Origin of the sequence: Meiothermus sp. Pnk-1 (genome assembly GCF_003226535.1) — a bacterium.
GTDB lineage: Bacteria > Deinococcota > Deinococci > Deinococcales > Thermaceae > Allomeiothermus.
The window spans coordinates 111,281-168,951 of record NZ_QKOB01000002.1; the positions used below are offsets into that span (position 1 = coordinate 111,281).

Here is a 57,671-nt window from a genome sequence, read left to right on the forward strand (position 1 = left end):
GGACAACCCGCTCGAGTACCCCTTCCGTTACTACTTCGCCCAGCTCCAGCCGGCCAACTGGGCGGCGGCCTGGCGATTGGGGCAGCAGGGGGCGGGTAACCCGTGGACTGGGGGGTTTGCGCCAGGGGCCAGGGTCCCCTTTGAGGTGGCCTATTTCGTGCCCCGTGACCAGCAGCCTGTGCCCCCCACCGTGGTGGTCCCCACCCGCCGCGCCGGGGCCGGCCTGAGTGCGGTGCTGGTTGAGGTTCAGGCCTCGCAGTACGCCAAAGTTTCGCCGGTGGAGGAGGTGAGCCGGACCCCCGCTGTGGTGGACGGCGAGCCTGGCCAGATCGTGCGCTACAGGTTCACGGTGACCTATCCCGGCTCTGGGCCCAAGGCCCCCCGCCTCCCGCTCGACGTGGAGGCCCCCCGCACCCAGCGCTTCTACGACGCCACCCTAGACCCCAACCGCCTGGAGCGCCGGGGCCGGGTGGCCAGCTGGGACAGCATCACCCCGGGCTTTTTCGGCTACACCTTCCGCAACTACCTGCGGGTCTTTAACGAAGCCCGCAACCCCGATACGCTCGAGAGCCTCTTCCTGCGCTGGACGGCCAATACCTTCTTCGTGGCCATCGCGGCGGTGGTCATCAACCTGATCTTCGCCTCGATGGCGGGTTACGCCTTAGCGCGGATGTACTTGCCCGGCAAGAACCTGATCTTCGGGGCTATCATCCTCTTGCTGGCGGTTCCCGCCCAGGTCACCTTTATCTCCAACTACCTGGTCCTGCGCGATCTGGGGTTGATAGGGGCGCTATGGGGGCTGATCATATGGATTGGCATTGACATGGCCCGGGTGTTTCTGATGAAGCAGTTCTTCGAGAGCATCCCCCGCGAGATCGAGGAGGCGGCGCTGATCGACGGGGCCACCCCCCTGGTCACCTTCTTCCGCATCATCCTGCCGATGGCCACCCCGGCGTTGGGGGCCCTCACCATCCTGACCTTCCAGGGGGTGTGGAACGAGTTCTTCAAGGCCACGGTGATCCTCTCGGCGCAGCAAAACAACTACACCCTGCCCCTGGGGCTCAACTTCTTCCGCAGCTCCTACGGGGTGCAGGGGGACTGGGGAGCGATGCTGGCCAGCGCTTTCCTCTCCATGATCCCGGTGGTGATCCTGTTCGTGGTGTTCCAGCGCTACTTTGTCGAGGGGGTTTCGACCAGCGCGGTGAAGGGCTAGGGGTCTGGTAACAAGAGCCAGGAGAGGATACCCACCCCGTTCCGCGCACGGCGTGTGGCTCCGAACATCACGTTACCCGTGCCCTGGGCGTCTCCCTCGAGCTCGGCCCCACTAGCGGTGAATAAGAGGTTTTTCTATGCTGCCACTCAAAGAAGACGATACATACGCGGTGCTTTCCGAACAAGGCATGGTGGTGGAGCGCGAGGAGGGCTTCTATCGCCACGATACCCGTTATCTGTCGCGCTATCGCTGGAACCTGCCGGGCTTTGCGCTCTTGCTTTCCGAGACTCCCCGCCCGGACCGGTTGCTACAACACTGGGCCCTCATCGTGGGTCCGGATCAGAAGGTGGGCTTGCGCCGCGAATTGGTGATGCTGCGGGGGGGGTTTCGCGAGCAGCTCCAGCTGGAAAACACCTCGCTCGAGCCCCATACCCTCGAGCTCTCCCTCGAGGCCGCGGCGGACTTCGCGGACTTGTTCGAGGCCCGTGGATGGCACCGGGTGACCCGCAAGGTCACGGGGTTCTCCTACACTTCTGAGGACGGCCTCGAGGTCGCCACCCGCCTGGAAACCCAACCCGCGGCCCCCGATGGCCGCTGGAAGCTCGAGCTAAAGCCCCATGAAAAGGCCAGGATCGCCGTGGAAGCCCGCTTCGAGGGCCCTTTCGATACCCACGGCCGCGCGCTGCCCAGCTACGAGGAGTGGATCCAGCGCTTTCCCCTGCACCTCTTTAGCGGGTGCAGCCAGCAGGTCTTGGAGCAGGCCCTCACCGATTTACGGGCGCTGCTATTCTCTCTCCCCGAGGGGCTGTACCCGGCGGCGGGCATCCCCTGGTACGTCTGCCCCTTTGGCCGCGACGGCCTGCTCACCGCCTACATGGTGCTGCCTTGGGGGGCGGAGGTCGCCAAGGGGGTGCTCACCTACCTCGCCAAGCACCAGGGCAAGGAGGTAGACCCGTTTCGCGACGAGGCTCCCGGCAAAATCCTCCACGAGGTGAGGCTGGGCGAACTCTCCCGGACTGGAAAGCTCCCTTTTGGCCGCTACTACGGCACGGTGGACGCCACGCCGCTGTTCGTGATCCTTTTGGAGCGCTACTGGCACGATACCGGGGATCTGGCGTTTGTCCGGCAGCTACAGCCCAACTGGGAGGCGGCCCTTTCCTGGATGACCACCTACGCTGACCCCGACGGGGATGGACTGTTGGAGTTTTTGCCCAACGAGAAGGGCCTCACCGTGCAATCCTGGAAGGATTCGGGCGATTCGCAAAGCCATCAGGACGGTTCGCTGGCCAAGGGGGCGATTACCGTAAGCGAGGTGCAGGGCTATGCCTACGCCGCCTACCGGGCCGCCGCCGGGTTCTACCGGGCCCTGGGGCAGCCGGAGCTGGCCCGGGGCTGGGAGGCCAGGGCGGAGCAGATCAAAGAACTCTTCCACCAGAGATTCTGGCTGCCCGAACTAGCGACCTACGCCCTGGCGCTGGATGGGGAGAAAAAGCCGCTCCGGGTCCTCTCCTCTAACCCTGGCCACCTGTTGTGGAGCGGCATCGTTCCCTCGGAGGTTGCTCCGGCGTTGGTCCGAACCATGTTTTCGCCGGCGCTTTGGAGCGGTTGGGGCTTGCGTACCTTGGGTGCGGGCGAGGTACGTTACAATCCGCTCTCTTACCACAACGGCTCGGTCTGGCCACACGATACCGCGATCTTTGCCGGGGGGTTGGCCCGCTACGGCTTCCACCGGGAGGCGCAAGAAGTAGCCGAGGCCTTGTTCCGCCTGGCGATGAGCCAGCGCGACCGGCGCCTACCGGAGCTGGTGGGCGGCTACGAGCGGCATCAGGGGGAACCGCCCGTGCCCTATCCGGCGGCCTGCCGCCCGCAAGCGTGGGACGCGGCAGCGGTGGTGTACCTGCTGCGGGTGGTGTGGGGGATGGAACCTGGGGTGAGGGCCGAGCCACCCCGGGAGGGGTTGTTGCGCCCGGCTTAAACCGGCCTTCCGGCCATCATGAAGCTGGCGGTCATCCCCCCGTCCACGGGGAGGATGGCCCCGGTGATGAAGCTGGCCCGCTCCGAGGCCAGAAACACTACCGCCTGGGCCACCTCGCTGGGCTGCCCCAACCGCCGCAGGGCGTGCAGGTCTTCCCAGTCGCGCAAGGTTCGTTGCGGGTCCTGGGAAGCCGCGATGGCTTCCAATACCCCTTCGGTTGCGATGGCCCCTGGGGCTACCGCGTTCACCCGGATGCCCAGGGGGGCTAAGTCGAGCGCTAAGGAGCGGGTGAGGTTGATCAGTCCGCCCTTCGAGGCGTTGTAGGAGGCGTTCTCCTGTTCGGCGAACAACCCCTGCACGCTCGCTACGTTCACGATGGCCCCCCCGCCGGCCTTAGCCATCTCCCGCGCCGCCAATGCCGAGAGGTGCATGGGAGCGGTCAGGTTGACCTCGAGCACCCGCCGCCAGGCCTCGAGCCCCACCCGCAAGGCCGAGCCCGCCGCGGCGATGGCAGCGTTGTTGACCAGCACGTCGAGCCGGCCCCAGACCCCCACCGCCCCCTGTACGAAGCGCTCTCGGTCGCCCTCGTCAGCGATATCGGCCTGTAAGGCAAAAGCCCCCCAGCTTTGGGCCAACTCCTGAATCTCGGGCCGCAGGTCGCACACCGCCAACCGTGCCCCTTCCTGGGCGAACAGCTCGGCGATGGCCCGCCCGATACCCCGGGCGGCCCCGGTTACCAAGACGACTTTACCTTGAAACATAGGACCCAGTGTATACCTGGCGCAACCGCCGGTTAACCGGCTTCCACCTCGTCGGCGGTAAGGGCCTCGGCCCAGCGCTCGAGGTGGGCGGCGTCCCCTACCGTGATGGCATAGCCCTCCTCGAGCCCCTCGGGAAAGGCCAGCCGGGTGATCGAGGTGTTTTGGATGCGAAAGCGCCGCCAGGTATCGCCCTCTAGGTTCAGCGCCAGCTTGAGCGCCGCCCGGATCACCCCGCCGTGGGTCACGATCAAGAGCCGGCTCGAGGGCAGCTCGCGCAAAAAGGCTTCGACCCGGCGGCTCACCTCGGCCATGCTCTCGCCCTGGGGCCGGGGGGTGTTCCAAGGGTCGGCCCGCACCGCCCGCACATAGTCGGGAAAGCGGGCTTCGATTTCGCTTTGCAACAGCCCTTGCAAGACTCCAGAGTTGATCTCCCGGATGCGGGGGTCCAGGTAGATGGGCATCTCCAGAGCCTGGGCGATGGGCCGGGCAGTCTCCTGGGCCCGTTCCAAGTCGGAGCTGTAGAGTTTGTCAAAGGTTACCCCGCTGGCCCGCAGCCGCTCGGCCAAGCGAAAGGTCTGGCCTACCCCCCGGGGCGAGAGCGGGACGTTGAGCTGCCCCTGGTGCCGTCCCTCGGCGTTCCAGGTGGTTTCCCCGTGCCGGACCAACCAGAGTTCCTTCATAACGCGCTAGGCGCGGCTGCGGTCGGGGTTCACAAGACCCTTACCCCAGCCTCCGCGGTGACTCGCCCTACACGATACCCCATGCCCAGCCTTTGCAGAGCTTGCGCCGCGTCGCTCTCCCTCACGACGATCAGGTAGCCCAGCCCCATGTTGAAAACCCGGAACATCTCGGGCAGCTCGACCTGCCCGGCCTGCTGGATCAGACGGAAGATAGGAGGAATCGGCCAGCTCCCCGTGTAGATCTCCGCTCCCAGCCCCTGGGGGAGCACCCGGGGCAGGTTTTCGTATACCCCGCCCCCGGTGATGTGGGCCATGGCCCTTACCTCCAAACCCGAGTCGAGCAGCCTGGAGACGGGCTCGAGGTAGCTCCGGTGGGGCTCGAGCAGGGCCGTGGCCAGGCTCATCCCTCCCAGCTCGGGGCGGGCTTCTTCCAGCTTCCACCCCGCGAAGACCTTGCGGGCCAGCGAGTAGCCGTTGGTGTGCAGCCCCGAGGAGGGAAGGGCCAGGAGGGCGTCGCCGGGCTCTACCCTCGAGCCGTCTACGATCCCGGACCGCTCCACCACCCCCACGATGGTACCTACCAGGTCTAAGCCGCCCGAGCGGTAAACGCCCGGCATCTCGGCGGTCTCGCCACCCAGCAAGGGAATCCCGGCGGCTTGGCAGGCCTGGGCCAACGATCCCAGAACCACTTCCAAAACTCCGGGCTCGAGCCGGGCGCTGGCTATGTAATCGAGAAAGAACAAGGGCCTGGCCCCCTGCACCAACAGGTCGTTGATGCAGTGGTGGACGATGTCGAAGCCCAGACCTTCCCAGCGCCCGGTCTGGGCGGCGAGCAAGGTCTTGGTGCCCACCCCGTCGGTGCTGGCCACCAGCACAGGCTGCTCCAGGCTTTTGAGCCTGGAGACCTCTAGCATCCCCCCAAAGGCCCCCAGCCCCCACAGCACCTCTGGCGTATAGGTGGCTTTGATCTTGGCCGAAGCCGCTTTGATGGCCCCGGCTTTGCGCTCGATGTCGACGCCGGCGTCTTCGTACCTCACGCGAGCGTCACCCCAATCGCCTCGGCCAGCAGTCGCCGCACCAGATCCGGTTTGGCGGTGCCTTTGGACTCCCGCATCACCTGGCCCAGGAGGGCGTTGATGGCCTGGAGCTTGCCCCCCCGGATCTCCTCCACCACCTGCGGGTTGGCCGCCACTACCTTTTGCACCAAGGCCTGAATGGCCCCGGCGTCGGCCAGCACCCGCAGACCGCGCTCCTCTACCAACCTCTCCGGGTCGGCCCCCTCCATCACCTCGCCCAGCAGGTTCTTGGCTACCCGGCTGGTGATCTCCCCCCGTTCCTGCAGGCCGGCGAGCTTGGCCAGGTTCTCCGGGGTGAGCCGGGTGTCCTCCACCTCGAGCCCTCGCTCGTTGAGGTAGCCTGCGACATCGGCGTTGAGCCAGTTGGCCAGGGATTGCGGATTGCCCTCATAGCGCTGGAGGGCCCGATCGAAAAAGCGAGAAAGCGAAGGGCTGTAAGCCAGAATCTCCGCGTCGTACGGGCGGATGCCCGAGGCCAAATAGCGCGCATACTTTTGCGCGGGAAGCTCGGGCATGGCGGCTTTGATACGCTCGAGCCAGGCTTGGTCGATGTGCAAAGGCGGCAAGTCCGGCTCGGGGAAGTAGCGGTAGTCCGACTCCCGCTCCTTCGTCCGCATCAGATAGGTTTTCCCCGCCGCCTCGTCCCAGCCCAAGGTGGCCGGCTCCACCCGGCGGCCCTGGCGCAGGAGTTCGGTCTGGCGCCTGATTTCAAACTCGAGGGCTCGAGCCACGCTCCGGAAGGAGTTCAGGTTCTTGATCTCGACCTTGGTGCCCAGCCCCTCCCCGACCCGCCGCACCGAGACGTTCACGTCGGCCCGCATCTTGCCCTCCTCGGGGTTGGCGTCAGAGATGCCCAAAGTCTGGGCGATGCTGCGGATGTGCGAGAGAAAGAGCCGCGCTTGCTCAGGGCTGCGGATGTCGGGCTCGGTCACCATCTCGATGAGGGGGGCCCCGGCCCGGTTGAGGTCGATCAGGCTATACGCGGCCCCTTCGGGGTGCAGGCTTTTCCCTGCGTCTTCCTCCAGGTGTACCCGCTTGATCCCGATGCGCTCTCCCGCGACCTCCAGATAACCGTTTTTCCCGATGGGGCGGTCGTACTGGCTGATCTGGTAGTTTTTGGGCATATCGGGGTAAAAGTAGCTTTTGCGGTGGAACTGAGTCCACCGAGCTATCTCGCACCCCAGCGCCAGCGCGAACATGATCCCGTAGTCCACCGCCTTGGCGTTCACCCGGGGCAGGACTCCCGGCAGCCCCAGATCGATGGGGTGGACGTGGGTGTTGGGGCCCTCCCCGAAATACTCAGCCGGGGTGGGGGAAAACATCTTGGTCTGAGTCTTGAGGTGAAGGTGCACCTCTAAACCCACGACGGCTTCGAAACCCGACATACGGGTTTATTCTAAGGCCAAATGCCTGCGCAAGGCTCGAGTAAAAGGGGAACGCGCGCCGGTACGGCGGTCCAACGGTCCGGTGCTGGACGAGTTCCCGGAGTTCTCCCGCGGCGCGCTGGAGGTGCTCAGGCAGCCTCTAGAGGATGGGGTGGTGACGGTCTCGAGGGCCAAGGCCAGCCTGACTTTTCCCGCAAAATTTTTGCTGGTGGCGGCGATGAATCCTTGCCCCTGCGGCTGGTTCGGCGACCCGGAAAGGCCCTGTAGCTGCACCCCCACCCAGCGCCTGCGCTACGTGAACCGCATCTCGGGCCCCCTGCTCGACCGCTTCGACCTGGTGGTGGAAGTCCCAAGGCTCACCCCCGCCGAACTCGCCCGCGCCCCCGAGGGGGAGTCCACCGCAGCGGTGCGAGAACGGGTGCTTGCGGCTCGAGAGAGGATGAAGGCCCGCCAAGGCCAACTGAACAGCGAACTCTTCGGTAGAGCGCTGCGCCAACACACCGCGCTGTCCCCCGCCTCCGAGGCTCTCTTGCAAGCGGCCACCAAACGCTTAGTCCTCACCGCCCGCTCCTACGACCGCATCCTGCGGGTGGCCCGCACCATCGCCGACCTCTCGAGCTCAGAACACATTCAGGAGGCCCACCTGGCCGAGGCCATCACCTACCGCAGGAGCCTGGGGTGAGGGCACAATGGGGCCGATCTGTTCTTCTGATTTACTGTCATACTGAATGTATGAAAGTCATCACTCAAGTCTCTCCTAGGGGGCAGATCACCCTGCCCGCTTCGGTACGCAAGGCCCTGGGCCTCAAAGCCGGGGATGCCCTGCTGCTGCGGGTGGAGGAGGGCCGGATAGTGCTGGAGCCAGCCCGGGTGCTTCCCATGGAGGCCTACACCGAGGAGCGCATCCAGGAGTTCACCCAGGCCGCTGAGGCGAGCGAGGAGGAACTGACCGCCTTCCGCAAAGCCTGGGGGTTGTAGTGCGGGTGTTCCTGGACGCCAACGTGCTCTTCTCGGCAGCGCTGGGGGGCGAGGTGTTCCGGTTGATCTGGCTCTTGGCCGAGCGGGGGCGGCTCGAGCTATGTACCAGCTTGCGCTGCTGGCTGGAGGCGGAGTTCAACCTCGAGCGCAAACGCCCCCGGGCTGCACCCCGGCTCCCCTTGCTGATGCAGCGGGTACAGCTTGTGGCAGAGCCGGAGGGAAGCGGCCCGCCCTGCGATGAGCCCCTGAAAACCCTGTTCAAGTCGCTGCCCGATAAAGACCGCCCGGTACTGCAAGCTGCCCTCCAGGCACAAGCCCAAATCCTGCTCACCGGCGACCTCAAGCACTTTGGCCCCCTGATGCAGCGGGAAGACCTCCCCCTGCGGGTGCTGAGCCCTGGGGATTTCATTCGTCGGGTAAGGCCCGGCTCATAATACCGATTCTGACAATCCAGTCAGGCTATACTCCCTCCATGGACGCCCTGGCCCTCTACCGGCAGGGCCGCTACGCCGAGGCCCTCCTGCTGGCCCACCCCGAGGGCCTACCGGGGGAGACCCTGGCCCGAGAACTCTAAGCCGCCCGGCCATCCTCGCGTGGGTGCGCCGGCTCAGCGCCCAGTACGGCTTCTTTGGTGCATTTGCCTTCCAGCACTGCGTATTGCAGGTGGTTGTCGGGAGTTGATTGGCCCTGCGCCTCCAAAGTATCGGGGAACCTCGCGTTGGTGCGACGGCCCCTTGAGTGTCCAGCTATAGCCTATCGGTAAAGACAAACCAAACCCACTCTCGTCCAGATACTTCAGGATGACCCGACCCGCGAGCGCCCCCTTTTGAGCGTTTCGAGCGCCGCTTCGGCCTGTTGCCGTAGCTGGGGGTCGGGCGGACCGGCCACGATGTAGCGATCCCGCTTCCAGGCGTAACCCAGTTGCCTGAGGTTGCGTCGTACGCTCTGTAGGCCCAACTCCAGGACAATGGCTTCGGTCAACTGCCGCGCATTCCAGCAGCGGTCTTCCGCTAGCTTGTCCTGCATAAACTGCAGCGCCTCTGCGTGAAGTTTGCGCCGATTGCCTTTCTGGGGGCGATCCGGCAGTCCCTCGAACTTTCGGCTGGTCCAGGCCTTCAGGGCTGCACCCACCGTCCGCACGTGGCCTCCGACATATGCAGCAATACGGCTCATCTCCCAACGCTGGTGCGACAGGCGAACCATCTGACTGCGCAGCCTGACCTTCTTGTTCATGTGCGGGCTCTGCTCGATGGCCCTCAGCCGCTCATCCTCTTCGCTGCTCAACTCAATGTACCGAAAGTTTCCCACAGTAAAAGTCTATCGTGAGTGTACTTAAAACTGGCCCGGTCCACCCATTCATACAGAACGGGATACGCCCGTGCAACCTGAGTGGTACGTCCTACGTCGTACGTCATACGTCATACGTCATACGAAGGGGATCGGTTCCCTAGGTGTACGGGCGTGGCCCGTCCCGACAGGGAATCTACCTCTAGGTGTACGGCGGTACGCCGTCCCGACAGGGGATCGTCCCCTGGGTGTACCGGCTCTGCCGGTCCCGATAGGGGATCGTCTCCCGCGTTTAGCGTAAGACGTACAGCGTACGACGTAAGTCGCGTTTTGCGTACGACGTATACCATCCCTGCTCGGGAAGGGGGGTATTTAGCTTCCCTGGCCCTCGGCCTGGAGGGCATTACCCGTCTTCAAAGCCGCCCAGCCTCGATGATGCTGGAGAGGAATTCCTTGGTACGCTCCTTTTGTGGGTTGCCAAAGATTTGCTCAGGCGGCCCTTCTTCGTGCACCACCCCCTGGTGCAAAAAGCACACCTTGCGGGCAACCTCCTTGGCAAAGCCCATCTCGTGGGTCGCCAGGATCATGGTCATGCCCTCGGCGGCCAACTGGCGCAGCAGGTTCAACACCTCCGAGACCAGCTCGGGGTCCAAGGCTGAGGTGATCTCGTCCAGGAGCAGTAGCTTGGGTTCCATCGCCAAAGCCCGCACGATGGCCACCCGCTGTTGTTGCCCACCGGAGAGGCGGTCGGGGTATTCGCCGGCCTTGTGCTCGAGCCCGATCCGCCGTAAAAGCCCCATCGCCCTCTCCTCGGCTTCGGCCCTAGGGATTTTGAGCACCTGCACCGGGGCCAGGGTCACGTTTTGCAGCACGGTCATGTGGGGAAAGAGGTTGAAGCTCTGGAAGACAATCCCCACCTCGCGCCGCAGCCGATCCAGGTCCACGCCGGGACCGGTGATACGATCCCCCTCCAGGCGGATCTCCCCCGCGCTGATGGCCTCGAGGCCGTTCACACAGCGCAGCAGGGTAGACTTGCCGCATCCCGACGGCCCGATCAGGCAGACCACCTGGTGCTCTTCTACGTCCAGGTTGATCCCCCGGAGCACCTCCACGTTGCCGTAGTGCTTGTGTACGTTGCGTATCTCGAGGAAGCTCATGGTGTCTAAGCCCGGGTGCGCCGCTTCTCCTGCTCGAGGAGCCGGTCTACAAAGCGTGTTTGGGGAATGGTGATCAGCATGAACAAAATCGCCACGGTGGTCACCGCCGAGAGGTTGAAGCGGTTGGAGGCAATGATCTTGGCCTGGTTGAACCCATCGATCACCCCCACCACATTCACCAGCGCGGTGTCTTTTTGCAGGGCGATAAAGTCGTTCAGCAGGGGCGGTATGATGCGCCGCACCGCCTGAGGGATGATTACAAAGCGCAGGGTCTGGCTGAAGGAAAGGCCCAACGAGCGGGCCGCGGCCCACTGGCTGGGGTGGATGCTGTCGGGCCCGGCGCGGTACACCTCGGCCACATAGGCCCCGTAGCTCACCGTAAGGGCCAGAATAGCCAGCCATTCCGGCGGCCAATCCCGCACTAGGGGCACATTGGCCAGCGGCAGGCCCAAGGCGATGAGGTAGATGCTGATGATGGTGGGCAGTCCCCGGAAGGCGTCGGTGTAGAGGGTAGCCAAAAAGCGGATCGGGGATCCGGCCCGCCCTGGGACCATGCGGGCTACCGCGATCACCAGCCCCCAGATCAAGATGAACACCTCGGCCACGCAAAACATCCAGACGTTTTTCCAGAAAGCTTGCAGCACCAGGCTGAAGGAGTCCTGGATCAGCGAGAGTTTGAAAAAGGTAGCCCCTACCGCTCCGTCGTTGGCCAGCAAAAACTGGATCGCCACGAACACCAGCGCGGCCGCTACGGCATAACCGATGGCATACCAGGCCCATTCGCGGGCCGCGGCGGCCTTGACCCGGGCTTCGATGAGTTCATGACGCCCGAGGGCGGCTCGAGCCTGGCTTGCGTCGCGCAACCCCCAGCCTACCGGGAAAAGCAGCAGCAGGGGTAGCAAAGCAGCCAGGGCCAGCAAGGCCATCACCCAGGGGTGCTCGAGCTTGTTTTGCACGAGCACCTTGTGTAACTTCTCCAAAGTAGCCCAGGCTCCAGCGATGACCAAAACGCTCACCACCAGGGACGCCAAGGCCAGGGGAGTGGCGTCTTTAGGAATCGAAGGGGCGCGGTTGCGCCCCTGCTTGTTGATTGTGTTCACGGTAGGGGCCTAGGGCTTGAGGTAGGGAATCGCGGTGGGGTCGCCACCGAACTCCTTGGCCAGATAGGTCTGGGTGAGTTTCTTGATGGTTCCGTCCGCATTGAGGGCCTGGATGATGCGGTCGAAGGTGGCCCGATTAGGCGAGCCCTTGGGGTAGATGGCCCCGTAGCTCTCGCCGGTCTTGTACTGCCCCACCACCTCCAAAGCCCCGTTGGATTTCGCCGCCTGCACCAGCACGATGGCGGTATCGAGCATCACCACATCCACCTGGCGGGCCTGCAGCGCGGTGAACATGTTAGGGGTATCGGGGAAGACCCGAACGTTGGCGGAGGGAACTTTGAGCACGTTCTTGACAAAATCCACCGCGGTGGTCCCCTGCTGCACCCCGATCTTCAGGTTTTTGATGTTGCTCGAGTTCACCTTGGTGCCCTTGCGCACCAGCAACCCCTGGTCGGAGGAGAAGTAGGGGGGCGAGAAGTCCACCACCTTTTTGCGCTCCTCGGTGATGGTGACCTGCGAGAGGGCAATGTCGAAGGCTTTGGTCTGCCCCGCGACCAAAGCGTCAAAGGAGACGTTTTGCACTACTACCTTATCGAGCCCTGCGCGATAGGCGATGTTGGCCGCCAGGCAGTATTCGAAGCCAGACTTGATGGTCTGGGGAGTGTCGCCGTTCCACCAGCCGGGGGCGGGCAGGTTGGTCTGCACGGTGAGCTGGCCCGGTACCGCGGGTTTGATGGAAAACTCGCCCTTTTTGCCGGTAAGCTCGCAATCGCCGATCTTCTGGGCCAAAGAGAGGGAAGCTACGGCCAGCGCCAGCAGGACGACCCACTTCTTGCTCATCAAAACCTCCAGTAAACCTGAATTACGTGGCTAACCATACTGAAAGGGTAGCCAGGTGTCAATCCAGGCCGGGGCCAGGGTACGGGAGGCGGATGAGTGCGAGATTAACTGCTCGGCCAGAGGAGTGCCCCACGGAGAAATGCCCGATTTGGGCGGATCTAAGGGGCGAGGGCCTGGGCTAGCAGGCGGTGGAAGTGGTGGACCCCCTGTTCCCGGGCCACGCTAAAGCGCCCGCGGTCGTAAAAGCGCGACTTAACTCCCTTTTGCACGGCTTCTACCACCACCTCATCCTCGCGCTCTACCCGGTCTAGCGCCGCCCCCGCCCCGGAGTCCAGCAGGTCGGGCCTCCACACGTAGGGCAAGAACGAGACTTTGGTGAGTTCCGGCCCCAAAGGCCGCACCACGTTCACCGAAAGGCCCCAGGGGTAGAAGTTCAGCATCAGGTTGGGAAAGACCCAGTAGTAGTAGGCCCCGATGCGCTGGCCATAGTCGGGGGAGTCTTTGGGAAGCTCGAAGGCCGTCTCGCCCGAGGCCGCTACGCCTAGCTGTAGGTTGCACCAGCCGTAGACCTCGGTGGTGTAGCTGCCGTAGTCGATCGCCGCGTTCAGCGAGGCGTGGATGAAGGGGATGTGGAAGCCCTCGAGGTAGTTGTCGCAGTACAGGGCCCAGTTAGCCCGCACCAAATAGTCACGGGCCCGCGCGGGTTCGAAGTAAAACTGCTGCAGCGGCAGCCAGCCCAGGCGCTCCTCTATGGGCTTCAAGACCTCCTCCAGCGGCACCGCCGGGTCTAGGCTGGCAAAGAGAAACTTACCCCGCCACAGCCCGAAGGGAACTTTGGGCAGATGGTCTTTCTCGCTGGGGAAATCCTTCACCCCCTCGAACTCCGGCATGGCCTGGAAACAGCCGTCCAGGCCGAAGCGCCGCCCGTGGTAGCGGCAGCGCAGGTAGCGGGCGTTGTCCCCGGTCTCAGCCACCAGCATCCCCCGGTGGGTGCAGACGTTGGAGAGGAGGTGGAGCCGGTCGTCGTGGTCGCGGGTGATCACCAGCGGCTCGTCGAGGAAGCCCTCCAGCAGGGTAAAGGGCTTGACCGTGCCAGGCGCTTTGAGGTCGTCGGTGTCGCCCACCCACTGCCAGGTGCGGGCGAACACCCGCTCCTTGGCCCGTTCGAAGATCTCAGGGTCTTTGTAAAACGCCGCGGGCAGGGTAGAGGCTTGGGAGATATCCGGGTGGACATACAGCTCGGGCATGGGCATCCTTTCTTGTGCGGATGGATTGGCTTTGGGTCTGGATCGGCCATCAACCGCGGGTCCGCGCTACTTCCCCGCCGCGACGATGGCTCGAGCAAAGCACAGCCGTTTCGCCTCGAGGTCAATCCAGGAGCTGCCCATAGGGTAGAGGAATCATAGCAAAATTCCCCTTGAGGTGTCTTCCAGAGGAGATTGAGCGCCCTCGGCGCTGCTGGGCCGAGGTCTCGCTAATCGCCCCTGAGCCGGTAGCCCTGGCCCCACACCGTCTCAAGCCGATCCGACTCGGTGAGGAGCTTTTTGCGCAGCCGGCCAATGTAGATGTCCACCACCCGCTCGGTACCCTCGTACTCGGCGCCCCAGTGCCGCACCAGCAGTTCCTCGCGGCTGAAGATGCGCCCGGGGGCCTGGGCCAGGGTCATCAGCAGGTCGAACTCCAAAGGCGTGAGGTGCAACGTGTCGTTGTCGAGCCAGGCTTCGCGGCTGCCGGGGGAGAGCTTGAGCGAGCCCATCACGATGAGCCCCAGCCGGCCCGAACGGCGCAAGAGGGCCTTCACCCGGGCGGCCAGCTCGCGCACGCTAAAGGGTTTGGTGAGGTAGTCGTCGGCCCCGCTCTCGAGGCCCCGCACCCGGTTGGTCTCGTCGGCATGGCCGGTGAGCATCAGCACCGGCAACTGGCCGAAATTCTGGCGAATGCCCTCGAGGACTTCCCAGCCGGATTGTCGCGGCAGGCCCACATCGAGTACCACCAGATCCGCTTCCGGTACGAAGTCCATGGCCTCGACGCCGTCACGGGCCTCCAGTACGGTAAGCCCTGCCGATTTCAGGGTAGAGGCGACCAACATACGAATGCCCGGATCGTCTTCTACGACCAGTACTTTGGCTGGCATCGCGTCTTCCCCCCACCAAGGATAACCCATCGTTCTAAAGGATCTTGACCCTGTAACAGACCTCACCACTGCCTCCTGCGCTCACACTCCCGACGCGGACCACGACCAAACCGCTGGAGACTTCACCGGCATCGGCATCGGCACCGTCTGTCAGAATTGTACCGTTCAGGCGCAGGCTTCCGGTGACATATGCACTGAAAAAGGGAATGGGGTCGGTGATGACCACCTGGGTCACGGTCTGGGTGCCTTGGTTGCGGTAGGCGATGCAGTACTCGAGCACCTCTCCGGGCTTGGCGAGGGCGCTGGTGGAGAAGCTGCCGCTACAGGTGCCGTTGGGGTTGGTGAGCGCCCCGCAGTTGCGCACCTGCTTGCTCAGGGTGAGTTCGCCGGGGGCTTGCACGGTGGTGGTGTCGGTGAGGGTGCGGGGGTCGCTGACGCTGGGGTTGCCCGCCCAGACCAGGCTCGAGCCGAGCTGGGCTATATCCACGCTGCCTACAGGCTTTCCGGCGGGGATGATCCCCCGCAGCTCGAGGGCACAGGCCCGCAGGCTGCCGTCGGCCTCACGGGGCCAGCTGCTGCCTACGCTAAAGCTAAGGGGAAGGTTCTGGAAATCCTCGCCGGGGTCGAAGCTGCCGTTGCAGTTGGCGTCCAGACGGGCCTGGTAGGTAAAGCTCCCGCCGCTTTGGCTAAGGGTGACGCTTCCCAGGGTGCCGGGGCGATAGAGGTGGCTATAGGTGATGGTGCCGGGGCTGGGGGCCTGGCCGGCGCTGTTGGGGTAGAGGCGGCTCTCGCGCACCAGGCCGAAGTTGTACCCGGCGTAGCTCTGGCCGTTCGCGAAGGTGAGGGTGCGCTGGCGGGCAGCGGGGTCGGCGAAGCTCGAGGCCAGGGTGACGCTACCGCCCGCGACATTGCTGCCGGTGGCCGGGTTTTGCGGGTGCGAGAGGGTTAGGTTGCCCGCGCTGAAGAGGCTGGCCGGCAGCCACAGGGTGTAATCGCCAGAGGTATCGGTGAGGGCGGTGCGGGTGTTGGCCCCCTGGGTGGCGCTCACCGTCACCCCCGGCACCCCGCGCTCGCCCCCGTCCTGCAAGGCGTTGTTGGCGGTACCTCCTGCCTCGCCGTCATCGTAGAAAACCCGCCCGCTGACCCGGCTGCCGTTGAAGAGGCCAAAGTCCTGGCCGCCGATGTTCGAGGTGCTTACGCTAAGGCTGCGGCTGCCCGTCATGGGCTCCACGAACAGCCAGCCCGCCGGGGGGGTGGGGGTGGTGGCGCTGGCCGAGTTCGTCACCACCAGGGTGTAACTCCCCGGCACCACCCCGTTGAAGGTAAAGCTTCCCGTACCTGCGCTCACCGCCACACTCTGCACCACGCTCCCCCCCTGCACCAGGTTGACGTAGACCGTGGGGCCGCCGCTCCAGTCCTCGGAGGGCTCGCGCACGGCGTTGGGCTGCTGGTCCTGGTAGATCCGCCCCGAGAGGGTCACCCCCTGAACGGTGAGGGTGGCGCTGGCGGGGTTGGGGCTATTGCCCAGGTCGGTTTGCAGGGCCCCTGCGGGCAAGGTGTTGGTATAGCTACCTGGGCTGTTGCTGGTGACCTGGACGCTTACGGTGCAGGTGCCGCCCGCCGGGATCTGGGCTCCACTACCCAGGCTCACCGAACTGCTCCCGGCCGCTGCCGTTACCGAACCGCCCGGGCAGGTGGTGCTGGCCGCCGGGGAGCTGGCCACCACCAGGCCTGCGGGCAGGTTGTCTATCAGGGCGGAGGTCAGCGTGGCCACAGCGGCGTTGGAGTTGCTCAGGGTGAGGGTCAGGGTGCTGGGGCTCCCCACGGGGATGCTTCCGGGGCTGAAGGCCTTGGCCAGACCCGGCGGGGTGGGCACGCTGGCGCTGGCGCTAGCCGAGGCGGCCTGGCTGAAGGCGGTGCCCAGGGTCTGGCTGTTGTAGTCCACCCGGGCGGTGTTGGTGAGGGTCTGGCCGGCGGCGCTGGGCAGGACCTGCACCCGGAAGCGCACCGTGGCCCCCTGGGTGGGCAGGATGAGGCCGCCCTGGGTGGCGTTTGCCCCGGTGCCGAGCCGGAAGCGGACGCAAGGGGGGCTTCCGGGAAGCTCGCTGCAAGCGGAGCTGTACTCGGCGATGTCGTCGCCTGCGGCGTCGGTGAAGGTGCCGGTGGGGGCGCCGGCGGCGTTTTGCACTACCCGGAGGCTACCCGGCACGTACTGGGTCCCGGAGGGGATGGGGTCCCGCAGCACCACGTTGGTGGCCCCGTCCCCCCCGGTGTTGGTGAAGCCCACGGTGTACTCCAAAACGTCCCCCACCACCACGTTCCCGCCGTTCAGGTCCTGCACCGTCTTGGTGAAGGAGGTGGTGAGGTCGGGGGCGTAGAGGTCTATGGCGAAGGTGAAGACGCCGGGGTAGTACCAATCGCCCCCGGTTTGGAAGGCGAAAGTGGCCGAGGTGGCCCCGTTGGGCAGGCCGCTCACCTGCAGGCGGTCTATGTCAAAGCCGAGCTGGTTGATGTAATTGGGGGTCTTGCCGGAGACGTAAGCGCCCAGATCGCTGATGGTGGAGTTGAAGAAATTGTCGGCTGGGTTGACCGCGTTGGAGAGGGTAGCGCTGAAGCTGCCGCTGTTTAGCGTCACGCTATCGCCCTTGGTGCCCAGGTCGCCCTCGTAGGCCACCATGCCCAGCCGGGCGTTCACCGGGCCGCTCAAAGGCGTGATGAAGCCGCTGACCGTTATGGAGACGCTGGGGTTTGAACTGGTCACCGCGGCGAAGCCATCGTAGACCCTGAGGTGGCGCAGGGGCTCGCCGGAGCGCTGGTAGACCACCACCAAGCTCCAGCCAGCGTAGGGGCTGGGGGCGGTGCCGCTGGTGTACTGGGTGGCCTGCACGTTGGCCACCCAGTAGGTGCCGCTGCCTCCGGCCTGCACCAGGGAGGTGACCTCCGCAAACCGCTGGTAGCGGATGTAGCCTGGATCTGAGTTCGCGTAGTCGGTCTGGGTAGCGGTCAGGGTCTGGTAGCCGCTCATGGCAGGCGTGCGGAAGCCCACCTGCGCGGGGCTGGGGGGGGCGCTGCCCTGGTACTCGGCTCCCCAGTAGAGCCCCGCCCAGAGCACCGTGGCCCCGGCGGGCAGGCTCAGCGTGGCCGAGGAGGAGTTGAAGGTGGAGGGGTCGGTGTCGGCATCCACGTAGACCATGGTGAAGTCGTTGTTGTTGAGGGGGGAGCCGGTACCGTTCCGGGCGTTCGCACACTGGCCGGCATTGCTGGCCCCGCTGGCCGTGGAGCAAGTCATCAGGGTGTTGCCGATCAGCAGGATGTCGCCCTGGGTATTGGTGTTATAGCGGGAGGTGAAGTTGCGCACCACCTGGGCCTGGGCCAGGCCCAAGGCGAAAGCGGCCAAAACCAAAAGAAGGCGCTTCATCGGCTACCCCCCAAGACATCCAGGCGCACATAGAACCCTTCCCGCACGGTGAGTCCACCCCCGAAGGTGTATCCTGCCGCCACCCAAAGCTCTTCCAGCAAGCGGTAGCTGCCCTCGAGGCCCCAGGCCCAGGTGGCGGCCCCCAAAGCCGGGGTGAAGGTGCGGTAGAGGGCGCCGCCGATCCCGAAGCTGCGGCCCAGGTAGTAGGTGGCCCCCAGCCCGAGCTGGTAGGTGTTGCCCGCCCCGTCGTCGGGCAGGATGCGGTAGGCCAGGCTGGGACGGAGCTGGAAGGAGGACGCGGGGTAGTAGCTGAGGGCGGCCTCGCCCTCCAGCGTCCGCTCGGTGCCGCTTTGGAGCCGGTGGTAGGTGAGCAGGGTGACGTCGCTGCCGCGCAGGGCGTAGGCCAGGGTGAAGCGGCCTTCCGGGGTGGGCAGCACCTGGTAGGTGGCGTCCAGCGAGAGGGTCTGGCGGGGGTCCAGGCTGCCCGTCGCCCCACCCCGCAGGGTGAGCTTGGCCTGGCCGTTTTGGAAGGCCACTTCGCTTCCCGCGGTGGCGGAAAACTCCCCGCTCTGGTAGCGGGCGGCCAGGCCGAAGGCACTCCCATCGGCCCCGGTGGAGAGGCTGCGCTCGTACCCGGCGTTCAGGTTGAGGCTCCATTTTTCGTCCAAGGGGAGGGGCGCCTCGAGGCCGAAGCGGGCCCGGTTGCCCTCGCCGGAAGCGCCGGGAAGCTGGTAGGAGAGGGCCAGGTTGGCCCCTCCCAACTTCTGCTTGAGCCCTAGCGAGCCCGAGAAGCCCCCGCCCCAGGTGTAGCTCACCCCCGCTTCCGCGTCGAGGTTCGCCCCCAGCGGGTAGCGGGCGTCCAGGCGGCTCACCGCCTGCGCTTCGAGGCGGAAGGGCTGGGTGTGGGTGAGCTGGAGGCTGACCCCCTCCCCCTCGTAGCGGCCCCGCAGGAGCGCTCCCAGGCTCTCGCTCTCCCAGGTGTAGGCCAGACCGGCGCCCACGGTAAAGGCCGGGTTCAGGGGTTGTTCGTAGAGGAGGGCGGTCTGGTTTTGCTGGCTGCCTACGTGCTCGAGGGCGATTTTGCCCCCCGAGCCCAGGGTGGCCGCCACACGGGCGCTGCCCTGTACCCTATCTTCCACGCCGAGGCTGGCCTGACCCTCGAGCCCTCCCTGCCGGAGGCGCCCTTCAAACCCCCAGTGGCTCTTTCCATCGAAGCTGTAGCGGGCCTGCAAGCCATAGCCCTCCGCCTCGTAGCCCACCTGGGCTCCCCACAGGAGCCGCTCGAGCTGGGCCAGCCCCAGGCCGAACCTCCAGCCCCCGCTTTTGTACTCGAGCCCCGCCCCGAAACCGATCCGGTCGCGGGGGGCGTTTTCCGGGGCATAGGTGACGCGCAGGCGCACCGGCTGGAAGTCGGGGGTGGTGGGCCAGAGCGGTTTGGCGAGGGTCAGGGTGCCGCTGGGGTAATCCAGCGTGTAGTCTTTGAGGCGCTCGAGGACGGTTTCCTGCTGGCCCTCCAACAGCACCACCTTTTCGCTTCCCGAAAGCACCGGCTCGCCCAGGGAGTAGATCCGGGTCCCGTCGGGGAGGATCTCCCGGGTCCGGGTCGTGCCGGGCAGCAGCGCGGCGAAGCCCTTCAGGCTGAGGTCGCCCCGGGTTTCCCCGCGCAGGGCGGTGGCCGCGGGCAGATTGCTCACCCCCGGCACGCTCAAGCCGTCGGCGTAGTAGCCGAGGCTGAAATGGGGGTCGTCGTAGCGCAGGGCGATGGGGTCGTCCGAGCGCAGGGCGGGTTTGGCCTCTTGGCCCGAGCCCAGCAGGGGGAAGCGCCCGGTGGGATCCACTTGCCGGTCGAGGCCGCCGTTCAGTTGGGGGTGCCCCTGGTCGAAGCCCAGGGCGGCGTCAAGGGCTCCCTGCAAGCGGCCCTGGCCGAGGGGCAGCTCGAAGTAGCCCCGCGCATGGCCGAAAGCCTCCACGGTCTGCCCTACCCGCAGGCCGATGCTGCCTTGGTACTGGTAGAGCGTGGCCTGGCTACCCGGCACGAAGAACTCGGCGGCGCTTTGCAGGTTGTTGTAGGCCAGCTCGAGCCGCACCTGCCCAGGGGTGCTGAGGGGCTTGAGCCGCAGCACCGCCCGCCCGTCCTTGAGCAACACCTGGTACCCAGCCTCGGCGGGGAAGGCGTCGGGCTCGAGCGGTTCGGCGCCCGCGGCGGCCACCGTGAGCGGGCCGAAGCCCGAGGGCAGGCCCAGCGCGTCCTGGGCCAGCAGCTCGAACTCCAGGGGGGAGCGCCCGTCGGCCAGGAGCTTCAAGGGGCGGACCAAGAGCCGCACCGGAGCCCCGGCTAAGAAGACCTCTACCTGGTCGTGTAGCTCCCCGGCGGATAGCTCGATCCGGTTCAGCCCCGGCTTCAGCGGCAGGCCGTAGAACTCCAGCCGCTGCACGCGGGTGGACTCGTCGTACTGGGCCTTACCGAGCGATTGGGCGGTGGCTGCCTCGCCGTTTACGTATAGTTCCGGGTTTGGCCCCAAGGGCAGCTCGAGGATGACGCGGATGCGCTCCTCCCGGAACACCGTGCCCGGCTGGGGTTCGCGGATGAACCCCTGGCGTTCTCCGGCTTGCCAGGGCCGGGCTTTCTCGGCCTGGGCGAAGGACAGGGTGCCTTTGAGGAAGACTTCGCGCTCGCCGGTGCGCAGGGTCAGGGTGGGTTCTTCGAGCGCGCCCAGCGCGTCGCGGTGGCGCAGCGTATAGCTGAGGGTGCCGCGGGGCTTTACCGGGAGTTCCCAGAATAGCCGCCCCTCGGCGTCCACCTTGGGGTCGGGGAGGGGTAGCCCGTCCAGTCGGCTCGAGCCCGGCTCGTAGGTGGCCCCGCTCGGGGGGCGTTGGGTGATGAGCAACCGCTCGCCCTGGCCCTCTAGGCTAAACGGCAGTTCGATTTGCGATAGGCGGATGGGCTCGAGCCTCGGCTTCACCCGCAGGGAAGCGGTAGCCGGGGAGGCAGCGGGGGTGGTGCCCAGCCAGGCGCTGACTTGGTTCTCGAGGGCACCCAGGAGGTTGGGCCGGGCGGGGAAGGTGAGCTCTCGGGCCTCGCCCGGGGCGAGGGTCAGCTCGAGCGCGCTGGCCTCCAGGCCCAGCCCGGCGACGGGATTCTCGCGCAGGGTGAGGGTGAGGGGGCGGGCCAGCGGGTTGCTCAGGCGGGCTTTGAAGGTGGCCTCACCTCCCGCCACCACCACCCCTGGCTCGGCCACCTGCTCGAGCCCCACCAGACGGCGGCGCAGGGTGTCGGAGGCCGCCTGGTCCCCTCCGTCCGAATGCAAAGTCGCCCGGAACAACCCCACCCCTTCGGGGCCGAAGGCCACCCGCACCCGGTAGGTGTGGGTCTGGGTTTGCCCCGGCTCGAGCCGGCCTTGCCAGCGAGGGTTCTCCAGGGGGATTACGCTTTCCGGCGGGGTGTCGGTGAGGGTGTAGGTGAGGGGGGCCAGCCCCTGGTTCTCGACCTTCAGCGTGACCGTTAGTTCCTCGCCGGGGACCGCCTCGCTGAACTCGAGGCGGCGGGTCAGGGTGGCGCGGGGGCGCAGCACCCGGATTTCCGCCTTCGACTCGGTCCCGTCGGCCAGGCGGGCGGTAGCGCTCAGGGTGTCCGCCGCTTCCGGGGTGACGCGACCTCCAAACTCCAGGCTCCAGCTCTGGCCGGGCCCAAGCCGTATCTCCACGGCTTGGGCCCGCTGCGGGCGTACCTCGAGGCCTGAGGGCGGGGTGAGTTCCACGGCTGTTTCCCCGGCCAAGTCGCCGGCGTTGCGCACCGTGAGGCGGTAGGTGGCCTCCTCCCCCACCGCGGCGGCGGGCTTTAGGGCCTCGAGCTGGAGGGTGAAGGCGGCAGGCTGCCGGACGGTCACCTGGGCCGCCTGCGCCAGCCCCCAGGGGGATAGCCGGGCCTCGGGGGTGAAGATCCCGCGTTCCCTGGCCCGTACCCGCACGGTGAGGGTGGCGCTTTGGTTGGCCGAGAGCGGCGCGGTAAGGCGGGGGGTGGAAAGGGCTTCCAACCCGGCGGGCAAGGCCAGCTCGAGGTCGGCGGGGAGGAAGTCGGGGAAGGCGGTTCGGGCGCTGAGGGTGAAGGCCGCTTCCTCTCCGGATTGCAGGGTGAGCTCGTGGGGCGCGAGGCTCAGGGTCACCTCTGGCCTGACCCGGTAGGTGAGGCTGCGGGCCTCCCCTGGCCGCAGGGTCACTTCCTTTGGCCCCTCGACGCTGGCCCCGCTGACCTCGGGCTTTAGCGGGTAGGTGCCGGGGGCGAGCGCGAGCTTGGCCGAGCCGCCGCCGAGCTGTACGGCCCGTTCGCCTACGCGCAGGTTGAGGTCGTAGGGGACCTCGCCCCCGGGCAGCACCAGCACGGCCTGGATTTCTAGGGTGCCCTTGGCCGGGGTCGGTTCGGGTTTGGCTAGCCCTTGCAGCACAAAGCGCACCGTGCCCCCGGGGAAGCCCACCTGGGCCTTGCCCACCCCCACCACCCGGCCCCCGCTGACCTCCGCGCGGACGAAGCGGTAGCCGTCGGGGAGGGGGCCCAGCGTGACGACCCGCACCGCGTCGCCCTCGAGGGTGTAGGAGGCCTTTAGCGGGTGGCCCGCGGTATCTACCACCTCTACTTGCACCGGGCCGGGATCTCGCACAGCCAACGTGCCGTCGGGGCTGATCTGCACCCACCGGCCAAACTGCAAGCCGATGGTGTTGGAGTACTGCTTAGCCTGAAGGCCGGGGCGAGCCAGGATGGTGTAGCGCCCAGGGCGCTCGATCTGGAAGTAGACCCACTCCCGGTCCCCCGACACCGGCAGCACCGAGAGGCTGCCGTCGGGGTTCTTGAGGCGTAGCTCGAGCTCCTTGGGGCCGTCGCCGTCGTAGATGCCGACCCGTAAGCCCTTCTCGTCGTGCACCTCGAGGGTGTAGACCTCCTGGAAGCCGTGGACTTGCATCCAAACATTGCGGGTTAGGCGGATATCCTCGAGCTTTAGGGTGGGGTTGAGGGCGATGGTGATCGCGCCTGGGTCCTGGGATGCGACCCGCAGCCGGAAGGCGTTTTTGCCGAAGCCCTGAAAGCTCGAGAGAAAGATGTACTCGCCAGGCTCGAGTCTTCCTGAATAGAAACGTTCCCAGCGGTGCGACTCGAGGCCATAAGTTTTTCGGGCCAACACTCGCCCTTGCTGGAAGTAAGCGAAGCTATAGCTGGCCGAGAGCGCTCCCTGACCCTTGTCGTAGCGTTCGTCGCCGAGTTCCTGGGCTCCGCGCATGGCCGAGCGATAGTCTTTGGGGTCGAAGCCGGGCGAGTATAGCCATAACTCGACCTGGGTGGGTTTGCTCACCAGGAGACGAGCCTCATAGCGGTTGATCTCCCAGCCCAGCTGGTCGCCGGGCACGATGCCCACCAGATCCACCGCTTGGCTCGCGGCGGGCACACTTTTTTGTGCGGAGGCTACGCCACCCAACGCCAGAGGCAAGGCGCAGAACGCCAGCAGAAGGGTGTAGAGCGTTTTGCGTTGAGCGCTCAAGGGTACCTCCAACGCGCCTGCGGGTCGGTAAGCGCGCTCTGATCTACGTCGTAGGTCAGAACCTGCTCCCCCTCAAGCCGGGGGAAGTGGAACACCTTCTCCCCGCCGCCGGCCAGCGGATCGGTAACGGTGAGATCCGAAAGCGCTTCGCGGGCCTCGAGCCTAAGCACCACCCGGTAGCCCCGGGGCAGGGGTACGAGGCGTTTTTCGATGCGCAGCGGCCCGAACTCCAGCACCGTGCTGCGGGCTGCGGTGATGGTACCCTGGGGGGCCTCGAGCGGGAAGTCGCTGGTGGTGAGGCCCTGCACGGTAACCCGGTGGCGGTAGCCCTCCCCGCTGGCCTCGGGGTGGGGGAGCAGGGAGAAGGGGGCCGAGGCCGGATCGAGCATCACCGTCCAGACCCCCGGCTCGAGGTCGCGGAAGGCGTAGCGCCCCTCGGCGTCGGTGAGCCCCTGCCAGCCGTTGCCCAGGATCACCCGGGCGCCGGGGAGGGGCAGGTCGAGCCCTGGGGTGTACCGTCCATCGCGATTCACGTCCAAAAACACCCGCCCGACCAGGGTGCCCCGGGGGGCAAAGGTACCTGGCTCGAGCTGCACCCGGGCCTGGCTCCTGGCGCTGGCCAGCGCGGTCCCTGCGCCGGTGGTGCCGAAGGCTTGGGCGGTGTTTAGCAACTCCTGGGGGGCTCCGGGGAGCACCCGGAGCTGGTAGCTCAGGCAGCGGCGTTCCTTAGCCCTCAGGGCGATTCCCTGCCATACCAGGTGGCCCTCTTGCCCGGTCGGCTCGAGGCCCTCCCCGCTGCCTGCGCAACCCCCCCCGGCGGGGTAGAGCCGAGCCGAGCCGGCCACGTACTGGGTTCCCTGGGGTGGGGTGTCCACCAACCGCACCTCCAGGTCCGCCGTGCTGGGGTTGGCCACCTCGAGGCGGTAGGTGAGCCGGTCGCCGTAGCTGGCCTTGGAGCGGTCCACCGATTTTTGCAGCAGCAAGCCCGCGCTCAAGACCCGGTTTTGTACGAGGTTGGAGCGGAGCGGGTCGGGGGTCAGGGTGGAGGTCAGGCTGAAGCGGTTGAGGATTAGGGTGTCGTCGGGGGTTCCTGGGCGCACCCGGGCCTGGAGGGTGAGGGTGCGGGTGAGGCCGGAGGGCAGATCTCCCAGCTCCCAGACCACCTGCCGGGTGGCGGGGTCAAAAGCGCCGCCATCCGAGGCCGAGGCGAACTCCAGCGCCGGGTCCAGGGGATCCACCACCCGTACCCCGCCCAGGTCTGTCAAGGTGTTCTCGATGCGCAGGGTGTAGGTCAGAAGGGTTCCCTCCGCCACCGTCCCGGTAGGGCTCACGCGCTTGCCCAGGAGCAGCCCGGCGGGATCGAGCACCGCGAGCACCTGGTCCTGGGTACGGTTGGCCTTGCCGGTGGTCACGGAGACGGCGGACAACTCCACGGTGAACCCCGCGAGCACCGCGTCCACCCGCAAGCAGTAGCGGAAGTCCCGACGAGTCCCGGCCGCCAGGGGCAGCGGGTCGGGCAAGGGCGAGCCATCCAGGCTCTGGAAGCTCCCCGTGGCCCTGCCGGGAAGCCCGGAGGCTTGCAGGGTGTAGGAGTCATCGGCCGTCCCGGCGTTCTCCAGGGTATGGGTGAAGCAGTAAGGCTGCCCGGCGATCAGGCCAACCGCTTGCTGCTGGTCGTTGAGGCTGCCCTCGCCGCCGGGAAGGGCCCGGGGGTTGCCATAGGGGCCTAGGTAGTGCGCGTAGCTGCCCAACAGCTCGAGCGCGGCCTCACCCCGCGAAGGCCCCCCCTCGCCGCTGGCTTCGGCCCGGTTGGTGCGTACCCCCGGGGTAGCCGAGACCGCCCGTACCCGGAAGGAGAGCCGGGCTTCTTCCCCGCCCTCGAGCTTGGGCAGCACCAGCCGCACCCCGCGCACGCTGGCCGGTTCGCTGGCCGTCCAGGTAGTGCCGTCGGCGGTGTACTCGAGCTGTCCCTTGGCCGCCTGGGCGGAACCGGCCACGTACTCCAGCCCGTTCATCTCGGGGGTATCCAGCCGGTCGGTGAGCACCACCGGACCCGCTGCGACCTGGTTGCCGGCGTTGCGCAGCACCAGGTCGAAGGTGGCTTCCTCGCCGGACGAAATTCGGCTTGGGCTCACCGCCTTGCTGAGCTGCAAAGCCGGGCCGCTCCCCACCTGGATATAGGCGTAGTTGTCGCTGTCCTGGGCGCTGCCGCAGGTGGCGATGGGCGAGAGGAATAGATCCCCGCTGGCCGGACTGGGCAGCACCACCTCGAGCACCAGCCAGACCTCCTGGCCCGGCGCGAGCGAGAGGCTATTCACCACAGGCTCGCCGGGGTCGCGCTGGGCGTTTTGGTTGGCATCCAGGTAAAAGCGCACCGCGCTGGGGGAGAAAGTTGAAGCTGCGGCTTGGGCCCAGGAGAGGGAAAAATCAAAGGAGGCGTTTCCAGCGTTTCGTAACCGGTAGGGAAGGTACGCCGTACCCCCGGCGGAGGCCACCACGCGCAAGGCAGGGCTGGCCGGGGTGCCATTGGGGGAGACCACCGGCACGCAAATCGCCTGCACGAGGGTCTCTACCGGGTTAGAAAGATAAACCTGACCCTCCACCGTGGCCACCGCCTGGTTGCGGATCACCGTGCCCGCCGGAGTGGCCCAGGCTAGGCCGGCCAGGGCGAGGAGGAGGGTCGAAAAAAAGCGCATTCTCTTTTGGCTAGGGGTATCCCTGCCCCGGGCAACCGACCGGGGCAGGGCCAAAGGGCTTACTGTACCTGCACCCGCAGGGTCAGGGTGATCTTGGCGGCGGGGGGCATGGTGTCGGCTGCGGTAATGTTGTTATCGCCGTTGGTATCCACCGCCACGTAGACGCTACCGCCCGCGGGCACGCTGGAGGGAGCCGTGGTGGACCAGGTGGTGCCGTTGGTGGAGTAGAGCACCGTGCCGGAGATGGTGGTGGTCGCGCTCACCGAGACAAAGGTGGTGTAGGCGGGAATGGGGTCGGAGACCACCACCTTGGTCAGGTTGGCGGTGCCGATGTTCTCGGCCACCACGGTGTAGACGATCTGGTCGCCGGGGTAGGCCTGGGCGCCGCTACTCGAGCGCACGGTGGAGCTCGAGCCCACGTAGCTCACCGCGCTCTTGTTGAGGCGCAGGTCGCCGCCCACGACGGTGGTGGTGTCGGTGACGCTGGCCGTAGCCGTGCCGCTGGCGTAGGTGGCGGTGGCGGTGAGGTTGGCGGCCTCGCTGCGGCCCACGGGCTCGCCCGCCGGGACGATCACCCGCACCTGCAGGTTGGCGCTGGCCCCGATGGGGAGGGAGAGCCCGCTCACGCTCGAGGTCCAGGTGCTACCGCCGTCGGTGGAGAACTGGTAGGTCCAGCCGTAGGCGCTGGTGTAGGCCGGGATGCTCACCGTGGCCGGTTGGTTGCCGTTGTTGGTGAGGGTGTGGGTGTAGACGATGGTGCCGGGGCTGGTCACGGTGCCGGAGCGGTTGGGGGTGAAGGAGAAGGCCCGCACCGCGTTCACGTCCACCGCGCCCAGGAGGGTATCGGAGACGCTGCCCAAGGTGGTGCTGGTGACGGTGAGCTGCACGTTGTCGCTGGTCCCGGGGGTTACGTCCACCGGGGTGGCGTTCGCGGGAACGGTCACCACGGCGATGAAGCACTTGGTCTGGCCGGCGTTGATCAGCCCGGTGCTGCTGACAGGGGCCGGCTGGGGGGTGTCCATGTTGCCGTCGCAGTTGGCGTCGGGGTAGAAGCTGACCGTCCAGCCCGTAGGCAGGGTGCTGGCGAGGTTGTAGGTGTCGGGGTTGACGCCGGTGTTTTTCACCTCGAAGGGGAAGAGGGCGCTGCCGCCGGGGTTCACCGCCGGGTTGTAGCCGGGGCGGGTGTTGTTGGCCGGGTTAGCCGGTTCGCCACCCGCGGCCCCGTCGGTGTTGTGGGCGGCATCCACGCCGTAGCCGGAGACCACCTGGCTTACGGTATCGGTGGTGGTGTCCGACTTGGAGGCATCGCCCGTGCTGGTGGCCTTCACCGTGATGGGGGTCGCGCTGGCGTTGGTGTAGCTGGCGGGGATGTTGCACTGCAGGGCGAAGCTGTAGTCGGCCCCGGCGGCCACCGGGCCCACCGGGCCGGAGATGGGCGTGCTGAGGTCGTCGGCCACCAGCTGGCAGCTCCAGCTTGCGGGCTGGCCGGTGTAGGAAAGGTTGAAGCTGTCGCCGGTGTTTCCGGTGTTGCGCAGGGTGTGGCGGAAGAGGACCGCGGTGCCGCTGTTGGCGGAGGCGATGCTCTGGGTGTCCCCGCTGCGCGTCACGGTGTAGCCGCCGGCGGTATAGGTGCCGGAAGCGCTGCCCAGAGGGTTCTGGTAGGGGCCTACCTGGACGTTATAGGCGGCGGCTACGGTGGTGCTGGTGGTGTTGGAGGTGACGGTCTCCCCAGGGTCGTTCGCGTTGCCGTTGCCGTTGGCGTCGAATTTGAGGGTGGCGGAGTTGCTGTAGGAGGTGCCGCTGGCAGCGCCGGAGGGAACCTGGGCCTGGAAGCTGAGGGTGTAGGTCGCGCCCTGGGGGAAGAAGTTGCCGCTGCCTTCGATCAGCATCCCCACCGCGTTCACCCCCGAGCTAGGCTGGGTGGAGGTCCAGGAGGTGCCGCCGTTGGTGGAGTAGATCAGGGTGACGGTCCCGGCCCCGGCGCTGCCGCTGAGGGAGTTTGCCACGTACGTGAGCCCGCTGGGGATCACGTCGGTGATGAGGATGCCGTTTTTGGCGGTACTGCCCAGGGTGACCACCCCGGTCACCGCGCCCGCCGCGCTCCCGCCGGTGTTGGAGCCCGTGAGGGTGTAGGTGATGTTCTGGCCGGGGGTGACGCTGGAGGAGGGGCTGGCCGATTTGGTCAGGGTCAGGGTAGCAGCGGTGTTGGCGATGACCCGGGCCCAGTTGTCGTTATCGCTGACGCTGGAGTTGCCCTGCGAGGTGCCGACCAAGTTGACGTTGGCGGTCTGGCCGTTGGTGGCGCTGGCCGGAACGGTGCCCTGGAGCACCAAGCAGGCCGAGGCCCCCTGGGCCAGGGTGATGCTGGTCACGGTGGGCTCGCCGGAGTCGGGTTGGCCGTTGCAGTTGGCGTCGCGAACGATGCTGGGGGCAGAGAGGTCAAAGTTGTCGGCGGTGCCCTGGGCGACGCTAAGGTTGATGGTGTCGGTGCCGTTGCCGCTGTTGGTTATGGTGTAGGCCAGGTAGGCCGGGGCGCCGGGCAGCGCGGTGCGGGTCTGGCCGGGGCTGGTCAGGTTGGCCTCGCTGGCCGGGGAGCCGGAGTGGGTGCTGTTGGGGGTAATGGTGAAGCTGTAGACCTGCTGCACTACCGTCACCACCAGGTTGGAGGTGGTGCTGCGGGGTTGGTTGGCCGAGTCGATATAAGTGGCCGAAGCCTGGTTTTGGATGCTGGTTCCCGCCGGGGTCTGGGCGAGGGCCAGGCCAAACCATAAGGACAACACCATGCCGAGTATGCCGACGAGTCTTTTCATAGGCCTCCTTCTATCTGACGACGCTGCGTAGCTTGAGCAAAACTTTTTCCTTGGGGGCCAGCTCCGGTAACACCCAGCGGGCATGGGTGTACTCCTCGGGCTTGACCTCGAGCTCTTTTTCAACTTCCTTGCCGTTTTCGCTCACCCGCACCTTACGCTTGAGCGGGGGAAGGCCATAGGTCTGTCCCCCGTCGTAGGAGAACATGGGCAGCAGCCGGGTACTGCCTCGCTCGAGCACCAGCGCGCTCCCCTCCAGGTAGCGGGTCTCCTTGGGGATGGGAATCACCAAGACCACCTGGCGCAGCGGCCGCTCGGTGGTGTTTTCGGCCTCGAGCCGCCACTCCAGGATGTCCCCCGGCTTGACCGCTAGCGCCGGTTGGAAGGTCTCGCGGGGTTGTCCCTCTCCTTTTTCCTGAACCACCCGTACCGAGCTCAGGGTGAGCTTCACCGGCTCGGCGGATTGCGCCAGGGTGGGCAACAGCCCAAGAACCGCCCCGGCAAGTAGCTGTATCGCGCGTGTCCAAAGCCTGTTCAACGCCACCTCCATGGGGGAGTCCCTTCCCTATGGAAGGTTAGACTAAATGTATAAATAGAAATTAAAAACCCGCCGGTCGCCTATGGATTTGACGCACCGCGACTCGCGAGGTTTACGTATTGCACCGGCAGCTTGATTTGGGCTGACCGCATGTTGGACGTCGTACGGCCTACGTCATACGTCATACGAAGAGGATCGTCCCTCGGGTGTACGGCGGTACGCCGTCCCGTTAGGGAATCTACCCCAGGTGTACGGGCGTAGCCCGTCCCAAAGGGAATCTACCTCTAGGTGTACGGCGGCACGCCGTCCCGATAGGGAATCTACCCCGGGTGTACGAGCTTTGCTCGTCCCGAGACGCTTCCTTCGCCGCCGGTAGGCGGGGTAGGGAATCTACCTCCGGGTGTACAGCCATAGGCTGTCCCGAAGGGGATCGTCCCCTAGGTGTACGGCGGTACGCCGTCCCGATAGGGAATCTACCCCCGCGTTTAGCGTCTGGCGTTTTGCGTATTGCGTATGGCGTACGGACGTATACCAGCCCCACCCCAACCCTCCCCTGCTAGGGGAGGGAGCACCCCGCGTTTAGCGTTTTGCGTACGACGCATACCAACCCAGCTACTAGAGGAGGGGGTATTTAGCTTCCCTGGCCCTCGGCCTGGCCGCCTACGGGCAAGGCGAAGGGTGAGATCGCCCTCTCCTGGCGGGCCATCGTGGTACCAGACCCTCAATATAGCCCGATCGAGATGAGCTTGGTCTCGAGGTATTCCTCTAGCCCCCACCGGCCGCCTTCGCGCCCAATGCCGGAGTTCTTGTAGCCGCCAAAGGGTAGGTTGGCCCCCATCGCGCTCGGCACCGGGTCGTTGACCCCTACGATGCCGTATTCCAGGGCCTCGGCTACGCGGAAGGCTCGGGAGAGGTCCTTGGTCCAGAGGTAGGCGGCTAGGCCGTAATCGGTATCGTTGGCCCAGCGGATGGCTTCTTCCTCGTCCTCGAAGGGGATGATGGGGGCTACCGGACCGAAGGTCTCCTCCTCGAGGATCCGCATCCCTGGCTTGACGTGGGTAAGCACGGTGGGGGCGTACATCAACCCGCCCAAGGCCTTGCCGCCAGCCTTGACCTGGGCCCCTTGTGAGAGTGCGTCCTCGACATGCGCTATCACCTTATCTAACCCTTGCTGCTCCACTAACGGCCCGATCTGGGTGGTGGGGTCGAGGGGATCGCCCACCTTCAGGCCCTTCACCGCCTCCGCCAAGGCCTCGGCGAACTCGGCCTCGAGCTTTTTGTGGACGTAAAGCCGGTTGGCCGAAACGCAAGTCTGACCGGCGTTGCGGTACTTGCAGAGGATGGTGAACTTCACCGCAGCTTCGATGTCCGCGTCCTCGAAGACCAGGAAGGGAGCATGCCCGCCCAGCTCGAGGCTGATCCGCTTCATGGTGTCGGCGGCTTGGCGATAGAGGAGCTTGCCCACCGGGGTCGAGCCGGTAAAGGTGATCTTGCGGATGCGCATGTCTTCCATCAACGCCCTCGAGACCGGCACCGGGTCCAAAGCCGGGAGCACTTGGAGGGTCCCGGCAGGCCCCCCGGCTTCCTCCCACAGCTTGGCCAGATAGAGGGCGCATAGAGGAGTCTGCTCGGCAGGCTTGAGGATGATCGTGCATCCTGCCGCCAGGGCGGGCGCGGCCTTACGGGTGATCATGCTGGTGGGGAAGTTCCAGGGAGTCACCGCGTAAACCGGTCCTACGGGTTCGTAGACGGCCATCTGGCGCTTGTCGGGGAAGCGCGACTGGATCAGCTCGCCGTTCACTCGGCTGGCTTCCTCTGCACACCACTCCACGAAGCTCGCGGCGTAGAGCACCTCTCCCTTGGCCTCGGTGATGGGCTTGCCCATCTCGAGCGCGGTGAGCCGCCCCAGTTCTTCCTGATGGGCTACCAGAAGGTCGAACCATCGGCGCAAGATCTTGCCCCGCTCGTGCCCGGTCTTGGCCTTCCAAGCCCTGAAGGCCTCCACCGCAGCGTCGGCAGCGGCCCTGGCCTCGGCCTCGCCGCAGTCCGCCACGTCGGCGATTTTCTCCCCGGTATAGGGGTTCTTGACCGCAAAGGTCTTGGGGGTGCGGTGCCATTTTCCGCCTAGATAGGCGGCGCTGGGGAAGTCGAAGTTTTTGACCATAGCCTTCTTAGCCTACCGCTTCGCCCGGCTTTGCAAAACACCCGCTAACCCAATTCGATCCTGGGCTTAAAATAGGCTTTCCTGGCTCACTGCTCTGACTGCGCGGTCGGCTTTAGGCCCCAGAGCATCCATCTTTTGCTTGAGGGCCTGGATGTCTATCCAGGTTAGGTGTTTGGGGCTGCCTGCGGCCCTCGAGGGGTTTCTAAGCAGATAGGCCGGGTGGAACATGGGAAAAAGCAAAATGCCGTGCCAGTCCATCCACTGCCCGCGGATCTTGGTGATGGAGACCTTCTCGCCCAGGAAATATTCCGCCGCGGTCGCGCCCAGGGGCACGATGATCTGGGGGCGAACCAGCTCGAGTTGCCTGTTCAACCACAGGCCAGTGCAGACTTTGACCTCATCGGGGAAGGGGACCCGGTTCTGGGGTGGGCGGCACTTGACGATGTTGCTGATGTAGATGGACGCTCGAGGAATCCCGGCGGCCTCTAGGATACGGTCTAAAAGCTGCCCAGCTTTACCCACGAAAGGCCGCCCGGTCTTGTCTTCCTCTTCTCCCGGCCCTTCCCCCACGATCATCACTTTGGCGTCGGGGTTGCCTTCGCCGAAGACTACCTTGGTGCGGGTCTCGGCCAGACGGCAGGCAGTGCAGACTTGCGCCTGCGCAGATAACAGCTCGAGGTTCATAATGTCTAAAGTACAAGCTTTAGGAGCGAGCGTTACTCCACGGGTTTACGAGCCTTGCGCGCTTCGCGGCGAATTTTTGGATCCAATCCAATCATTAAAAAGAAGTTCTCGAGAGCGTTTTCTTTCCCCTTGATCTCGGGGTAAGCGTCCTCGGCGGTGCCCGTCACAAAGGGGAGATTTTGATACAAGTGGATAGCCTGCTCAACCACTTCTTCTGGACCGTGCAACTCAGCGATCTCGGCAAGCTGGGCGTATACTTCACGCCGGGCTTCGGCGTGGCGCTTGAACACCTCAGGGTTGGGGGTCTCGGGCGACCGGAGGACATCCTGCTTGGCGATACGCCGGTAATGCTTGAGCCCCCGCACGATCTCCTCGGTCGAAAGCGTAATTTTGTACTCCATCCCAACTCCTTTCAGATCTACTCCCGAAAAGGCCGAAAGCAGCATGGCACTATCGGACCGGGACGTGTTGGAAGAGCAAGCTGCTTCAGCTTCCTGGCTAGGTCTGAGCAACACGCTCGCGTAGAGGAATTATAGGTGGGGGCAAAAAGCGGTGTCAACGATGGGTTGTTCTGGCGGCGGCAACCGGCTGTGGCACGGCAGGCTAGGGGCTATGGGTCGGCTGGGTTCTCTGTCCGAGCACCTTTCACGCTGGCAGGGCGGTAGGCTTGGTAGCGCCGCTTAGGCGACTTATACTCAAGGCTATGGAAAGCTTGGGGCCTTATCTTCTGCGTCGGCCCCTGGGATTGGCCGGGGATATTACGACTAAAAATGGTCAACCGCTGACCGTGTTTGAGGCTCAGGATGCCCGTACGGGCATTCCGGTTTTGGTATACCGCCCAGTGCAGGCCGCATTGCCCGAGAAGCGGGTGGAAGGAAGTTTGCCTTGGCTCGAGGCCCTCACCCCTGAGGATGGCTCAGGGGCGGCCTGGATAGCTGAGCTGCCCCTGGGGGCGGTTCCGGCTAGCCGCTATTTGGGATCGGCCCCAGCGGAGCGGCTGCGCGACTGGGTGATTGCCCTGGCTGAGACCCTCGAACGGGCGGAAGCGGCTCACCTCGAGCACGGCGCGATCACCCCTGAGCGAATCTGGGTTAAAGGCTCCAAAGCTTGGTTGGAGGGCCTGGGATTACCGATCCAGCCACTTCGCCCCGACCGGGAAGGGTTGCTCGAGAGCGTACGGGCCTTGGCTGGAGAAGACTGGAGCGGCCTTCCTTGGAAGGGAGCTTTCGAAGCTTGGGTTACGGGAAATTTGGCTGCCGAACAGCTGCGCGAGCAACTCCAAGCCGCTGCCCAAACCGTTCCTTCCTCCCGTTCCGCCCCGAAACGACGGGGATCGTCGCGCATAGAGCCAGAGGAGTTTTCTTTCCCTGTCTCACCCCGCCCTGAACCTTCTCCGGTGGAGCCCGCGCCTACTCTTGAACAAAAAGGAGAGGAGACCCTCGAATCCGCCACTACGGGGATCGAACCCTCCGACCCCTCCCCGCCTAAGTCCAAGGCCTCGCTCAAGGTAGAGATTGCTGAGCAGACCTCGGCTTCCGAGCCGTTGGACACGCATCAGGCGAGCCCTCCCAAAAAGGTGCGTATTGATGACCCCCTCGAGCCTCCTTTCCCTGTGATCGACCCAGGTTACCGCCGTAGAGCCATTCCTGGTTGGTTGCGTGGGGTGCTGTTGTTGCTTGTGCTGGTGGGAATTGGTTTCCTCGCTTATCAGTACTGGCCTCGCCCAAGCCCCGCAACCCACCCAGGTTTCACGGTGACGTTCCGGGTAGAACCTGCCGGACAAAACGCGCGAATCGAGCTGCTAGAAGCCCCCGAAGGCTCTACCATGTTGGTGGGCACGGTAATCGCGGAGGTGCCGGGGCCGGTTTTTTTTGACAAGGCCGGGGTGTACCGCTTGCGTATCCGCGCCAATGGTCGGGAGCCGAGCGAGTTGCTGCTCGAGGTCCCTGCCCCTAACGGGGTCAACATCCGACTTCGCTAGCTTCTACCCTGGCATTTTGTGTCTCGCCTTCGGTACACTCCTGGCATGAGCGTCGTCATCCTCGATTACGGCTCGCAGTACACCCGGCTTATCGCCCGGCGCGTCCGGGAGCTGAGGGCTTTTTCGGTTATCCTACCGGGGACAGCTCCGCTGGAGCGTATTCTGGCGGAAAAGCCCCAGGCGATCATCTTGTCGGGTGGTCCTAACTCGGTCTTCGATCCGGCAGCGCCACGGGCGGCGGAGGGATTGCTCGAGCAGAATCTCCCCGTCCTCGGCATCTGCTACGGGATGCAGCTGTTGGCCCAGCACCTGGGCGGGCGTGTCGAGCGGGCTGGGCGGCGCGAGTACGGTAAGGCTATCCTCTCCCGCCACGAGGGGCCGCTGTTTGCCGGGCTCGAGGGCGAGATCCAAGTGTGGATGAGCCACTCTGATGCCGTCACCGGGCTGCCCCCAGGGTGGCGGGTGATCGCCGAGACCGAGGAGAATCCGGTAGCGGCCATCGCTGCGCCAGACGGCAGAACCTTCGGGGTGCAGTTTCATCCCGAGGTGGCGCACAGCCCCAAAGGCATGACCATACTGGAGAACTTCCTCGAACTGGCCGGAGTGGCCCGGGACTGGACGCCAGAGCACACCCTCGAGACCCTGATCGAAGAGGTTCGCGCCAAGGTCGGTGACGACCGGGTGATGCTGGCGGTCTCGGGGGGGGTAGATTCTTCGACCTTGGCCCTGCTGCTCTCGAGGGCTATTGGCGACCGACTTACCGCGATCTTCGTTGACCATGGCCTGCTGCGCCAGGGGGAGCGGCATGAGGTCGAGGCCGCCTTGCGCCCCTTGGGCAGCGCCTTACGGGTGGTGGAGGCCTCGGCGCAGTTCCTCGCGGCCCTCCGGGGGGTGAGCGATCCCGAGCAAAAGCGCAAGGTGGTGGGCCGAGAATTCATCCGGGTCTTCGAGGCCGAGGCCCGCAAGCTGTCGCGGGAGGGTTACCGCTGGCTGGCCCAGGGAACCCTTTATCCCGATGTGATCGAATCGGCGGGCGGAGAGGGGGCGGCCAACATCAAGAGCCACCATAACGTGGGCGGGCTGCCTCCGGATTTGCAGTTTGAGCTGCTCGAGCCCTTCCGCTATCTCTTCAAGGACGAGGTACGCGAGCTGGCCCTACTGCTCGGACTCCCCGAGCACATCCGTATGCGCCACCCCTTTCCCGGCCCCGGTCTCTCAATCCGCATTCTGGGCGAGGTCACCCCTGAGAAGCTCGACATTCTGCGCCGCGCCGACGATATCTTCATCAGCGCTTTGCGGGAGTGGAACCTTTACGACAGCGTTTCTCAGGCCCTGGCGGTCCTCACCCCGATGCAAAGCGTAGGGGTGATCGGGGACGAGCGCAGCTACGGCTACGTGCTGGGTTTGCGGGCCGTGAGCACGGTGGACTTCATGACCGCCGACTGGGCCCGCTTGCCCTGGGAGTTCCTCGACGAGGTAGCCCGTAAGATCACCCGCCAGGTGCCCGAGGTGGGGCGGGTGGTGTACGACATCACCAGCAAACCGCCCGCGACCATTGAATGGGAGTAAGCCCAGCGGGCGAACGCCCGTGGAGGCGGCACAGGCGCACCCAACCGGTGATTTTACGCGGGGTTAGCCTGGCCCCGGGTTGGCTTCACTTGGTTAGCCGGTTCGCTCGCGATGGCTCCCGGCCTGTCTATGCCGTTAGACTCTAAGCATGATCGAGACCAAGCTGCGCTCAGAGGACCGGGAAGCCCCTCTGTTCAAAGCCAACAAAGATGCCTGGGTCAGCCTGATCAGCGATTTTCGTGCCAGCCTGGAACAGCTTCGCTTGGGCGGCGGAAAGAAGGCCATCGAGCGGCAACACGCCAGGGGTCGGCTCACCGCCCGCGAGCGCATCGCCCGGCTCATTGACCCCGGAAGCGAGTTCGACGAGCTGATGAGCTATGCCGGGTGGGGTATGTATGAGGAGTGGGGCGGGGCTCCTGGCGGGGGGACCATCGCCGGAATTGGCAAGATCGCCGGGCGCGACTGGATGATCATCGCCAACGACGCCACCGTCAAGGCGGGGGCCTTTTTCCCCATCACCGCCAAGAAGGTCATCCGGGCCCAGACCATCGCCCTCGAGAACCGAATTCCCACCGTTTACCTGGTGGACTCCGCCGGGGTCTTCCTGCCCCTGCAGGACGAAGTCTTCCCCGACCAAGATGACTTTGGGCGCATCTTCTACCTCAACGCCCGGATGAGCGCTTTGGGCATCCCGCAGATCTCGGCCATCATGGGCAACTGCGTGGCGGGCGGGGCGTATCTGCCAGTGATGACCGACACCCTGCTGATGACCGAGGGTTCCGGGCTGTATCTGGCGGGACCTGCGCTGGTCAAGGCGGCCATCGGGCAGGAGGTTACCTCTGAGGAGCTGGGGGGGGCCCGGATGCACGCGGAGATCTCCGGGACCGTCGACTACTACGAGCCCACGGACGAGGCGGCCCTCGAGCGGATCCGCTCCTTGGCCGCGGCCTATGCGGCGCCCGAGCTGGCCCCTTGGGCCAAGGAGCGTCACCCAGCGGTCGAACCCCGCTACCCCGCTGAGGATCTCTTTGGCCTGGTTTCACCCGACGGCACCCGGCCCTACGACGTGCGCGAGGTCATCGCCCGGCTGGTGGACGGCTCGGAGTTCCTCGAGTACAAGAAGGCCTACGGGGAGACCTTGGTCTGCGGCTATGCTCGGCTGGGAGGATTCCCGGTCGGGATCGTAGCCAACCAGCGCACGGTGATCAAGAAGGGGGGGCGGATCGAGGTGGGGGGGGTCATCTACGCCGAAGCGGCGGACAAGGCCGCCCGATTCATCCTCGAGGTGAACCAGCGCTTTATCCCGCTACTCTTCTTGCAGGACGTGACCGGCTTTATGGTGGGCAAAGAGTCCGAGCAGCAGGGCATCATCCGGCGGGGGGCCAAGCTGGTCAACGCGGTGTCCAACTCGGTGGTGCCCAAGATCTCGCTGATCTTGGGTGGAACCTTCGGGGCGGGGAACTACGCCATGGCGGGCCGGGCCTATAGCCCCCGCTTCTACTTCGCCTGGCCCAGCGCCAAGTACGCGGTGATGAGCGGGGCCAGCGCGGCCAAGACCTTACTCGAGGTGGAAGTCGCCAAGCTCGAGCGCCAGGGCATCACCCCCACCGACCAAGACCTCAAGGAGCTCTACGAGCGCATCAAGGGCCGCTACGAGGAGGCCCTCGACCCGCGCTATGCGGCGGCCCGGTTGTGGATAGACGAGGTCATCTACCCGCACGAGACCCGCGCCCGCCTGATCCGAGCGTTGCAAGCCTGCGCATTGAATCCGGCGCGCGAGGAGATGAAGATTGGAGTTTTCCAGGTTTGAGGGCGTAAACTTTCGCACCATCGCGGGGGCCTCATGCCCTACACTTGAAGCATGAAAATCCCCGAAAATCTGCTGGATCGGATCAACTCCAACCCAGATATTCTGCGGGGCCGCCCCCGCATCCGGGGGACGCGGATAGCGGTGTACATGATCTTGGAGGCTTTGGCGGTGGGGATGTCGGTGGAGGCGGTGCTCGAGGAGTATCCTGACCTCACCCCGGAGGACATTCAGGCCGCTTTGCTCTACGGCGCACGCATGAGCAACTACGAGTGGATCGAGCTCGATGGCGAATAAGGTTTTGCTAGACGAAAACATCCCGACCGCGGTGCTCTGGTGGTGCATCAGCCAAGGTTTCGATGTGATGACCGCACGGGAAGCCGGTTTGGTGGGCCGCTCGGACAGCGAACTCAATGCCTTCCTGCACCGCGAGGGGCGGGTGCTCATCACCTTGGACTTGGATTTTTCTGATCCCATCAAGCTGCCGGTGGGTCCGGGGCGGATCGTCTTGCGGCCTTGGATCACCGACGGCGAGCTGATGGTGCGGTTGCTGCGCAGGATGATGCGGCTGGGGTTGCCTCGCGCGGGGGAACTCTTCGTGGTACAGGTGAACGGGATCGCCCGGTACGGAGGCGCAGGATGAGATGGGTAGAGTGCCCCAGGGATTCCTGGCAGGGTTTCAAGGGGTTCATCCCTACCGCGCAAAAGGTCGCCTACCTCAAGCGCCTGCTCGAGGCCGGTTTTCGCCACCTCGACCTCACCAGCTTGGTCTCGCCCAAATGGGTGCCCCAGCACGCCGACGCCGAGGCTGTGCTGGCCGAGCTGCCTCCACCGGAGGGCCGGGAATACCTGGCCGTCATCGCCAACGAAAAGGGGATGGAACGGGCCCTGCGGGCCGAGAACGTGACCAGCGTAGGGTATCCCTTCTCCCTCAGCGAGACCTTTCAGCGCAAGAACGTGGGCAAGACCATCGCCGAATCCTGGGAGCAAGTGGCCCGCATGCGCGAAAGGGTCCCAGAGCAGCTGAACTTCGTCGTGTACCTCTCGATGGGTTTCGGCAACCCCTACGGCGACCCCTGGAGCCCCGAGCTAGCGGTGGAGTTCGTGGGCCGGCTGCGGGAGATCGGCATCCGCGAGATCGCCCTGGCCGACACCTACGGCGTGGCGACCGCCGAGGTCATCGGGGAGACCCTGCGCGCGGTGGTCCGGGCCTTTGGCCCTGAGGGCCTCGGGGCCCACCTGCACTCCAGGCCCGAGGCTACCTTGGAGAAGGTGGAGGCGGTGCTGGCGAGCGGGGTGCGCTGGCTCGAGGGTGCGCTGGGCGGGATCGGGGGCTGCCCCTTCGCCGGGGACGATCTGGTGGGGAACCTGGCTACCGAGCGGGTGCTGCCCTACCTGGCCCGGAAGGGGCTCGAGCTGGGGGTACGGCTGGAGTCGCTGGCCGAACTCGCCGGGGAGGCCGCGTTACTCCGCGCCCGCTATGCCTGAAAAGGGCTCACCTCAGGCTTCGTCGTCGCCGTCGTCTGGTAGGGGTCGAGGACCCTTGCTCCACCGACCGCCTTACCATCGCTGCGGCCACCGCCACGACCGCCAACCCCGTCAGAAACATCCAGAGCATCTGCCGCCTCCTCTGTTGGGTTTCCGGGTAGCGCAGGGGACGGGTGGCCTCTGCCAAAAATGACCACGGCCCGGGGGGCGGCGGATCGCCAGGCCCGGGCCGCGTTGTTCAGCCCAGCTTGGCCCGCACCAGCTCTACGATCTCGTCGATGGTCTCGGCCACGGGCACGCCGGCGGCGGCGAAGGCGGCCAGCTTGGACTCGGGGGTGCCCACGTTGCCCATGATGATGGCCCCGGCGTGGCCCATCTTCTTGCCCTTGGGGGCGCTGCGCCCGCCGATAAAGCCCACCGCCGGTTTCTTCATGTGGGCCTTGATGTATTCGGCGGCGTCCTCCTCGTCGGAGCCGCCGATTTCGCCGCAGATCACCACGGCCTCGGTCTCGGGGTCGTCGTTGAACAGGGGCAGCAGGTCCTTGAAGGTGGTGCCGATGATGGGGTCGCCGCCGATGCCGATGCAGGTCGAAATGCCATACCCGGCGTCGGAGAGGGCCTTGGCGGTCTCGTAGGTCACGGTGCCCGAGCGGCTGATAAGGCCCACCTTGCCGCGCTTGAACACGTTGGCGGGCATGATGCCCAGCTTGCACTCGCCGGGGGTGATCAGGCCGGGACAGTTGCCGCCGATGAGGCGCACGTTACCCATGGCCTTGATCTCGGCTACGGCTTTGACCATGTCCAGGGTGGGGATGCCCTCGGTGATCAGCACCACCAGCGGGATCCCGGCGTGGGCAGCCTCGAGCGCCGCGTCCGCTGCACCCGGTGCGGGCACGAAGATGATCGAAGCGTCGATGCGGTGATGGCGGGTGGCTTCCTTGACCGTGTCGTAAACCGGAACCCCCTGAGCCATCTGCCCGCCCTTGCCGGGGGTCATCCCGGCGACGATCTTGGTTCCAGCCTTGATCATCTGCTCGGTGTGGAAAGCGCCCTCGCGCCCGGTGATGCCCTGTACCAGCACTTGGGTGTCTTTATTCACGAGGATGCTCATCGGACACCTCCGGTCATCGCGACGATGGCTTTGGCGGCTTCGATGGAGGTTGGGTACATGTAGATGGGGCGGTCCTCGAGCAGTTTCTTGGCCTCCTCCTCGGCAGTCCCGGCGACCCGCATGGCCACCGGCTTGGTCAGGATGCCCTCGTCCATGGCCCGGATCACGCCCTTGGCCACCTCGTCGGCGCGGGTGATGCCGCCAAAGATGTTGATGAACACGCCCTTGACGTCGGGGTCTTTGAGCACCACCTTGAGCGCGTTGTACACGATGTCGGCCTTGGCCCCTCCGCCGATGTCGAGGAAGTTGGCGGCCTTACCGCCAACCCGGTTCACCAAGTCTAGGGTATACATCACCAGTCCGGCTCCGTTGCCGATCACTCCTATCCAGCCATCCAACTTGACATAGGAGAAACCGTAGTTGGAGGCCTCGACCTCGAGCGGGTGTTCGGCGTCCACCTCGCGCAAGGTGGAGAGGTCGGGATGGCGGTAGAGGGCGTTGTCATCCAGCACGATCTTAGCGTCCGCCGCGACCACGTCGCCGCCAGAGGTCACTACTAGCGGGTTGATCTCAGCGGTGGAGGCGTCAATGCCCACGTAAGCGTTATAAAGCTGTACCAAAATTTGCGCCAGCTTGTTGAGGTTGCCCTCGAGGCCGGCCCGTTTGACCAGCTCGCGCGCCTCGAAGGGCCGCAGACCCCGGTGGGGATCGATGGGGTACTTGATGATCGCCTCGGGGCGCTCGGCGGCCACCTCTTCGATATCCACCCCGCCTTCTTTGGAGAGCATCAGCACCACGCGCTGGGTCACCCGGTCCAGGATCAGCCCGGCGTAGTACTCCTTGGCAATATCGACGGCTTTGGCCACCAGGACTTTTTTGGTTACGAAGCCCTTGATGTTGAGCCCCAAGATCTGGCCGGCCTTCTCGCGGGCTTCCTCGGGGGTCTTGGCCAGCTTGACCCCCCCAGCTTTGCCGCGTCCGCCGGTATGCACCTGGGCTTTGATCACCACTGTGTCGCCGTACTCGCTGGCGATCTGCTTGGCCTCGTCGGCGGTGTAGGCGATCTTCCCAGGCGGCACTGGGATGCCGTAGCGGGCCAAGAGCTCTTTGGCTTGGTACTCGTGTAAGTTCACCGCTTGCCTCCTGTGACAAACCTCAATCTGCTGCCCCATCGCGGCGCAGCGTTGACGGCCTAAAGCCTTAGAGATTATACGCTTCTAAAGCGCTGACAAGCACACTGGCCCGTGACGGCACGGGGTGGCCGCTGCCGGGATTTGTCCTCCGGGTGTCGGCGGGGTGAGCCACAAGGGGCAGCGAGTGGGGCGGGTTTACGTAGTGGGGCGGTCTAGCTTGGCAAACAGCAGCCGTCCCACCTGGGTCTGGATGGACTGGGTGATGGTCACCTGTACCTCTTGGCCGCGGTAGGCGAGCGCGTCATCCACCACGATCATGGTGCCGTCCTCCAGGTACCCCACCCCCTGCCCCGGCTCCTTGCCCTCCTTGACGATGGTGATGCGCAGGCTTTCTCCTGCTGCGTGCGGGCTGCGCAGCGCTGCTGCCAGGGCTTGGACCGAGAGGGCCTTGACCCCGTAGATGCGGGCCAGTTGCAAGAGGGCGTGGTCATTGGTGACCAGGGCTGCGCCCATCCGCCGGGCCAGGGCCAAAAGCTGGTCATCCACCGGATCATCGCTTTTGGCGCTTTCCTCGATCACTTCCAAGGTGGCGGAGTTCTTCAGGCGCTCGAGGGTCTCCAGACCTCGCCGCCCCTTGGCCCGCCGCTGGGCGTCGGAGGCGTCGGCGTGGTACTGGAGCTCCCGGAGGATGAACTGGGGCACGTACAGGGGGCCTTCCAAGAAGCCCAGCTCGACCACCTCGGCTACCCGTCCGTCGATGAGGATCGAGGTATCGAGCAGCTTGCCACCTCTGCTGCGCAAGCCTGGCTGCGGGTTTACCGGCTGGCGCGGCTTGAAGTACTCCCGGTTGGCCAGGGCCACCGCCGAGAGCAGGGTGATCAGGATGCCGGCTAGCACCAGCGACAACACCGGCGAGAAGCCCTCCCACTGCGAGAGTAGGCTGGTGAGGAGCACCGACAGCAGCAGCCCGACGGTGGCGGCCACGGTAAGGGCCACCGGGACCTCGGGCGGCAGGGCCTTGATCCGCTCCTGCATTCGAACGAAAGCCCACTCGAGCGTTTCGGTGAGCCGAGGGACCAACAAAAACCCTACCAACAGCCCCACCACCGCCAGGTAGATGCGGTTGAGCGAGAGCGCTCCGGCGGAGGAGGATAGGGCATCTACCAGCGACCCGGCCTGGTAGCCGAGATAGACGAACAGCAAGTAGGCGAGGAGGCGAACGAAACCCATAACCCGACCAAGCTCAGATAAGCTGGCGTATGGCCTCTTCGACGCTTCGGACGCGCCCGGGGTGCAGGGCCTGCTTGAACCCGGCCCGTTCGCCCTCGCGCAATCGGCGCTCGAGGCCTTCCACGCTGCGTACCTCCCCGGCCAGCCCTACCTCACCCACCAAGGCCGTATTCTCTGGGATCGGCTTTCCCACGACAGCAGAATACACCGCTACTGCTACCGCTAGGTCCAAACCGGCATCCAAGACCCGCAAGCCCCCGGCTAGGTTGACGTAGACATCTAAGTTACCCAAAGGCAGGTCAAGGCGGCGTTCCAAGACGGCCAGCACCACGTCTACTCGGCGGGCCTCGAGCCCTTGGGCGACCCGGCGCGGGGCAGGGAAGGGGGTGCGGGCGGCTAGGGCCTGCACCTCTAGCGCCAGGGCCCGTTCCCCCGAAAGCGCTAGGGCCACTGCGCTTCCCGGTACTCCCACCGGACGCTCGGCCAGGAAAGCCCCTGAGGGATTGGTGACCTCTTCCATACCCGCCTCGCCCATCTGGAAGACGCCCAACTCCCCCACCGGCCCGAAGCGGTTTTTGCTGCTGCGCAGCAGCCGGAAGGAACCGGCAGCCTCGAGGTAGAGCGTGGCATCCACCACGTGCTCGATCACCTTGGGCCCGGCTACCACCCCTTCCTTGGTGACGTGGCCGACCAGCACCGTGGTCACGCCATAGGCTTTGGCATAGCGGGTGAGGGCGGCGGTGCCCTCGCGCACCGAGACTAACGAACCTGCCGGGGAAGCGGCCTCGAGGGTCTGGACGGAGTCCACGATTAGGAAATCCGGGCGCTCGACCTCGAGCAAGGCCAAAAGCAGCTCAAGGTTGGTCTCGCGCAACAATTCCAGGTCCTCGTCTACCCCTAGCCGCTTGGCCCGCAGCCGGATCTGCCCCGGCGATTCCTCGCCCGCCAGGTACAAGACGCGCTTGCCCTGCGCGAGCATCCGGTGCGCTACCTGGAGCAAGAGGGTGCTCTTGCCGATCCCTGGCTCGCCCCCGATCAGCAAAACCTCGCCTTTCACAAAGCCCCCCCCCAGCACCCGGTCGAGTTCCCCCAGGCCGCTCGAGAAGCGCTCTTCCAGGCTCGCCGAGGCCTCCCGCAGCCGCATGATGTACCCGCCGGAAGATATACGCGCTTTGGCCTTGGGCGCTTCCGGGACTTCTTCCTTAAAGCTGTCCCAAGCCCCGCAGTTGGGGCAGCGCCCCAGGGTCTTGACGGACTTGTAGCCGCACTCGGTACAGCGGTATTGGGTAGAGGTTCGGGCCATGATCTAGACTATTCTTCCTCAAGCGCGCGGTTTGACAAGAAAGAAAAAAGGAGGGGCTCACCACCCCACCCGAGGCCTTGCGCCTTAGACCAAACTGACTTCTTCTTCTTCGAAGGTAACCTCCCCCCCCTTGAGCGTGACCAGCAGGGTCCGCCCGGGGCGGGTCAGGAGGGCCAGCGAGAGCGGGTCTTCTACCTTTTCGCGAATCAGGTTGCGCAGGACCCGCGTCGAGCCCTTCTTGGGGGCTTGCTCGACCAACCAAGCAGCGATGGCCGGGTCGAAGCGCACCGTCTTCTCGCGGCTGGCCAGCTCCTGAGCGATGTCCTCTAACATGTTCTGGGTCACCTGGATCAGCTCCGCCTCGTTTAGGGTGCGGAAGCGGATCACCTCATCGAGCCGGTCCAAGAACTCTGGGGTAAACATCGCCCTAAGGGGGCTTTCGGTGTCCACTTCGCGGCTGGTGAAGCCGATGCCGGGGCCCACGTTGAAGCCGGTGTTGGAAGTCATGATCAGGATGACCCGGCGGAAGTCCACCGTGCGGCCTAGCCCGTCGGTCAGGCGGCCTTCGTCCAGCACTTGCAAAAAGGTGTTGTAGATGTCGGGGTGGGCCTTTTCTATCTCGTCGAGGAGCACCACGCTGAAGGGCTGGCGGCGCACGGCCTCGGTGAGGCGACCCCCCTGCTCATAGCCCACATAGCCGGGCGGGGCCCCGATCAGCTTGGAGATGGAGTGCGGCTCCTGGAACTCGCTCATGTCAAAGCGCACCAAGGCCCGCTCGGAGCCGAAGAGGACCTCGGCTAGGGCTTTGGCCAAGTGGGTTTTACCGACCCCTGAGGAGCCCACGAACAAGAAGCTGGCCGCAACCCGGGTCCGCCCCCCCAGGCCTACCCGGCTGCGCCGGAGGGCGGCCACCAGGGCTTCTACGGCCTCATCTTGGCCGATGACCCGTTTTTTCAGCTCCTCCTCCAGGCCGAAGAGCTTTTGGTCGTCCTTGTCATCCACATATACGCCGCCCCAGCTGTCCACCACGGCTTCGATATCCTCCCGGCTTACCAGGGGGGTGCCGTCCTCGTCCTCAGCTACCGGGAGGCCTAAAGAGGCATTGAGCCGTACCCGGCTGGCGGCCTCGTCGATGAGGTCGATGGCCTTATCGGGGAAGTTGCGGCCCGGCAGGCTGCGGATACCGATTTTAACCGAGAGGTCCAGGATCTCGTCGGGGATGACCACCCCGTGGTGAGCCTCGTAGCGAGGGCGCAAGCCCCGCAAGATTTCGCTGGTTTCTTCGGGGGTGGGCTCGAGAACGATCACCGGCTGGAAGCGGCGCTCGAGGGCAGCGTCTTTCTCGATGTAGCGGTGGTATTCGCCCGTCGTGGTGGCCCCGATGACCTGGATCTCACCCCGCGAGAGCGGTGGCTTGAGGATATTGGCCGCATCCAGGGTGCCCTCTGCTCCACCCGCCCCGATGAGGGTATGAAGCTCGTCGATAAACGCTACCACCTTGGCGTTCTTGAGCTCTTCGATGATCTGGCGCAGCCGTTCTTCAAACTCGCCGCGGTACTTGGTCCCGGCCACAACCCCGGCCAGGTCCACCGAGACGATGCGGGCCCCGCGCAGCACCGGGGGCACCCGCCCCTCGATGATGGCCTGGGCCAAACCCTCCACGATGGCAGTTTTACCCACCCCCGGGTCGCCGACCAGCACCGGGTTGTTTTTGGTGCGCCGGGCCAGGATCTGGATCACCCGGTTGATCTCTTCGGTCCTGCCGATCACCGGGTCGAGCTTGCCCTCTCGGGCTTCCTTGGTGAGGTCGCGTCCATATTCGTCAAGGAAGGGAGTTGCCACGGCCTTCTCCTTGGTGGTTTCACCAGCCTGTGACAGTACCCGCCAGCGGATGGTGTCCACGTCCTTGGCGTAATGGGTCATGATGCGGTAGGCGATGCCATCCCCCTCGCGGATAATGCCCAGGAGGATATGCTCTGTGCCGATCACTGGAGAGCCCATGTTACGGGCCTCGGCAGCCGCCAGTTCCATCACCCGTCGGGCCCTGGGGGTAATCGCTGGGGGCTCGCCGCTACGCGAACCCTCCCCCCGCCCGACCAGCTCTTCGACCATGCGCCGCATGGCCTCGAGAGTCGCCCCATACTCCATCAGGATGCGCGCGGCGGTACCCCCCTCGCGCATCAGGCCCAAGAGGAGATGCTCCGGGCCGATCATGCTGTGCCCGAGGCGACTACCCTCCTCCCTCGCGTAATGGAATACCAGCCTGGCGCGATCATCGTACCTGTTCAAGAGCTACCCCCTTCGTATTCAAGGCTCCTCACTTCTGATGATATACTACGCAGCCCCAGATGGGATGTTTGAGCGGCCGGTTACACGGTATAACCCGACCGCGGGGATGGCCTATAGTATCCGAAGGCTACGAAAAAACTGCTCGAGCTTTTGGTGGGAGGCGATTGACCGGGTGGCTTTTTTTGTTCATCATGGAAGGGCGTTGATCCGCAGGAGTACCCTGGGGCTCAGCTTCAGCGAGCCTGGGAGGGTGCGAGCCAGGTAGCCAGAGCCAGGGGAAGGGCGGCGGAGATTAGCCATGGGCCAACGCGAATCAGAGGGCTCGAGGGGCTCCCCTCGAGAACTGGGGTGGAACCGCGAGTAGTGCCTTTGCTATTCGTCCCCAGGCATCGTGCCGGGGACGTTTTTTGTTCCCCGGCTCCGCGTAAGGGAAAGGAGCTTCTATGCCTGCTGAAACGATGGATGAACTGGTCTCTTTGTGCAAGCGACGGGGCTTCATCTTCCAGGGCTCGGAGATCTATGGAGGTCTCCAGGGCACTTACGACTATGGCCCGTTGGGGGTTGAACTCAAAAATAACCTCAAGGCGGCTTGGTGGAAGGCCAACGTCTATGAACGCGACGACATGGAGGGTCTAGACGCTTCGATCCTCACCCACCGGCTGGTGCTGCACTACTCGGGCCACGAGGCCACCTTTGCCGATCCGCTGATCGACAACCGCATCAGCAAGAAACGCTACCGGCTCGACCACCTGCTCAAAGAGCAAAAACCGGGGGTAGTAGAGGCCGTGGCGGTAGGAATGGGCCTCGAGCCCCACGCTGACCTCACCGCCGTGGTCGCTGCGCTGATGGCCGATCCCGAGCGGGCGGCCCAGGCTATGAGAGCTGCGCGGGTCATTGACCCCGCCGACGGCGCTCCCGGCGACTGGACCCCGCCCCGGCCTTTCAACATGATGTTCAAAACCACCATCGGCCCGGTGGCGGATGAGGATTCCTACGGCTACTTGCGCCCTGAGACCGCGCAGGGCATATTCATCAACTTCAAAAACGTGCTCGACTCCACGGCTCGGCGGCTGCCCTTTGGCATCGCCCAGATCGGCAAGGCGTTTCGCAACGAGATCACCCCGCGCAACTTTATCTTTCGGGTGCGCGAGTTCGAGCAGATGGAGATCGAGTACTTCGTCAAGCCCGGCACCGATGAACACTGGCATCAGCACTGGCTCGAGGCGCGGCTAAGGTGGTGGGAGGCGCAGGGAATTCCACGCGCGCAGATCCGGGTGCTGGACGTGCCCAAGGAGGACCTGGCCCACTACTCCAAGCGTACCTTCGACCTGATGTATAACTTCCCTACCCTGGGCTTCGAGGAGATCGAGGGCATCGCCAATCGCAGCGATTACGACTTGGGCTCGCACACCAAGGGTCAGCGTGAGTTGGGTATACAGGCCAGAGTCATGGAGAACACCGACTCCACTGCCCGCTTGGCCATCCAGGATCCCGAGACGGGCAAGTGGATGGTACCCTTCGTCATCGAGCCCTCGGCAGGGGTGGACCGGGGGGTGTTGGCGGTGCTCGCCGAGGCATACACGCGGGAGGAGCTCGAGTCCGGTGAAGAGCGCATCGTGCTCAAGCTCAAACCCCACCTGGCCCCCATCAAGGTCGCGGTGATTCCCCTGGCCAAGAACAAGGAGGAGATCACCTCCTACGCCAGGGGTCTCAAGGCCGAGCTGCAGGCCTTGGGCCCAGGGCGAGTGCTTTACGAGGACACCGGCAACATCGGCAAGGCTTACCGCCGCCACGACGAGGTGGGCACGCCCTTCTGCATCACGGTTGACTACGACACCATCGGCAAGAGCCAAGACGGCGGCACGGCCCTCAAGGACACCGTGACCGTGCGCGACCGCGACACCATGCAACAGGAGCGGGTTCACGTGAAGGAGTTGCCTCGGTATCTGCAAGAACGGCTCGCTAATTGACTTTTAGGGGCTTGGCGTGTAAGGTCGAAGTCAATGGTTTGGTATACCACTACTGGCTAGGCGACGGCTCCCCCGAGCCGTCGCCCTCACCTGCCTATCCAGGCGGGTTTTTTGTTGAGGAGGAGCAGATGAAAATCGCCATCGTAGGTGCAACCGGTGCGGTAGGGCAAGAGCTGTTGAGGGTGCTCGAGCAACGCAACTTTCCGCTTTCGGAGCTGAGGCTTTACGCCTCGGCGCGCTCCGCTGGGAAGACCCTGAGCTTTCGCGGCGAAGAGTACCCGGTGGAAGCCCTCCCCGAGGGTCCTTTGCCGGTGGATATCGTGCTGGCTAGCGCTGGAGGTAGCCTCTCCAAGCAATACGCCTCTATCTGGGCTAGGCAGTCCGTCGTAATCGACAACTCTTCGGCTTTTCGCTACGAGCCTTGGGTTCCGCTGGTGGTGCCAGAGATCAACGCCGAAGCGATTCGGGGGCATAAAAACCTCATCGCCAACCCTAACTGCACCACCGCGATCCTGCTGATGGCTCTTTATCCGCTCCATAAGGCCTTCAAGGCCAAGCGGGTCATCGTGAGTACTTATCAGTCCTCGAGTGGGGCGGGAGCCAGCGGGATGCAGGAACTGCTAGAAGGAACGCGCGACTTCCTGGCGGGGAAGCCGCTTCAGAGCCGAACTTTTGCCCACCCCTTGCCGTTTAACGTCATCCCTCACATCGACGCTTTCCAGGACAACGGCTACACCAAAGAGGAGATGAAAGTGTTGTGGGAAAGCCAGAAGATCATGGGAGACAACACGGTGAAGCTTTCCTGCACAGCGGTGCGGGTCCCTACCTTGCGGGTCCACTCGGAAGCGGTGACGGCGGAGTTTGAACGCCCGATTACCCCGGAGGCTGCCCGCGAGGTGCTACGTCAGGCGCCTGGGGTGGATTTGGTGGACGACCCGGCCAACAAGCAGTATCCCTTGCCGCTTAGGGCGAGCGGCAAATACAACGTTGAAGTAGGCCGGATTCGCAAAAACCTGGTTTTTGATAACGGGCTAGATTTCTTTGTGGCGGGAGATCAGTTGCTCAAGGGGGCGGCCCTCAACGCGGTACAGATCGCCGAACTCCTCGTCGAGATGGGGGAAGTTCGCTCCGCGGTGGCCTCCTAAGCAATCAGAGATTTTCTTCACGAACAGGGTATCGTGAAGGGCTACTCAAGCTCAGCATGGACGATTTTCTGAAAGCTACTTGGTACGTCCTCGAGGACCCTCAAGTTCCAGGCGAGTACCTCATCCTAGAGTCCTTGGGGCAAAAGCTTACGGCGATTTGGCTCAACCAGGACGAGGCTCGAGCCTTCATGGCGAAGACTCCCAGCGCTGCGGGGATGCAAGTAGAGAAGCTCGAGGGCTATGCCCTCAAGGAGACGTACCTAGCTGCTCTAGGGCGTCTGGGGGTGGATCAGCTCGTGGTGGGATACCAGCCGGGAGTGCTCCAGGCCCGGCTTATACCGCGCGAAAAGGCCCTGCAAAGGCTACATCTATTGGCGTGGGAAGGCTAAGCCACCGCCTCCTGCGTGTGACGTGAGCGCTGCACAATGCCCCAAAAATCAAGTTACCAGACCACTATATACTGATGGGCATGAGACGTTACTTGATGGCGTTGGCTTTGATCCTCTCGATTCCGGCGATGGCGCAAAGCTTCCAGGTCACCCTGGGCAGTTCCTTCGGCATTAACGCCGGGGTGCGTTTTCCCCTGGTTCCTTTGTTAGTAGACGGACGCGCCTATGCAGGGTACAACCCCTTTGGAGGTGGCGCCTTGGGCGGCGGGGTGGACGTGCTGGCCAAAATTCCCCTGACCGACCTCTACGCGGGCGGAGGGGCTTTCTTTGGAACCGGCCCGGCGATCTCCTTGCTTAACCAGGGGAACTACGGGGTGCGCGGGGTGGTAGGGACCTACCTCAACCTAGGGCTGCCCATGGTGGGCTTTTTCGTCGAGGTATACCCCACGATTTACCTAGGGGCCAACTCGAGCTTTGGTCTAGGTGGGGCGGTGGGAGTGAATATCGGCTTATAGCTGGCGCGTTCCCCAGAGGGCGGGGCCCCGGTACTTAAACCCGGATCGTTACCCTGGCCCCGCGCTCGAAGAGGTGGATGCTGTCGATAAAGCGCACCACCCGGGTCTTGTACCCCATCACGATGGAGTGGGTACGGGCCCCGCCCCCGAAAAAGCGCACCCCCTCGAGGATATCCCCGTGGGTGATCCCGGTCGCCGCAAAGACGATCTCTTTACCGGGGGCCAGATCGTTGGTGCGGTAGATCTGGTGCTCGTTGGCCCCCATGGCCTGCATCCGTTCGCGCTGGGCATCGTCGGCGGGCAGGAATTTGGCTTGGATCTCGCCCCCCAGGCACTTGAGGGCTGCTGCGGCCAACACCCCCTCGGGGGCTCCGCCGCTGCCCATCAGTGCATGAACCCCGGTGCCGCGCACCGCCACCGCCAGCGCGGCCACCACATCCCCGTCCCCGATCAGCTTGACCCGGGCCCCGGCGTCGCGGATCTCCTGGATGAGCTTCTCGTGGCGAGGGCGATCCAGCACCACGACCACCAGGTCTTCCACGCCGCGTTGGAGCGACTCGGCGATCAAGCGCAGGTTGGCCTTGACGGGATACTCCAGGCTCACCTTTCCCGCCGCCGGAGGGGCCACCACCAGCTTCTCCATGTACATATCAGGGGCGTGGAGGAGCCCGCCTTTCTCGCTGATGGCGATGACCGTGATGGAGTTGGGCAGCCCTTTGGCGGTGATGGTGGTGCCCTCCACCGGGTCCACCGCGATATCCACCTCGGGGCCACCCGTCCCGAGTTTTTCCCCGATATAGAGCATAGGGGCTTCGTCCATCTCCCCCTCGCCGATCACCACCGTGCCGTTGATGGGTAGCTCGCCTAGCACCTGGCGCATGGCCTCGGTACCGGCAGCGTCCACGGCTTCTTTGTCGCCTTTTCCGGCTAGGCGGCTAGCGGCCAAGGCGGCTTGCTCGGTGACGCGGGCGACCTCGAGTACCAGTAGGCGTTCGATCTCCATAAACTGAGCCTATCAAAGCTCGAGTCAGCCTCGCCGCGGTAGCGGTTCCAACAGACCGCTGCTATTTTGCGGACGGGCACCCATCAGCTCTGCGCGAAAAGCTACTGGGAGCAGGACCAAGATGCAGCGGTGAACGCGGCAAGCCCTCTTGGCTCAGACTGGGGGAACACGCTCGACCGGGATGGACGCGCTTTTTTGGTTGCGCTCCCATAGCACTCGAGCCAGATCCTGAGGGCTCAGGCCCAGCTCGGTCAACGTAAAGAGCAGGTGAAAGAGCAGGTCCGCGGCTTCCCAGGCGAGTTCTTCCCGGCTACCATTCTTTGCGGCGATGATGACCTCTCCAGCTTCCTCCCCGATCTTCTTGAGGATGCGGTCGAGGCCCGCGTCGTGCATCTTTACCACATAAGAGCCCTCGGGGCGCTCGCGGAGCCGAGCGCGGAGGGTGCGGTAGACCTTTTCCAGCACTTCGCCCAGGGGAGGCGTCGTGGTTTCCGTAATGGAGTGGTGAAAACACGTCTCGGCCCCGGTGTGGCAGGCCGGGCCGGTAGGGATCACCCGGTAGAGCACCGCATCCTGGTCGCAATCCAGCAGCACCTCTACCACCTCTTGGGTGTTGCCGGAGGTGGCCCCTTTGACCCAAAGCTCGCCCCGGCTGCGGCTCCAGAAGGTGCTTTGGCGGGTCTCGAGGGTTTTGGCTAGGGCTTCCCGGTTAGCGTAGGCCAGGGTCAGCACCTGGCCGCTTTGGGCGTCCTGTACGACCACCGGCACCAGGCCGTTGGCGTCGAATTGCACGTCCTCGATATTCATGCGGGCACCTCGATGCGGATAGGGAAACCCTTTGAAGCCAGGTACTCCTTGAGTTCGGGGATGGGGATTTCCCCAAAGTGGAACACCGAAGCGGCTAGGGCGGCGTCAGCTACCTCGAGCACCGCTGCGAAATCCTCGCGCCTTCCCGCTCCGCCCGAGGCGATCAGCGGAACCCCCACCGCCTCGCGGACGGCCCGGGTGAGCGGGAGGTCGTAGCCGGCCTTGGTTCCGTCTTGGTCCATGCTGGTGAGCAGGATTTCCCCCGCCCCTAGCTCTACCCCGCGCTCGGCCCATCGCACCGCATCGAGGCCAGTAGGGGTGCGTCCCCCCGCTACATAGACCTCCCAGCCATCGGGGCTCTTCCGGGCGTCAATCGCCAGCACTACCGCCTGCGAACCGAAGTGATCGGAGAGTTCCCGGATGAGTTCGGGTCGCCTGACCGCTGCTGAGTTCACCGAGACTTTATCGGCGCCGGCGAGGAGCAGGGCTCGAGCGTCCTCCAGGCTCCGCACTCCGCCCCCCACGGTGAGCGGGATAAACACCTGCTCCGCTACCTGCGAAACCAAATCGAGCAGGATTTTCCGCTCCTCATGGGTGGCGGTGATGTCGAGAAAGACCAGCTCGTCAGCCCCTGCTCGGTCGTAGGCACGGGCGGCTTCCACAGGGTCTGCGGCGTCCCGCAGGTTTACGAAATTGACCCCCTTGACCACCCGCCCGGCGTGGACATCCAGACAAGGGATGAGGCGTTTGGCTAGCATGGACAGAGTATAGCCCCTGGGCGAAAGTTCTTTGTGCTCAGCGCTCGAGCAGGCTCAGCACCTCTACGTGATGGGTGAAGGGGTAGAAGTCATAAGGTCGGGCGAAAGCGAGCCGGTAACCGGCCTGGGTGAGCCCCCGCACATCCCTGGCCCAAGTCGCAGGGTCGCAGGAGACATAGAGCACCCGTCTAGGGCGGGCCTGTACGATCGCCTGCATCACCTCCGCCGCTAGCCCGGAGCGGGGCGGGTCCACCGCGACCAAATCGGCGGGGGTGAACCTGGAAAGCTCCCTTGCGTCCCCGCGGTGAAAGCGCAGGTGACTCACCCCCAGCCTTTCCCGGTCGGCCTCCCCGCGCTTTACGGCATCCCGGCTGATCTCGACGGCGATCACCTCGCAAAACCGCTCGGCCAGGTGGAGCCCCAAGACCCCGCTCCCCGCGTAGAGTTCAATGGCTCTTCCTCCGTTCCCTACGATCCGGGCGGCTTCCTGGTACAAAAGCCCGGCGGCTTTGGGGTTGACTTGGGCGAAGCTCTGCACCTCTACGGTGGAGAGCACCCCGCCGAACTCCTCGAGCAAGCCTCCCTCCCCGGCCAGACGCCGCACCCGCCCCCGAAAGCGCCCTTTGGGGCTGACCTCGGCCCAGACCACCCCAGCCAGGCCCTCCCGTACCAAAGCCTGGGCGGTGGGCTTCCAAGAGTGAGCCTCCCCGCCGATCAGGCCCACCAGGGTGCGTCCCTCGTACAGGCTGCCCCGCAGCACCACCTCGTCGAGGTTCGAGAGCGGCCAGCGCGACAACAGCCGGAAAGCCTCCTGCAAGGGGGGCGCGATCAAGGGGTCTTGCTCGAGCTTTACCAGCTGGTGGCTGTCGGGTTTGCGGTAGGCGAGCCCGCCAGAAGGATGCAGCGCATACTGCGCGGCGGTGCGGTAGCCGAGGGCTTCCGGCGAGGGTTGGATGGGGGAGAGGGGAAACTCGAGCTTGGCAATGCGCCCCAGGGCTTCGTGCACCAAGCCCTGCTTGAGCGGCAGTTGGGCGGAGTAATAGAGGGGAAGATCAGCGGTCGGAGGAAGCGGGTCGGGATAGCGCTCAGGGTGGGCCTGGAGGATGTCCAATACCTGGCCCTCGAGGTGGTGCTTGCGCGACCGGAGCCCTACCCGAACCACCTCGCCGGGCAGGGCCCCGCGCACCAGGACCGTACCCATCGCGGTACGGGCCAGGCCCAGGCCACCCGGCACTAGCTTTTCTATGGTCAGTGTCACACCCCTAACTTTACGGGAACCTTCGGGAGGACCTAAGGGCACGGGTAATATTGATCTTCGGAGCGCCACGTCCCGCGTCGTACGCGAAGGACGGTTGCAGCGGCAAAGCAGGTTATAGTAAGTTGCACCGGGGAAACCCTAACCAGCGCCGTAAAGACGGACCGAAGAGTTTGGGGGGACCTGAAAATCATCTCGAGGCTTAGGAGGAAGATGCGATGAAGAAAATCCTACTAACTTTAGCGTCGCTCACCTTGGCGGCTTCCGCGCTGGCTCAGGAGTTCGTGACCATCGGATCTGGGGCCACCACCGGGGTCTACTTTCCGGTGGCTACGGGCATCGCCAAGCTGATCAACGATGCCAACGCGGGTATACGGGCTAACGCTCGCTCCACCGGCGGGAGCGTGTTTAACATCAACGCCATCGCCTCCGGGGAGTTGCAGATGGGCCTTTCCCAAAACGATATCGCCTATTACGCCTATAACGGCAGCAGCATCCCCGCCTTCGAGGGTAAACCGGTCAAGTCCATCCGCTCCATCGCGGTGCTTTACCCTGAAGTGGTGCACATCGTCGCCCGGGCGGAGGCCAAAATTGACTCGGTCGCTGACCTCAAGGGCAAGCGGGTGGTGGTGGGCGACGTAGGCTCGGGCACCGAGCAGAACACCCGTCAGATCCTCGAGGCCTACGGGCTCACCTTTAACGACCTGGGCCAGACCATCCGGGTAGGGGCTTCCCAGGGGATCTCGCTGTTGCAGGATGGCCGGGCTGACGCCATGTTCTACACCGTGGGTCTGGGGGCTTCGGCCATTCAGCAACTGGCCCTCACCACCCGGATCAACCTGGTCACGGTGGAACCGGCTAAACTCAAGACCCTCACCCAGAAGTATCCCTTTTACACCAGCTTCATCATCCCCAGCGGGGTCTACCGCGGCGTAGAGGTGAGCACCCCTACCGTGGCCGTGCTCTCGATGCTACTGGCTTCCGACCAGCTCAGCGCGGATAGCGTGTACAAGATCATGAAGGCCACCTTTGACAACCTGGCTGAGTTCAAGAAGATCCACCCCAACCTCGAGCGCTACTTCGACCCGAAAAAGGCGGTGCGCAACCTCCCGGTTCCGCTGCACCCCGGTGCCGAGCGTTACTGGAAGGAAAAGGGCGTAATCAAGTAGTCCGCTGGCCCCTTGGATAGGCCCCCTGTGCGGGGCCGATCTTTTTGTGGAGCCAAAGGAGCTTCGAAGGGATATATTGGCGTATGTTGCTCAGTGCCTGAGGAGGTAAGAATGGCCGAGGACAACCGTGCCTTGGAGATCGTAGAGGAGTCTGAGTTAGGAGGGCGTAAACCCAAGGGTTATAGCCGTTGGCTGATCTTCGCCGTCGCCGTTGCTTGGAGTCTGTTCCAGCTGTGGGCCACCTGGGCCGGAACCCTGGATCCGCTCAAGCTGCGCGCCATTCACCTGGCCTTTGCCCTAGCCTTGGCCTTCTTGGTCTACCCCTTTTCCAAGAAGAGCCCTAGAGACCGGGTTCCTTGGGCGGACTGGCTGCTGGCGGGCTTGGGGGTGGTTGGGGCGCTTTATGTGGTGGTGGAGTATTACGGGATCACGCAGATCCGCGGCGGGGTGCCAAACCAGCTCGACAGCGTGATGGCCACCCTGACCATTTTGGTTTTGCTGGTGGCCAGCTGGCGGGTTTTAGGCAAAGCGCTGCCGATCATCGCCGCGGTTTTTCTGCTATATGCCCTTACTGGTCCTAAGGGAGCGCTTCATTTCAGCCTACCTGCTTTTTTGCAGCTCCATGCTGGGTTTACCTGGCCCCAGGCGGTAGGCCAGCTCTACCTGACCACCGAGGGGCTGTGGGGTACGCCCATCGGGGTATCGGCTACTTTTGTGTTTTTGTTTGTGCTCTTCGGGGCGCTTTTAGATAAGGCCGGAGCTGGGCAGTTCCTGATCCAGATCGCCTACAGCTTGTTGGGAACCTTCCGGGGTGGCCCGGCCAAGGCCGCGGTGGTGGCTTCGGGGCTGCACGGGATGGTCTCGGGCTCCTCGGTTTCTAACGTGGTCACGGTGGGAACCCTGACCATCCCGCTGATGAAGCGGGTGGGCTACCCGGCGGAGACCGCGGGGGCCATCGAGGTAGCGGGGGGATCCAACGGGCAGCTCATGCCCCCGGTGATGGGAGCGGCGGCCTTCATCATGGCCGAATACCTCTCCATCCCCTACAGCCAGCTCATCGTCTATGCCGCCGTGCCGGCGGTGTTGGCCTATGCCACCCTTTTCGTGGTGGTGCACCTCGAGGCCTTACGGCTGGGCCTCAAAGGGGTTCCGCGTTCCGAGCTGCCCGCTGCCGGGCCTATTTTGCGCAGCGGTTTCCACTATCTGATCCCTCTGGGATACTTGATCTACAGCCTGGTCATCGCCCACATGACCCCCGAGCGGGCGGCCTTCAACACGGTGATGTTGATCGGCCTGTTGATCCTCCTGCAGGAGGCCTGGCGCGCTTGGCGAGGCGGCCAGGGAGCGCTATGGGGGCTGCGCCGGGGGGCGGGGCTGATCTTGGAGGGCCTCGAGGCAGCGGGGCGAGGTATGGTGGGGATCGCCTTGGCCACCGCCAGCGCGGGGATCATCGTGGGGGTAGTGACCATCACCGGAATCGGTTTTGGCCTCTCCGACATCGTGCAGGCCCTGTCCATGGGCAATATCATCGCCGTGCTGGTGATGACCCAGATCATCTGCCTGATCCTGGGGATGGGACTTCCCACCACCGCCAACTACATCGTCATGGCGAGCTTGGTGGTGCCGGTGGTGCTCAACCTGGCGGAGAAGGCTGGCCTCCAGGTGCCCGCGGTGGCCGCCCACCTCTTCGTGTTTTACTTCGGCATCATGGCCGACTCTACCCCACCTGTGGCGCTGGCGGCCTATGCGGCGAGCGCTATCGCCAGATCGGATTTCTGGCGCACCGGGGTACAGGGCTTTGTCTACGAGATGCGCACCGCCTTTTTGGCCTACATGTTCTTTTTTAACCCCAAGCTGCTGTTGATCGGGGTGAATGGTTTCTTCGACGTCCTCGAGGTGGTGCTCTCGGGCTTCATAGGCATGGTGGCCTTTGCTTCGGGGGTGATGGGGTTCTTGCACCGCCCGCTCAACTGGCTGCAGCGGCTGTTGTTGCTGGGGGCGGCGGTGGCCCTGGTAACCCCGGGCATCCAAAGCGACTTGGTCGGGGCCGGGCTGCTGTTGCTGGTCTATGTTTGGCAGCGCATGACCTCGGCTCGAGCTAGGCTCAGCGCATAACCGGATGCAGCGGATCCGTGCGCTATACGATCCCAAAGCCGACCCGGCCCTTCGCCGGTCGGCTTTGCTGGGTCTATATGCCCTGGCGCCGCTGCCCAACCTTCTGCTCGCGGTGATGGTTTGGTTGGTGGCCCACCGGGAACTCCAGCTCCCCGGTTGGGCGGGGGTGGGGTTGGTGGGGATTGGCCTGAGCGCGTACGTATGGGTTCGACG

Annotated in this window: 44 protein-coding genes and 1 pseudogene (2 of these 45 running past the window's edge); 18 read left to right on the forward strand and 27 right to left on the reverse strand. The window is 64.9% G+C overall.

The annotated features are described in order from the left end of the window. Both DNA98_RS03380 and DNA98_RS03385 read left to right on the forward strand, forming a co-directional pair. On the forward strand, positions 1–1,213 hold the 3' portion of the coding sequence (locus tag DNA98_RS03380) for a carbohydrate ABC transporter permease (RefSeq protein ID WP_110525749.1). It extends 155 nt beyond the left edge of the window; the window shows 1,213 of its 1,368 coding nt (coding positions 156–1,368); its start codon lies off the left edge, out of view; the stop codon is at positions 1,211–1,213. A 136-nt stretch (positions 1,214–1,349) separates the two neighbouring features. Continuing rightward, on the forward strand, positions 1,350–3,188 hold the full coding sequence (locus tag DNA98_RS03385; RefSeq protein ID WP_110525752.1) for a glycogen debranching N-terminal domain-containing protein: 1,839 nt from the start codon (positions 1,350–1,352) through the stop codon (positions 3,186–3,188). Here DNA98_RS03385 and DNA98_RS03390 read toward each other — a convergent pair. Genes DNA98_RS03390 through gatB form a run of 4 tightly spaced genes read right to left on the reverse strand, consistent with a single transcriptional unit; the run spans position 3,185 to position 7,090 of the window. Next, positions 3,185–3,949: an SDR family NAD(P)-dependent oxidoreductase gene (locus DNA98_RS03390; RefSeq protein ID WP_370444429.1), complete on the reverse strand. Its 765-nt coding sequence runs from the start codon at positions 3,947–3,949 to the stop codon at positions 3,185–3,187. The two genes, DNA98_RS03385 and DNA98_RS03390, sit on opposite strands and share 4 nt — an antisense overlap. A gap of 32 nt (positions 3,950–3,981) precedes the next feature. Then, positions 3,982–4,629 carry a histidine phosphatase family protein gene (locus DNA98_RS03395; protein ID WP_110525755.1) on the reverse strand — a complete coding sequence of 216 codons (648 nt, stop codon included), beginning with the start codon at positions 4,627–4,629 and terminating at the stop codon, positions 3,982–3,984. A gap of 29 nt (positions 4,630–4,658) precedes the next feature. Next, positions 4,659–5,666: a phosphoribosylformylglycinamidine cyclo-ligase gene (gene purM, locus DNA98_RS03400; RefSeq protein ID WP_110525758.1), complete on the reverse strand. Its 1,008-nt coding sequence runs from the start codon at positions 5,664–5,666 to the stop codon at positions 4,659–4,661. Further along, on the reverse strand, positions 5,663–7,090 hold the full coding sequence (gatB, locus tag DNA98_RS03405) for an Asp-tRNA(Asn)/Glu-tRNA(Gln) amidotransferase subunit GatB (RefSeq protein ID WP_110525761.1): 1,428 nt from the start codon (positions 7,088–7,090) through the stop codon (positions 5,663–5,665). The genes purM and gatB overlap by 4 nt, the downstream gene beginning before the upstream one ends. An 85-nt stretch (positions 7,091–7,175) precedes the next feature. On the opposite strand from gatB, the pseudogene DNA98_RS03410 reads away from it, so the two are divergent. The 3 genes and pseudogenes from DNA98_RS03410 to DNA98_RS03420 all read left to right on the forward strand — a co-directional run. Beyond that, positions 7,176–7,772, forward strand: a pseudogene (locus DNA98_RS03410) (ATP-binding protein); the annotation flags it as partial. Between the two features lie 50 nt (positions 7,773–7,822). Next, positions 7,823–8,068, forward strand: coding sequence for an AbrB/MazE/SpoVT family DNA-binding domain-containing protein (locus DNA98_RS03415; RefSeq protein WP_110525764.1), 246 nt, complete (start codon positions 7,823–7,825; stop codon positions 8,066–8,068). Further along, positions 8,068–8,502 carry a PIN domain-containing protein gene (locus tag DNA98_RS03420; protein ID WP_110525767.1) on the forward strand — a complete coding sequence of 145 codons (435 nt, stop codon included), beginning with the start codon at positions 8,068–8,070 and terminating at the stop codon, positions 8,500–8,502. The genes DNA98_RS03415 and DNA98_RS03420 overlap by 1 nt, the downstream gene beginning before the upstream one ends. A gap of 361 nt (positions 8,503–8,863) precedes the next feature. Here the strand turns inward: DNA98_RS03420 and DNA98_RS03425 are convergent, their stop codons facing one another. The 14 genes from DNA98_RS03425 to DNA98_RS03490 all read right to left on the reverse strand — a co-directional run bounded on the left by DNA98_RS03425 (position 8,864) and on the right by DNA98_RS03490 (position 32,822). Then, a complete protein-coding gene (locus DNA98_RS03425; protein WP_110525770.1) occupies positions 8,864–9,376 on the reverse strand; it encodes a helix-turn-helix domain-containing protein in 513 nt (170 codons plus the stop codon). A gap of 392 nt (positions 9,377–9,768) precedes the next feature. After that, a complete protein-coding gene (locus DNA98_RS03430; RefSeq protein ID WP_110525773.1) occupies positions 9,769–10,512 on the reverse strand; it encodes an amino acid ABC transporter ATP-binding protein in 744 nt (247 codons plus the stop codon). A 5-nt stretch (positions 10,513–10,517) separates the two neighbouring features. Continuing rightward, complete coding sequence (locus DNA98_RS03435; RefSeq protein ID WP_110525776.1) at positions 10,518–11,612, reverse strand: amino acid ABC transporter permease; 1,095 nt, start codon at positions 11,610–11,612, stop codon at positions 10,518–10,520. A gap of 9 nt (positions 11,613–11,621) precedes the next feature. Further along, complete coding sequence (locus DNA98_RS03440) at positions 11,622–12,452, reverse strand: ABC transporter substrate-binding protein (protein ID WP_110525779.1); 831 nt, start codon at positions 12,450–12,452, stop codon at positions 11,622–11,624. A 158-nt stretch (positions 12,453–12,610) separates the two neighbouring features. After that, positions 12,611–13,699, reverse strand: coding sequence for an SRPBCC family protein (locus DNA98_RS03445; RefSeq protein WP_110525782.1), 1,089 nt, complete (start codon positions 13,697–13,699; stop codon positions 12,611–12,613). Between the two features lie 227 nt (positions 13,700–13,926). Further along, on the reverse strand, positions 13,927–14,586 hold the full coding sequence (locus DNA98_RS03450; RefSeq protein WP_110525785.1) for a response regulator transcription factor: 660 nt from the start codon (positions 14,584–14,586) through the stop codon (positions 13,927–13,929). A 34-nt stretch (positions 14,587–14,620) separates the two neighbouring features. Next, complete coding sequence (locus DNA98_RS03455) at positions 14,621–18,004, reverse strand: DUF11 domain-containing protein (protein WP_110525789.1); 3,384 nt, start codon at positions 18,002–18,004, stop codon at positions 14,621–14,623. Further along, positions 18,001–23,532, reverse strand: a complete 5,532-nt coding sequence (locus DNA98_RS03460; RefSeq protein WP_110526507.1) for a DUF11 domain-containing protein — start codon at positions 23,530–23,532, stop codon at positions 18,001–18,003. Before DNA98_RS03460 ends, DNA98_RS03455 begins: the two co-directional genes overlap by 4 nt. Continuing rightward, positions 23,529–26,228, reverse strand: a complete 2,700-nt coding sequence (locus tag DNA98_RS03465) for a DUF11 domain-containing protein (RefSeq protein WP_110525792.1) — start codon at positions 26,226–26,228, stop codon at positions 23,529–23,531. Before DNA98_RS03465 ends, DNA98_RS03460 begins: the two co-directional genes overlap by 4 nt. 59 nt (positions 26,229–26,287) lie before the next feature. Beyond that, the gene (locus tag DNA98_RS03470; RefSeq protein WP_110525794.1) at positions 26,288–29,038 is read right to left on the reverse strand and encodes a DUF11 domain-containing protein; all 2,751 of its coding nucleotides are present in this window, start codon (positions 29,036–29,038) and stop codon (positions 26,288–26,290) included. 10 nt (positions 29,039–29,048) lie between these two features. Beyond that, positions 29,049–29,579 (reverse strand): hypothetical protein, encoded by a 531-nt coding sequence (locus tag DNA98_RS03475; protein WP_370444431.1) that lies wholly within the window; start codon positions 29,577–29,579, stop codon positions 29,049–29,051. 715 nt (positions 29,580–30,294) lie between these two features. Continuing rightward, positions 30,295–31,737: an NAD-dependent succinate-semialdehyde dehydrogenase gene (locus DNA98_RS03480; protein ID WP_110525800.1), complete on the reverse strand. Its 1,443-nt coding sequence runs from the start codon at positions 31,735–31,737 to the stop codon at positions 30,295–30,297. Positions 31,738–31,803: 66 nt separating this feature from the next. Next, entirely contained in the window at positions 31,804–32,421 is a 618-nt protein-coding gene (locus DNA98_RS03485) for a uracil-DNA glycosylase (protein ID WP_110525803.1), read from the reverse strand. Between the two features lie 32 nt (positions 32,422–32,453). Then, positions 32,454–32,822: a hypothetical protein gene (locus DNA98_RS03490; protein ID WP_110526510.1), complete on the reverse strand. Its 369-nt coding sequence runs from the start codon at positions 32,820–32,822 to the stop codon at positions 32,454–32,456. A gap of 302 nt (positions 32,823–33,124) precedes the next feature. Between DNA98_RS03490 and DNA98_RS03495 the strand changes: the two genes are divergently transcribed. The 6 genes from DNA98_RS03495 to DNA98_RS03520 all read left to right on the forward strand — a co-directional run bounded on the left by DNA98_RS03495 (position 33,125) and on the right by DNA98_RS03520 (position 39,266). After that, a complete protein-coding gene (locus tag DNA98_RS03495; RefSeq protein WP_110525806.1) occupies positions 33,125–34,402 on the forward strand; it encodes a hypothetical protein in 1,278 nt (425 codons plus the stop codon). 45 nt (positions 34,403–34,447) lie between these two features. Next, the gene (gene guaA, locus DNA98_RS03500) at positions 34,448–35,971 is read left to right on the forward strand and encodes a glutamine-hydrolyzing GMP synthase (protein ID WP_110525809.1); all 1,524 of its coding nucleotides are present in this window, start codon (positions 34,448–34,450) and stop codon (positions 35,969–35,971) included. Positions 35,972–36,119: 148 nt separating this feature from the next. Next, positions 36,120–37,781 carry an acyl-CoA carboxylase subunit beta gene (locus DNA98_RS03505; protein ID WP_110525812.1) on the forward strand — a complete coding sequence of 554 codons (1,662 nt, stop codon included), beginning with the start codon at positions 36,120–36,122 and terminating at the stop codon, positions 37,779–37,781. Positions 37,782–37,832: 51 nt separating this feature from the next. Further along, entirely contained in the window at positions 37,833–38,075 is a 243-nt protein-coding gene (locus tag DNA98_RS03510) for a DUF433 domain-containing protein (RefSeq protein ID WP_110525815.1), read from the forward strand. Next, complete coding sequence (locus tag DNA98_RS03515) at positions 38,065–38,421, forward strand: DUF5615 family PIN-like protein (protein ID WP_110525818.1); 357 nt, start codon at positions 38,065–38,067, stop codon at positions 38,419–38,421. The genes DNA98_RS03510 and DNA98_RS03515 overlap by 11 nt, the downstream gene beginning before the upstream one ends. Beyond that, positions 38,418–39,266, forward strand: a complete 849-nt coding sequence (locus DNA98_RS03520; RefSeq protein WP_110525821.1) for a hydroxymethylglutaryl-CoA lyase — start codon at positions 38,418–38,420, stop codon at positions 39,264–39,266. The genes DNA98_RS03515 and DNA98_RS03520 overlap by 4 nt, the downstream gene beginning before the upstream one ends. A gap of 238 nt (positions 39,267–39,504) precedes the next feature. On the opposite strand, the gene sucD is transcribed toward DNA98_RS03520, so the two are convergent. The 5 genes from sucD to DNA98_RS03545 form a co-directional block, all read right to left on the reverse strand. Then, positions 39,505–40,377 (reverse strand): succinate--CoA ligase subunit alpha, encoded by an 873-nt coding sequence (gene sucD / locus DNA98_RS03525; RefSeq protein ID WP_110525824.1) that lies wholly within the window; start codon positions 40,375–40,377, stop codon positions 39,505–39,507. Next, complete coding sequence (sucC, locus tag DNA98_RS03530; RefSeq protein ID WP_165363917.1) at positions 40,374–41,510, reverse strand: ADP-forming succinate--CoA ligase subunit beta; 1,137 nt, start codon at positions 41,508–41,510, stop codon at positions 40,374–40,376. Before sucC ends, sucD begins: the two co-directional genes overlap by 4 nt. A 195-nt stretch (positions 41,511–41,705) precedes the next feature. Next, positions 41,706–42,740: a PIN/TRAM domain-containing protein gene (locus tag DNA98_RS03535; protein ID WP_110525830.1), complete on the reverse strand. Its 1,035-nt coding sequence runs from the start codon at positions 42,738–42,740 to the stop codon at positions 41,706–41,708. A gap of 13 nt (positions 42,741–42,753) precedes the next feature. Beyond that, positions 42,754–44,043: a DNA repair protein RadA gene (gene radA, locus DNA98_RS03540; protein ID WP_110525833.1), complete on the reverse strand. Its 1,290-nt coding sequence runs from the start codon at positions 44,041–44,043 to the stop codon at positions 42,754–42,756. Between the two features lie 84 nt (positions 44,044–44,127). After that, on the reverse strand, positions 44,128–46,332 hold the full coding sequence (locus DNA98_RS03545; RefSeq protein WP_110525836.1) for an ATP-dependent Clp protease ATP-binding subunit: 2,205 nt from the start codon (positions 46,330–46,332) through the stop codon (positions 44,128–44,130). 443 nt (positions 46,333–46,775) lie between these two features. On the opposite strand from DNA98_RS03545, the gene DNA98_RS03550 reads away from it, so the two are divergent. The 4 genes from DNA98_RS03550 (at position 46,776) to DNA98_RS03565 (ending at position 50,351) form a co-directional block, all read left to right on the forward strand. Beyond that, a complete protein-coding gene (locus DNA98_RS03550; protein WP_110525839.1) occupies positions 46,776–48,302 on the forward strand; it encodes a glycine--tRNA ligase in 1,527 nt (508 codons plus the stop codon). 128 nt (positions 48,303–48,430) lie between these two features. Further along, entirely contained in the window at positions 48,431–49,447 is a 1,017-nt protein-coding gene (locus tag DNA98_RS03555; RefSeq protein ID WP_110526513.1) for an aspartate-semialdehyde dehydrogenase, read from the forward strand. Positions 49,448–49,503: 56 nt separating this feature from the next. Continuing rightward, positions 49,504–49,836: a DUF3234 domain-containing protein gene (locus tag DNA98_RS03560; protein ID WP_110525842.1), complete on the forward strand. Its 333-nt coding sequence runs from the start codon at positions 49,504–49,506 to the stop codon at positions 49,834–49,836. Between the two features lie 80 nt (positions 49,837–49,916). Continuing rightward, positions 49,917–50,351: a hypothetical protein gene (locus DNA98_RS03565; RefSeq protein WP_165363919.1), complete on the forward strand. Its 435-nt coding sequence runs from the start codon at positions 49,917–49,919 to the stop codon at positions 50,349–50,351. Between the two features lie 34 nt (positions 50,352–50,385). On the opposite strand, the gene glpX is transcribed toward DNA98_RS03565, so the two are convergent. The 4 genes from glpX to DNA98_RS03585 all read right to left on the reverse strand — a co-directional run bounded on the left by glpX (position 50,386) and on the right by DNA98_RS03585 (position 54,120). Next, complete coding sequence (gene glpX / locus DNA98_RS03570) at positions 50,386–51,354, reverse strand: class II fructose-bisphosphatase (RefSeq protein ID WP_110525848.1); 969 nt, start codon at positions 51,352–51,354, stop codon at positions 50,386–50,388. 153 nt (positions 51,355–51,507) lie between these two features. After that, positions 51,508–52,161 carry a bifunctional phosphoribosyl-AMP cyclohydrolase/phosphoribosyl-ATP diphosphatase HisIE gene (gene hisIE / locus DNA98_RS03575; protein WP_110525850.1) on the reverse strand — a complete coding sequence of 218 codons (654 nt, stop codon included), beginning with the start codon at positions 52,159–52,161 and terminating at the stop codon, positions 51,508–51,510. Then, the gene (gene hisF / locus DNA98_RS03580) at positions 52,158–52,919 is read right to left on the reverse strand and encodes an imidazole glycerol phosphate synthase subunit HisF (protein WP_110525853.1); all 762 of its coding nucleotides are present in this window, start codon (positions 52,917–52,919) and stop codon (positions 52,158–52,160) included. The genes hisIE and hisF overlap by 4 nt, the downstream gene beginning before the upstream one ends. Positions 52,920–52,956: 37 nt before the next feature. Further along, the gene (locus DNA98_RS03585; RefSeq protein WP_110526516.1) at positions 52,957–54,120 is read right to left on the reverse strand and encodes a class I SAM-dependent RNA methyltransferase; all 1,164 of its coding nucleotides are present in this window, start codon (positions 54,118–54,120) and stop codon (positions 52,957–52,959) included. 272 nt (positions 54,121–54,392) lie between these two features. Between DNA98_RS03585 and DNA98_RS03590 the strand changes: the two genes are divergently transcribed. From DNA98_RS03590 to DNA98_RS03600, 3 genes are all read left to right on the forward strand, one after another. Beyond that, positions 54,393–55,343, forward strand: a complete 951-nt coding sequence (locus DNA98_RS03590; protein WP_110525856.1) for a TAXI family TRAP transporter solute-binding subunit — start codon at positions 54,393–54,395, stop codon at positions 55,341–55,343. Positions 55,344–55,454: 111 nt separating this feature from the next. Then, positions 55,455–57,458, forward strand: coding sequence for a TRAP transporter permease (locus DNA98_RS03595; protein WP_110525859.1), 2,004 nt, complete (start codon positions 55,455–55,457; stop codon positions 57,456–57,458). A gap of 4 nt (positions 57,459–57,462) precedes the next feature. After that, positions 57,463–57,671 carry the 5' portion of a hypothetical protein gene (locus DNA98_RS03600; protein WP_110525862.1) on the forward strand. 199 nt of this gene lie beyond the right edge of the window, so only the first 209 of its 408 coding nucleotides appear in the window; the start codon lies at positions 57,463–57,465; the stop codon falls past the right edge of the window.

Bases quoted from the DNA above. Each gene is read 5' to 3' on its own strand.
- DNA98_RS03385 (WP_110525752.1), top strand. From the start codon at position 1,350: ATGCTGCCACTCAAAGAAGACGATACATACGCGGTGCTTTCCGAACAA.
- DNA98_RS03390 (WP_370444429.1), bottom strand. From the start codon at position 3,949: ATGTTTCAAGGTAAAGTCGTCTTGGTAACCGGGGCCGCCCGGGGTATC.
- DNA98_RS03395 (WP_110525755.1), bottom strand. From the start codon at position 4,629: ATGAAGGAACTCTGGTTGGTCCGGCACGGGGAAACCACCTGGAACGCC.
- gatB (WP_110525761.1), bottom strand. From the start codon at position 7,090: ATGTCGGGTTTCGAAGCCGTCGTGGGTTTAGAGGTGCACCTTCACCTC.
- DNA98_RS03415 (WP_110525764.1), top strand. From the start codon at position 7,823: ATGAAAGTCATCACTCAAGTCTCTCCTAGGGGGCAGATCACCCTGCCC.
- DNA98_RS03430 (WP_110525773.1), bottom strand. From the start codon at position 10,512: ATGAGCTTCCTCGAGATACGCAACGTACACAAGCACTACGGCAACGTG.
- DNA98_RS03440 (WP_110525779.1), bottom strand. From the start codon at position 12,452: ATGAGCAAGAAGTGGGTCGTCCTGCTGGCGCTGGCCGTAGCTTCCCTC.
- DNA98_RS03445 (WP_110525782.1), bottom strand. From the start codon at position 13,699: ATGCCCGAGCTGTATGTCCACCCGGATATCTCCCAAGCCTCTACCCTG.
- DNA98_RS03450 (WP_110525785.1), bottom strand. From the start codon at position 14,586: ATGCCAGCCAAAGTACTGGTCGTAGAAGACGATCCGGGCATTCGTATG.
- DNA98_RS03455 (WP_110525789.1), bottom strand. From the start codon at position 18,004: ATGAAGCGCCTTCTTTTGGTTTTGGCCGCTTTCGCCTTGGGCCTGGCC.
- DNA98_RS03465 (WP_110525792.1), bottom strand. From the start codon at position 26,228: ATGCGCTTTTTTTCGACCCTCCTCCTCGCCCTGGCCGGCCTAGCCTGG.
- DNA98_RS03470 (WP_110525794.1), bottom strand. From the start codon at position 29,038: ATGAAAAGACTCGTCGGCATACTCGGCATGGTGTTGTCCTTATGGTTT.
- DNA98_RS03480 (WP_110525800.1), bottom strand. From the start codon at position 31,737: ATGGTCAAAAACTTCGACTTCCCCAGCGCCGCCTATCTAGGCGGAAAA.
- DNA98_RS03485 (WP_110525803.1), bottom strand. From the start codon at position 32,421: ATGAACCTCGAGCTGTTATCTGCGCAGGCGCAAGTCTGCACTGCCTGC.
- DNA98_RS03490 (WP_110526510.1), bottom strand. From the start codon at position 32,822: ATGGAGTACAAAATTACGCTTTCGACCGAGGAGATCGTGCGGGGGCTC.
- DNA98_RS03495 (WP_110525806.1), top strand. From the start codon at position 33,125: ATGGAAAGCTTGGGGCCTTATCTTCTGCGTCGGCCCCTGGGATTGGCC.
- guaA (WP_110525809.1), top strand. From the start codon at position 34,448: ATGAGCGTCGTCATCCTCGATTACGGCTCGCAGTACACCCGGCTTATC.
- DNA98_RS03505 (WP_110525812.1), top strand. From the start codon at position 36,120: ATGATCGAGACCAAGCTGCGCTCAGAGGACCGGGAAGCCCCTCTGTTC.
- DNA98_RS03510 (WP_110525815.1), top strand. From the start codon at position 37,833: ATGAAAATCCCCGAAAATCTGCTGGATCGGATCAACTCCAACCCAGAT.
- DNA98_RS03515 (WP_110525818.1), top strand. From the start codon at position 38,065: ATGGCGAATAAGGTTTTGCTAGACGAAAACATCCCGACCGCGGTGCTC.
- DNA98_RS03520 (WP_110525821.1), top strand. From the start codon at position 38,418: ATGAGATGGGTAGAGTGCCCCAGGGATTCCTGGCAGGGTTTCAAGGGG.
- sucD (WP_110525824.1), bottom strand. From the start codon at position 40,377: ATGAGCATCCTCGTGAATAAAGACACCCAAGTGCTGGTACAGGGCATC.
- DNA98_RS03535 (WP_110525830.1), bottom strand. From the start codon at position 42,740: ATGGGTTTCGTTCGCCTCCTCGCCTACTTGCTGTTCGTCTATCTCGGC.
- radA (WP_110525833.1), bottom strand. From the start codon at position 44,043: ATGGCCCGAACCTCTACCCAATACCGCTGTACCGAGTGCGGCTACAAG.
- DNA98_RS03550 (WP_110525839.1), top strand. From the start codon at position 46,776: ATGCCTGCTGAAACGATGGATGAACTGGTCTCTTTGTGCAAGCGACGG.
- DNA98_RS03555 (WP_110526513.1), top strand. From the start codon at position 48,431: ATGAAAATCGCCATCGTAGGTGCAACCGGTGCGGTAGGGCAAGAGCTG.
- DNA98_RS03560 (WP_110525842.1), top strand. From the start codon at position 49,504: ATGGACGATTTTCTGAAAGCTACTTGGTACGTCCTCGAGGACCCTCAA.
- DNA98_RS03565 (WP_165363919.1), top strand. From the start codon at position 49,917: ATGAGACGTTACTTGATGGCGTTGGCTTTGATCCTCTCGATTCCGGCG.
- glpX (WP_110525848.1), bottom strand. From the start codon at position 51,354: ATGGAGATCGAACGCCTACTGGTACTCGAGGTCGCCCGCGTCACCGAG.
- hisIE (WP_110525850.1), bottom strand. From the start codon at position 52,161: ATGAATATCGAGGACGTGCAATTCGACGCCAACGGCCTGGTGCCGGTG.
- hisF (WP_110525853.1), bottom strand. From the start codon at position 52,919: ATGCTAGCCAAACGCCTCATCCCTTGTCTGGATGTCCACGCCGGGCGG.
- DNA98_RS03585 (WP_110526516.1), bottom strand. From the start codon at position 54,120: ATGGGTACGGTCCTGGTGCGCGGGGCCCTGCCCGGCGAGGTGGTTCGG.
- DNA98_RS03590 (WP_110525856.1), top strand. From the start codon at position 54,393: ATGAAGAAAATCCTACTAACTTTAGCGTCGCTCACCTTGGCGGCTTCC.
- DNA98_RS03595 (WP_110525859.1), top strand. From the start codon at position 55,455: ATGGCCGAGGACAACCGTGCCTTGGAGATCGTAGAGGAGTCTGAGTTA.